The organism is Nocardia sp. NPDC046473 (assembly GCF_040645995.1).
GTDB lineage: Bacteria > Actinomycetota > Actinomycetes > Mycobacteriales > Mycobacteriaceae > Nocardia.
In genome coordinates this window covers 748073-804633 of sequence record NZ_JBEYZJ010000004.1, presented here as the reverse complement: position 1 = coordinate 804633, position 56561 = coordinate 748073, and the positions used below count along the sequence as shown (strand labels likewise).

55 protein-coding genes (2 of these 55 running past the window's edge) are annotated in these 56561 nt (G+C 66.9%); 29 read left to right on the top strand and 26 right to left on the bottom strand.

All coding sequences use genetic code 11. The annotated features are described in order from the left end of the window. On the bottom strand, positions 1–2091 hold the 5' portion of the coding sequence (locus ABZ942_RS17860) for a phosphoketolase family protein (RefSeq protein WP_357383146.1). 375 nt of this gene lie to the left of the window's left edge; only the first 2091 of its 2466 coding nucleotides appear in the window; the start codon lies at positions 2089–2091; its stop codon lies off the left edge, out of view. Positions 2092–2201: 110 nt separating this feature from the next. Between ABZ942_RS17860 and ABZ942_RS17855 the strand changes: the two genes are divergently transcribed. From ABZ942_RS17855 to ABZ942_RS17825, 7 genes are all read left to right on the top strand, one after another. Continuing rightward, entirely contained in the window at positions 2202–2777 is a 576-nt protein-coding gene (locus tag ABZ942_RS17855; protein ID WP_357383144.1) for an FKBP-type peptidyl-prolyl cis-trans isomerase, read from the top strand. A gap of 169 nt (positions 2778–2946) precedes the next feature. Next, the gene (tig, locus tag ABZ942_RS17850) at positions 2947–4362 is read left to right on the top strand and encodes a trigger factor (protein ID WP_357383142.1); all 1416 of its coding nucleotides are present in this window, start codon (positions 2947–2949) and stop codon (positions 4360–4362) included. A 259-nt stretch (positions 4363–4621) separates the two neighbouring features. Next, a complete protein-coding gene (locus ABZ942_RS17845) occupies positions 4622–5209 on the top strand; it encodes an ATP-dependent Clp protease proteolytic subunit (RefSeq protein ID WP_357383140.1) in 588 nt (195 codons plus the stop codon). 67 nt (positions 5210–5276) lie between these two features. Then, complete coding sequence (locus ABZ942_RS17840; protein WP_357383138.1) at positions 5277–5948, top strand: ATP-dependent Clp protease proteolytic subunit; 672 nt, start codon at positions 5277–5279, stop codon at positions 5946–5948. A gap of 448 nt (positions 5949–6396) precedes the next feature. Continuing rightward, positions 6397–7677 carry an ATP-dependent Clp protease ATP-binding subunit ClpX gene (gene clpX, locus ABZ942_RS17835; protein ID WP_150403131.1) on the top strand — a complete coding sequence of 427 codons (1281 nt, stop codon included), beginning with the start codon at positions 6397–6399 and terminating at the stop codon, positions 7675–7677. Positions 7678–7958: 281 nt separating this feature from the next. Continuing rightward, on the top strand, positions 7959–8327 hold the full coding sequence (locus tag ABZ942_RS17830; protein WP_357383136.1) for an STAS domain-containing protein: 369 nt from the start codon (positions 7959–7961) through the stop codon (positions 8325–8327). Positions 8328–8363: 36 nt separating this feature from the next. Continuing rightward, positions 8364–8639, top strand: a complete 276-nt coding sequence (locus tag ABZ942_RS17825; protein ID WP_357383134.1) for a 50S ribosomal protein L7/L12 — start codon at positions 8364–8366, stop codon at positions 8637–8639. A gap of 4 nt (positions 8640–8643) precedes the next feature. Here the strand turns inward: ABZ942_RS17825 and ABZ942_RS17820 are convergent, their stop codons facing one another. Then, positions 8644–9096 (bottom strand): Lrp/AsnC family transcriptional regulator, encoded by a 453-nt coding sequence (locus tag ABZ942_RS17820; RefSeq protein WP_357383218.1) that lies wholly within the window; start codon positions 9094–9096, stop codon positions 8644–8646. Between the two features lie 110 nt (positions 9097–9206). Here ABZ942_RS17820 and ABZ942_RS17815 point away from each other — a divergent pair, with 110 nt between their 5' ends. Beyond that, positions 9207–9824, top strand: a complete 618-nt coding sequence (locus tag ABZ942_RS17815) for a LysE family translocator (RefSeq protein ID WP_357383132.1) — start codon at positions 9207–9209, stop codon at positions 9822–9824. A 279-nt stretch (positions 9825–10103) separates the two neighbouring features. Here ABZ942_RS17815 and ABZ942_RS17810 read toward each other — a convergent pair whose 3' ends face one another. Both ABZ942_RS17810 and ABZ942_RS17805 read right to left on the bottom strand, forming a co-directional pair. After that, complete coding sequence (locus ABZ942_RS17810; protein WP_357383130.1) at positions 10104–10619, bottom strand: hypothetical protein; 516 nt, start codon at positions 10617–10619, stop codon at positions 10104–10106. Positions 10620–10706: 87 nt separating this feature from the next. Further along, on the bottom strand, positions 10707–12404 hold the full coding sequence (locus ABZ942_RS17805; protein ID WP_357383128.1) for an alpha/beta fold hydrolase: 1698 nt from the start codon (positions 12402–12404) through the stop codon (positions 10707–10709). A 333-nt stretch (positions 12405–12737) separates the two neighbouring features. Between ABZ942_RS17805 and ABZ942_RS17800 the strand changes: the two genes are divergently transcribed. Next, positions 12738–12932, top strand: a complete 195-nt coding sequence (locus ABZ942_RS17800; RefSeq protein WP_357383126.1) for a hypothetical protein — start codon at positions 12738–12740, stop codon at positions 12930–12932. 28 nt (positions 12933–12960) lie between these two features. Next, the gene (locus ABZ942_RS17795; RefSeq protein WP_357383124.1) at positions 12961–13236 is read left to right on the top strand and encodes a hypothetical protein; all 276 of its coding nucleotides are present in this window, start codon (positions 12961–12963) and stop codon (positions 13234–13236) included. 36 nt (positions 13237–13272) lie between these two features. Here ABZ942_RS17795 and ABZ942_RS17790 read toward each other — a convergent pair whose 3' ends face one another. The 3 genes from ABZ942_RS17790 to ABZ942_RS17780 form a co-directional block, all read right to left on the bottom strand. After that, positions 13273–14106, bottom strand: coding sequence for an aminoglycoside adenylyltransferase domain-containing protein (locus ABZ942_RS17790; protein ID WP_357383122.1), 834 nt, complete (start codon positions 14104–14106; stop codon positions 13273–13275). 104 nt (positions 14107–14210) lie between these two features. Beyond that, a complete protein-coding gene (locus ABZ942_RS17785) occupies positions 14211–14423 on the bottom strand; it encodes a DUF397 domain-containing protein (RefSeq protein WP_357383120.1) in 213 nt (70 codons plus the stop codon). Beyond that, complete coding sequence (locus ABZ942_RS17780; RefSeq protein ID WP_357383118.1) at positions 14420–15475, bottom strand: helix-turn-helix transcriptional regulator; 1056 nt, start codon at positions 15473–15475, stop codon at positions 14420–14422. Before ABZ942_RS17780 ends, ABZ942_RS17785 begins: the two co-directional genes overlap by 4 nt. Before the next feature lie 68 nt (positions 15476–15543). On the opposite strand from ABZ942_RS17780, the gene ABZ942_RS17775 reads away from it, so the two are divergent. Then, on the top strand, positions 15544–16005 hold the full coding sequence (locus ABZ942_RS17775) for a DNA-directed RNA polymerase subunit beta (protein WP_357383116.1): 462 nt from the start codon (positions 15544–15546) through the stop codon (positions 16003–16005). Further along, a complete protein-coding gene (locus ABZ942_RS17770; RefSeq protein ID WP_357383114.1) occupies positions 15999–16445 on the top strand; it encodes a DUF4254 domain-containing protein in 447 nt (148 codons plus the stop codon). The genes ABZ942_RS17775 and ABZ942_RS17770 overlap by 7 nt, the downstream gene beginning before the upstream one ends. Positions 16446–16452: 7 nt before the next feature. On the opposite strand, the gene ABZ942_RS17765 is transcribed toward ABZ942_RS17770, so the two are convergent. From ABZ942_RS17765 to ABZ942_RS17740, 6 genes are all read right to left on the bottom strand, one after another. Then, on the bottom strand, positions 16453–17232 hold the full coding sequence (locus tag ABZ942_RS17765) for an ESX secretion-associated protein EspG (protein WP_357383112.1): 780 nt from the start codon (positions 17230–17232) through the stop codon (positions 16453–16455). A 2-nt stretch (positions 17233–17234) separates the two neighbouring features. Next, positions 17235–18551: a hypothetical protein gene (locus ABZ942_RS17760; protein ID WP_357383110.1), complete on the bottom strand. Its 1317-nt coding sequence runs from the start codon at positions 18549–18551 to the stop codon at positions 17235–17237. Continuing rightward, the gene (locus ABZ942_RS17755) at positions 18548–18940 is read right to left on the bottom strand and encodes a hypothetical protein (RefSeq protein WP_357383108.1); all 393 of its coding nucleotides are present in this window, start codon (positions 18938–18940) and stop codon (positions 18548–18550) included. Before ABZ942_RS17755 ends, ABZ942_RS17760 begins: the two co-directional genes overlap by 4 nt. A 3-nt stretch (positions 18941–18943) precedes the next feature. Then, positions 18944–19558, bottom strand: coding sequence for a DUF3558 domain-containing protein (locus tag ABZ942_RS17750; RefSeq protein WP_357383106.1), 615 nt, complete (start codon positions 19556–19558; stop codon positions 18944–18946). A 222-nt stretch (positions 19559–19780) separates the two neighbouring features. Further along, positions 19781–20596, bottom strand: coding sequence for a hypothetical protein (locus ABZ942_RS17745; RefSeq protein WP_357383104.1), 816 nt, complete (start codon positions 20594–20596; stop codon positions 19781–19783). Positions 20597–20787: 191 nt separating this feature from the next. Further along, on the bottom strand, positions 20788–21165 hold the full coding sequence (locus ABZ942_RS17740; RefSeq protein ID WP_357383102.1) for a nuclear transport factor 2 family protein: 378 nt from the start codon (positions 21163–21165) through the stop codon (positions 20788–20790). A 530-nt stretch (positions 21166–21695) separates the two neighbouring features. Here ABZ942_RS17740 and mihF point away from each other — a divergent pair. After that, positions 21696–22010: an integration host factor, actinobacterial type gene (gene mihF, locus ABZ942_RS17735; RefSeq protein WP_029895202.1), complete on the top strand. Its 315-nt coding sequence runs from the start codon at positions 21696–21698 to the stop codon at positions 22008–22010. Between the two features lie 196 nt (positions 22011–22206). On the opposite strand, the gene ABZ942_RS17730 is transcribed toward mihF, so the two are convergent. The 3 genes from ABZ942_RS17730 to ABZ942_RS17720 all read right to left on the bottom strand — a co-directional run bounded on the left by ABZ942_RS17730 (position 22207) and on the right by ABZ942_RS17720 (position 25946). Continuing rightward, positions 22207–22737, bottom strand: a complete 531-nt coding sequence (locus ABZ942_RS17730) for a hypothetical protein (protein ID WP_357383100.1) — start codon at positions 22735–22737, stop codon at positions 22207–22209. Positions 22738–22816: 79 nt separating this feature from the next. Continuing rightward, a complete protein-coding gene (fdhD, locus tag ABZ942_RS17725; RefSeq protein WP_357383098.1) occupies positions 22817–23656 on the bottom strand; it encodes a formate dehydrogenase accessory sulfurtransferase FdhD in 840 nt (279 codons plus the stop codon). Next, positions 23649–25946, bottom strand: a complete 2298-nt coding sequence (locus ABZ942_RS17720; RefSeq protein ID WP_357383096.1) for an FdhF/YdeP family oxidoreductase — start codon at positions 25944–25946, stop codon at positions 23649–23651. Before ABZ942_RS17720 ends, fdhD begins: the two co-directional genes overlap by 8 nt. 1143 nt (positions 25947–27089) lie before the next feature. Here ABZ942_RS17720 and ABZ942_RS17715 point away from each other — a divergent pair. Next, on the top strand, positions 27090–27347 hold the full coding sequence (locus ABZ942_RS17715) for a hypothetical protein (protein WP_357383094.1): 258 nt from the start codon (positions 27090–27092) through the stop codon (positions 27345–27347). Beyond that, a complete protein-coding gene (locus ABZ942_RS17710; protein ID WP_357383092.1) occupies positions 27344–28180 on the top strand; it encodes a hypothetical protein in 837 nt (278 codons plus the stop codon). Before ABZ942_RS17715 ends, ABZ942_RS17710 begins: the two co-directional genes overlap by 4 nt. Positions 28181–28224: 44 nt before the next feature. Here the strand turns inward: ABZ942_RS17710 and ABZ942_RS17705 are convergent, their stop codons facing one another. From ABZ942_RS17705 to ABZ942_RS17695, 3 genes are all read right to left on the bottom strand, one after another. Further along, entirely contained in the window at positions 28225–29760 is a 1536-nt protein-coding gene (locus ABZ942_RS17705) for an FHA domain-containing protein (RefSeq protein ID WP_357383090.1), read from the bottom strand. 529 nt (positions 29761–30289) lie between these two features. Beyond that, positions 30290–31120 carry an NAD(P)H-binding protein gene (locus ABZ942_RS17700; protein ID WP_357383088.1) on the bottom strand — a complete coding sequence of 277 codons (831 nt, stop codon included), beginning with the start codon at positions 31118–31120 and terminating at the stop codon, positions 30290–30292. 78 nt (positions 31121–31198) lie between these two features. Continuing rightward, positions 31199–32614, bottom strand: coding sequence for an MFS transporter (locus ABZ942_RS17695; protein ID WP_357383086.1), 1416 nt, complete (start codon positions 32612–32614; stop codon positions 31199–31201). 206 nt (positions 32615–32820) lie between these two features. On the opposite strand from ABZ942_RS17695, the gene ABZ942_RS17690 reads away from it, so the two are divergent. Together ABZ942_RS17690 and ABZ942_RS17685 are read left to right on the top strand one after the other, a co-directional pair. After that, positions 32821–33492, top strand: coding sequence for a TetR/AcrR family transcriptional regulator (locus ABZ942_RS17690; RefSeq protein ID WP_357383084.1), 672 nt, complete (start codon positions 32821–32823; stop codon positions 33490–33492). 17 nt (positions 33493–33509) lie between these two features. Next, positions 33510–34055, top strand: coding sequence for a GNAT family N-acetyltransferase (locus ABZ942_RS17685; RefSeq protein WP_357383082.1), 546 nt, complete (start codon positions 33510–33512; stop codon positions 34053–34055). Here ABZ942_RS17685 and ABZ942_RS17680 read toward each other — a convergent pair. Continuing rightward, positions 34052–35602 (bottom strand): glycerol-3-phosphate dehydrogenase/oxidase, encoded by a 1551-nt coding sequence (locus ABZ942_RS17680; protein WP_357383080.1) that lies wholly within the window; start codon positions 35600–35602, stop codon positions 34052–34054. The genes ABZ942_RS17685 and ABZ942_RS17680 overlap by 4 nt on opposite strands. Positions 35603–35669: 67 nt before the next feature. Continuing rightward, positions 35670–36272: a helix-turn-helix domain-containing protein gene (locus ABZ942_RS17675; protein ID WP_357383078.1), complete on the bottom strand. Its 603-nt coding sequence runs from the start codon at positions 36270–36272 to the stop codon at positions 35670–35672. 139 nt (positions 36273–36411) lie between these two features. Here ABZ942_RS17675 and ABZ942_RS17670 point away from each other — a divergent pair, with 139 nt between their 5' ends. Both ABZ942_RS17670 and ABZ942_RS17665 read left to right on the top strand, forming a co-directional pair. After that, positions 36412–37989 (top strand): FAD-binding oxidoreductase, encoded by a 1578-nt coding sequence (locus ABZ942_RS17670; protein ID WP_357383216.1) that lies wholly within the window; start codon positions 36412–36414, stop codon positions 37987–37989. Then, complete coding sequence (locus ABZ942_RS17665; RefSeq protein WP_357383076.1) at positions 37986–38936, top strand: diacylglycerol kinase; 951 nt, start codon at positions 37986–37988, stop codon at positions 38934–38936. The genes ABZ942_RS17670 and ABZ942_RS17665 overlap by 4 nt, the downstream gene beginning before the upstream one ends. An 8-nt stretch (positions 38937–38944) precedes the next feature. On the opposite strand, the gene ABZ942_RS17660 is transcribed toward ABZ942_RS17665, so the two are convergent. Next, positions 38945–39619, bottom strand: a complete 675-nt coding sequence (locus tag ABZ942_RS17660) for an AAA family ATPase (RefSeq protein ID WP_357383074.1) — start codon at positions 39617–39619, stop codon at positions 38945–38947. A 343-nt stretch (positions 39620–39962) separates the two neighbouring features. Continuing rightward, positions 39963–40133, bottom strand: coding sequence for a hypothetical protein (locus tag ABZ942_RS17655; RefSeq protein WP_357383072.1), 171 nt, complete (start codon positions 40131–40133; stop codon positions 39963–39965). A gap of 108 nt (positions 40134–40241) precedes the next feature. Here ABZ942_RS17655 and ABZ942_RS17650 point away from each other — a divergent pair, with 108 nt between their 5' ends. The 9 genes from ABZ942_RS17650 (at position 40242) to proB (ending at position 52760) form a co-directional block, all read left to right on the top strand. Continuing rightward, positions 40242–42968, top strand: a complete 2727-nt coding sequence (locus tag ABZ942_RS17650; RefSeq protein WP_357383070.1) for a valine--tRNA ligase — start codon at positions 40242–40244, stop codon at positions 42966–42968. A gap of 95 nt (positions 42969–43063) precedes the next feature. After that, positions 43064–44434 carry a folylpolyglutamate synthase/dihydrofolate synthase family protein gene (locus tag ABZ942_RS17645; protein WP_357383214.1) on the top strand — a complete coding sequence of 457 codons (1371 nt, stop codon included), beginning with the start codon at positions 43064–43066 and terminating at the stop codon, positions 44432–44434. Then, positions 44431–44847: a DUF4233 domain-containing protein gene (locus tag ABZ942_RS17640; protein ID WP_357383068.1), complete on the top strand. Its 417-nt coding sequence runs from the start codon at positions 44431–44433 to the stop codon at positions 44845–44847. Before ABZ942_RS17645 ends, ABZ942_RS17640 begins: the two co-directional genes overlap by 4 nt. A 72-nt stretch (positions 44848–44919) precedes the next feature. Beyond that, a complete protein-coding gene (gene ndk, locus ABZ942_RS17635) occupies positions 44920–45336 on the top strand; it encodes a nucleoside-diphosphate kinase (protein ID WP_357383066.1) in 417 nt (138 codons plus the stop codon). 506 nt (positions 45337–45842) lie between these two features. Then, positions 45843–48935 (top strand): translation initiation factor IF-2 N-terminal domain-containing protein, encoded by a 3093-nt coding sequence (locus ABZ942_RS17630; RefSeq protein WP_357383064.1) that lies wholly within the window; start codon positions 45843–45845, stop codon positions 48933–48935. A gap of 344 nt (positions 48936–49279) precedes the next feature. After that, a complete protein-coding gene (gene rplU, locus ABZ942_RS17625) occupies positions 49280–49591 on the top strand; it encodes a 50S ribosomal protein L21 (protein WP_040732804.1) in 312 nt (103 codons plus the stop codon). 22 nt (positions 49592–49613) lie between these two features. Further along, the gene (gene rpmA, locus ABZ942_RS17620; protein ID WP_040732806.1) at positions 49614–49880 is read left to right on the top strand and encodes a 50S ribosomal protein L27; all 267 of its coding nucleotides are present in this window, start codon (positions 49614–49616) and stop codon (positions 49878–49880) included. A 114-nt stretch (positions 49881–49994) separates the two neighbouring features. Beyond that, positions 49995–51449 (top strand): GTPase ObgE, encoded by a 1455-nt coding sequence (gene obgE / locus ABZ942_RS17615; protein WP_357383061.1) that lies wholly within the window; start codon positions 49995–49997, stop codon positions 51447–51449. A gap of 174 nt (positions 51450–51623) precedes the next feature. Then, entirely contained in the window at positions 51624–52760 is a 1137-nt protein-coding gene (gene proB, locus ABZ942_RS17610; RefSeq protein ID WP_357383059.1) for a glutamate 5-kinase, read from the top strand. Positions 52761–53091: 331 nt separating this feature from the next. Here proB and ABZ942_RS17605 read toward each other — a convergent pair whose 3' ends face one another. The 3 genes from ABZ942_RS17605 to ABZ942_RS17595 all read right to left on the bottom strand — a co-directional run bounded on the left by ABZ942_RS17605 (position 53092) and on the right by ABZ942_RS17595 (position 55381). Then, on the bottom strand, positions 53092–54219 hold the full coding sequence (locus ABZ942_RS17605; RefSeq protein WP_357383057.1) for a hypothetical protein: 1128 nt from the start codon (positions 54217–54219) through the stop codon (positions 53092–53094). Beyond that, positions 54216–54590, bottom strand: coding sequence for a hypothetical protein (locus ABZ942_RS17600; RefSeq protein ID WP_357383055.1), 375 nt, complete (start codon positions 54588–54590; stop codon positions 54216–54218). Before ABZ942_RS17600 ends, ABZ942_RS17605 begins: the two co-directional genes overlap by 4 nt. 86 nt (positions 54591–54676) lie before the next feature. Then, on the bottom strand, positions 54677–55381 hold the full coding sequence (locus ABZ942_RS17595) for an ESX secretion-associated protein EspG (RefSeq protein ID WP_357383053.1): 705 nt from the start codon (positions 55379–55381) through the stop codon (positions 54677–54679). A gap of 223 nt (positions 55382–55604) precedes the next feature. On the opposite strand from ABZ942_RS17595, the gene ABZ942_RS17590 reads away from it, so the two are divergent. Next, positions 55605–56561, top strand: partial view of a phosphoenolpyruvate synthase gene (locus tag ABZ942_RS17590; protein WP_357383051.1) — the beginning only. 1740 nt of this gene lie beyond the right edge of the window; 957 of the gene's 2697 nt are visible here — the first part of the coding sequence; the start codon lies at positions 55605–55607; its stop codon lies beyond the right edge, outside the window.

Below are 56561 nucleotides of genomic sequence, written 5' to 3'. Positions count from 1 at the left end.
ATGATCGTCCTGCGGCTGCAGCCGGGTCAGATCGACCACATTGACCACCCGAACCCGCAACGTCGGCAGTCGATCGCGCAGAATCGCCGCCGCCGCAAGGGTTTCCAGCGTCGGCACGTCCCCGGCACAGGCCAGCACCACATCCGGAACGGTACCGAGCTCGTCGTTGTGACCAGCCCAATCCCAGATACCGATGCCGCGCGCACAGTGCTCCGCCGCCTCGGTCACCGAAAGCCAGTCCGCCTGCGGCTGTTTGCCCGCCACCACCACGTTGACGTAATGCCGCGAACGCAGGCAGTGGTCGTAGGTGGACAACAGCGTGTTGGCATCCGGCGGCAGATAGACCCGCACGATCGAAGCCTTCTTGTTGAGCACCACATCGAGAAAGCCGGGATCCTGATGGGTGAACCCGTTGTGGTCCTGCCGCCAAACATGTGACGAGAGCAGGTAATTGAGGCTCGCGATGGGCTGCCGCCACGGCACCGCCGCACTCGCGTCGAGCCACTTGGCATGCTGGTTGAACATCGCGTCGACGATGTGGATGAACGCCTCGTAGCAGGTGAACACCCCGTGCCTGCCGGTGAGCAGATACCCCTCCAGCAACCCTTGGCACAGGTGCTCGGACAGCACCTCGATCACTCGCCCGGTGCGGTCGAGATGTTCGTCGTACTCACCGATTTCGGCCTGCCAGTTGCGGCCGGTCACCTCGAGGATGTCCTGCAGGCGATTGCTGGCCAGTTCGTCGGGCGCGAAGGTGATGAAGTTGTCCGGGTTGTTCCGGGTGACCTCGCGCAACCAGCCGCCGAGCACCCGCGTCGCCTCGTGCTGCGACCCGCCAGGTGTGGCGACCTCGACCCCGAACTCTCGCCAGTCCGGCAGGTTCAGATCACGAACGAGCTTGCCGCCGTTGGCAACCGGATTGGCGCTCATCCGCTGATCACCGTCGGGCACCTGGTCCAGCAGCTCCGACACCGGCCTGCCCGACTCGTCGAACAATTCCTCCGGACGATACGACCGCAGCCACTGTTCCAACACCGCCCGGTGACCGGCGTCGGTCCGTGCCGCAGGCAACGGCACCTGATGCGCCCGGAACGTGCCCTCGACCTGTTCGCCGTCCACTATCGGCGGACAGGTCCACCCCTTCGGCGTGCGCAAAACGATCATCGGCCAGATCGGCCGCACCCCGTCGCCGCCACCACGCGCGGCCCGCTGAATCTGCGCGATGCGCTCCATACAGGTATCCACCGCGACGGCCATCGCCTGATGCACCGCGGTCGGGTCGCTGCCCGACACGATGATCGGCTCGTACCCGTACCCGCGCAGCAGCGAAACCAGCTCCGCCTCCGGAATGCGCGCCAGGATGGTCGGATTCGCGATCTTGTACTGGTTCAACGCGAGGATCGGCAGCACCGCGCCGTCGCGCGCCGGATTGAGGAACTTGTTGGCATGCCAGCTGGTGGCCAGTGGACCCGTCTCCGCCTCGCCGTCGCCGATCACGCAGAACACCGTCAGATCCGGGTGGTCCAGCGCCGCGCCGAAGGCATGCATCAGGGAATAGCCGAGCTCGCCACCCTCGTGAAACGAGCCGGGCGTCTCCGGCGCGCAATGACTCGGCACGCCGCCGGGGAAGGAGAACTGCGCGAAGAACGTGCCCATACCCGCCGCGTCCTGCGGAATGTGGCTGTACAGCTCGGAATACGTGCCCTCCAGCCAGCCGCACGCGTTCGGACCCGGCCCGCCGTGCCCCGGCCCGGCCACGAAGACCGCGCTGAGCCCGCGCTGCCGAATCGCCCGATTGGCATGCACCCACACCAGATTCAACCCGGGCACGGTGCCGAAATGGCCGAGCAGCCGCGGCTTGATGTGTTCGGCCTGCAGTGGCTCGCGCAGCAGCGGATTCGCCATCAGATAGATCTGCCCGACGGCCAGGTAGTTCGCGGCCCGCCACCAGGCGTCGATCGAGGTCAGTTGGTCGCGGTCCAGCGGACCCGCGAGATCGGTGAGTCGATAGGGCTGCGGGGCAACGGTGTCGCCGCCCGCGTCGCCGACATTGTCGGCCGAGGTATCACTACCCGCACTCGGGTTGGTCATGCGCCGACTCTCCTCGTGCTGGGGGGAGAATTCCAGTGCAAGCGTAACGGCAGTTCGACGCGCGAAGGGCGACTGGGACGTTCGTCGCCGCGATGGTCTAGGTTCGCCGCATGCAGACACTCGGCAGGATCATCGGGATCGGCACCATGGCCGCGGCAGCGTTCACTCTGGTCGCCTGTGGCTTCGACGACAAGGCGTCGTCCACTCCTTCCTCTTCGGCCGCCACGAAGGTCGCCGCGTCGGCGCAGGGCGGCCCGACGGTGAGCAAGGGCCGGGAATGCACGGCGGAGGACATCGGCGTGAGCGGCGACTTCGGCACCGCCCCGAAGATCACCCTCCCCGACAACTGCGACCCGCCCAAGAAGCTCATCACCAAGGACCTCATCCAGGGCACCGGCCCCGGCGCGGCATCGGGTCAGCAGCTCACCATGAACTACGCACTGGTCACCTGGTCCAACGGACAGAAGAAGGACAGCTCCTTCGATCGCGGCACCCCGTTCCAGCTCACCCTCGGTGGCGGACAGGTCATTCCGGGCTGGGACCAGGGACTTATCGGCGTGCAGCAGGGCGCGCGCCGGCTGCTGATCGTGCCGCCGGACCTCGGCTACGGCGCCAGCGGCCGCAGCGGCATCGCGCCGAACGAGACGCTGGTGTTCGTGACCGACGCGGTGTCGGTCGGCAAGTAGGGCTCGAAAACCGGCCGAGTGCAGCCCGCCCCGGCCGGTCAACTAACCTGGTCGGGATGCGTACGCCGCGTCCCTCGCCGACCCGGCGGGTGCCGGGGTCCCGGTAGCAGTCCGGGACGACGGGGGATCGCGTCTCAACCAGAACAGACGACGAACAAGGAGCATGTCCGTGAAGAGCACCGTCGAGCAGCTGAGCCCGACCCGGGTCCGGATCAATGTCGAGGTGCCCTTCGAGGAACTGAAGCCGGACTTCGATCGCGCGTACAAGGCACTCGCCAAGCAGGTCAAGATCCCCGGCTTCCGTCCCGGCAAGGCGCCGGCCAAGCTGCTCGAGGCCCGCCTTGGCCGCGGCGCGGTGCTGGAGCAGGTCGTCAACGACGTGCTGCCCGGCCGCTACAGCGAGGCCGTCACCGCGGCCGACGTGAAGGTCATCGGCCAGCCCGAGATCGAGATCACCAAGATCGAAGACGGCGAAGAGCTCGCGTTCACCGCCGAGGTCGACGTGCGCCCCGAGCTCACGCTGCCGGACTACGAGGCCCTCGCGGTCACCGTCGACGCCTTCACCATCGGCGACGAGGACATCGACGAGCAGCTGCAGTCGCTGCGTCAGCGTTTCGGCACCCTCACCGGTGTCGAGCGCGCGGTGCAGGACGGCGACTTCGTGTCGATCGACCTGTCGGCCACCGTCGACGGCGAGGACGTGCCCGAGGCGGCCACCACCGGCCTGTCCCACGAGGTCGGCTCCGGCCAGCTCATCGAGGGCCTGGACGAGGCGCTGATCGGCCTGTCGGCCGGCGAGTCCAAGGAGTTCACCTCGACCCTGGTCGCCGGTGAGCACGCGGGCAAGGAAGCCGTCATCAAGGTCACCGTGCAGTCGGTCAAGGAGCGCGAGCTGCCCGAGGCCGACGACGACTTCGCCCAGCTGGCAAGCGAATTCGACACCCTCGAAGAGCTGAAGACCGACCTGCGCAGCCGGGTCGAGCGCAGCAAGAAGGTGGAGCAGGCCGGCCAGATCCGCGACAAGGTGCTGGAGACCCTGCTCGAGCAGGTCGAGGTGCCGCTGCCGGAGGCGGTCGTGCAGGCCGAGATCGACGCCGTCACCCACGACGCCGTGCACGGCTTCGACCACGACGAGGCCAAGCTGGCCGAGGCGCTGGAGGCCCAGGGCTCCAGCCGCGAGGAGTTCGACAAGGACGCCAAGGAGTCCGCCGAGAAGTCGGTGCGCACCCAGCTGCTGCTGGACGCCATCGCCGAGGCGGAGAACACTCAGGTCGGCCAGGACGAGCTCACCGAGCGGATCCTGTTCCAGTCGCAGCGCTACGGCCTGGCGCCGGAGCAGTTCATCCAGCAGGTGCAGCAGGCGGGCCAGCTCGGCGCGATCTTCGCCGACGTCCGGCGCGGCAAGGCCCTCGCGGGCGTTGTCGGCAAGGTGCAGGTGACAGACTCCGAGGGCAACGCGGTGGACACCGCCGAAATGTTCGGTGCCCCAGATGATTCTGTCGACGCTGCCGACGAGGTCGAGGTGATCACCGACGCCGCCGCGGCGGACGAGTCGACCGAGACCGCCGCGGCTAAGGCCGAATAGGTTTTTGAAGTGCAGCTGAGCGCCAGCGAAGTTGCGCTGTGAGCGAGCGAAGCGAGTGAACCAAAGACACAGCGCGTCCTCGCGAACAGCGCAGCTGAGCGCCAGCGAAGTTGCGCTGTGAGCGAAGAAGGGCGGTACCGGGAGTTCGGTGCCGCCCTGCTTCGTTAATGTTTGTGACAACGAACCAGAGATGGCCGTCGGCCAACGAGCCGGTAAGAAAAGGCAGGTATCCGTGACAGTCAATCAGGCAGGGGTCGTTATGGCATCCGCGACTGCTGGTCTCAACCTCAGCGATTCGGTCTACGAGCGACTGCTTAGTAATCGCATCATCTTCCTCGGCACCCAGGTCGACGACGACATCGCGAACAAGCTCTGCGCGCAGATCCTGCTTCTCACGGCGGAGGATCCGACCAAGGACATCGCGCTCTACATCAACTCGCCTGGTGGCTCGGTGACCGCCGGTATGGCCATCTACGACACCATGCAGTTCGCCGAGTGCGATATCGCCACCTACGGCATGGGCCTGGCCGCGTCGATGGGTCAGTTCCTGCTCACCGCGGGCACCAAGGGCAAGCGCTTCGCCCTGCCGCACGCGCGGATCATGATGCACCAGCCGTCGGCGGGCATCGGTGGTTCGGCCGCCGACATCGCGATCATGGCTGAGCAGTTCGCGCACACCAAGCGTGAGCTCAACGAGCTGCAGGCGCTGCACACCGGTAAGTCCGTGGAGCAGGTCACCATCGACGCGGACCGCGACCGCTGGTTCACCGCTAAGCAGGCGCTGGAATACGGCTTCATCGATCGGGTGATCAGCCACGCGAACCAGACCAACGGCGCAGGCAACTAGGCGCCATCCGGACTCTCTGTCCGTTCAGCGCATCCGCGGCTTACACACACAGACTTTGGAGACGAAGATGGCCAACCAGTTTGACCCACGCGCAGCGCTCGGCGGTATGGCACCGCAGGGCGCCGAGTCGCGCTATATCCTGCCGTCGTTCATCGAGCACTCGAGCTTCGGCGTCAAGGAGTCCAACCCGTACAACAAGCTCTTCGAGGAGCGCATCATCTTCCTCGGCGTGCAGGTGGACGACGCCTCGGCGAACGACGTCATGGCGCAGCTGCTGGTGCTCGAGTCGCTCGATCCCGACCGCGACATCACCATGTACATCAACTCGCCGGGTGGCTCGTTCACGTCACTGATGGCCATCTACGACACCATGCAGTACGTGCGCGCCGATGTCGCGACCGTCTGCCTCGGCCAGGCCGCCTCGGCCGCGGCCGTGCTGCTGGCCGCGGGTACTCCCGGCAAGCGCGCCTGCCTGCCCAACGCCCGCGTGCTGATCCACCAGCCGTCGCTGGAGGGTGGCATCCAGGGGCAGGTGTCGGACCTGGAGATCCAGGCCGCCGAGATCGAGCGGATGCGTCGCCTGATGGAGACCACGCTGGCCTTCCACACCGGCAAGGACGCGGATCAGATCCGCAAGGACACCGACCGCGACAAGATCCTGACGGCCGCCGAGGCCAAGGAATACGGGATCATCGACCAGGTGTTCGACTACCGCAAGCTCAGCGCGCAGAAGAAGTGATCGAACGGGGCGAATCGCCGATCCCGGCGGAGATTTGCTCGTAAGTTGCTTTGCCCCAGGGAATTCCGGCCGGGAAGTGTGCCTAGTGGCATGCTGCCCGGCCGGACTGCTCCAGTGCAACGGCTGGCCCGGAAACGCTGCGGTCACCAGCCACGATGAAACAAGCGGCCGGAGCACGAAAAGGCTGCTGAACGGATACAACGCGCTCCGGTGCCGTGAGAACTCGCACAACCCGGCGGAGAAACATGCTCGAGTTGTCGACCTCCATCGCACACACCAGGTACGGTCAACCTAGGGACCTTTGCTCCCGGTTGACAGCACTGCCTCACCCACCGGAACCGGTCGATGCGTTTGCGACCACGGCCGGTGGCGCTGACAAGTAACGCGGCAGATAGCTGGCAACCTGGACGGACGGTTGCACGCGGACAAGGAAGTAGGGACCCACGAGATGGCGCGCATCGGAGATGGCGGCGATCTGCTCAAGTGCTCGTTCTGCGGAAAGAGCCAGAAGCAGGTCAAGAAGCTCATTGCGGGACCAGGGGTGTACATCTGCGACGAGTGCATCGATCTATGCAACGAGATCATCGAGGAAGAGCTCGCCGAGTCCAGCGAGGTCAAGCTCGATGAGCTGCCCAAGCCCGCGGAGATCCGGGACTTCCTGGAGAACTACGTGATCGGGCAGGACACCGCCAAGCGCACCCTCGCGGTGGCCGTTTACAACCATTACAAGCGCATTCAGGCCGGCGACAAGGGCCGCGACAGCCGCGGCGAGGTCGTCGAGCTGACCAAGTCGAACATCCTCATGCTCGGCCCCACCGGCTGCGGCAAGACCTACCTGGCGCAGACGCTGGCCAAGATGCTCAACGTCCCGTTCGCCATCGCTGACGCGACCGCGCTGACCGAGGCCGGGTATGTCGGTGAGGACGTCGAGAACATCCTGCTGAAGCTGATCCAGGCCGCCGACTACGACGTCAAGCGCGCCGAGACCGGCATCATCTACATCGACGAGGTCGACAAGATCGCCCGCAAGAGCGAGAACCCGTCGATCACCCGCGACGTCTCCGGCGAGGGCGTGCAGCAGGCGCTGCTGAAGATCCTGGAGGGCACCCAGGCGAGTGTGCCGCCGCAGGGCGGACGCAAGCACCCGCACCAGGAGTTCATCCAGATCGACACCACCAACGTGCTGTTCATCGTCGCGGGCGCGTTCGCCGGTCTGGAGCGGATCGTCTCCGAGCGGACCGGCCACCGCGGCATCGGCTTCGGCTCCGAGGTGCGGTCCAAGTCGGAGATCGACACCGCCGATCACTTCGCCGAGGTGATGCCGGAGGATCTGATCAAGTTCGGCCTGATCCCCGAGTTCATCGGCCGCCTTCCGGTCGTCGCCTCGGTGACCAACCTGGACAAGGAATCGCTGGTCAAGATCCTCTCCGAGCCGAAGAACGCGCTGGTCAAGCAGTACGTTCGGCTGTTCGAGATGGACGGCGTCGACCTCGAGTTCACCACCGACGCGCTGGAAGCGATCGCCGATCAGGCGATCCTGCGCGGCACCGGTGCTCGTGGCCTGCGCGCCATCATGGAGGAAGTCCTGCTGCCGGTGATGTACGACATCCCCAGCCGCGACGACGTCGCCAAGGTGGTCGTCGATTCCGACACCGTCACCGAGAACGTGCTGCCGACCATCGTGCCGCGCAAGGCGCAGCGGACCGAACGTCGGGAGAAGTCGGCGTAACCCGATAGACCTGAGAGAAGCCACCGCACAACCGCGGTGGCTTTTTTCGTTGTGTGAAGACCGCTCATTCTGGGTACCCGGTATTCAGGGTTGAGCAGACAGCCTAGTTCTGGAGCTCATGTGTAGCCCAGGGCGCAACGCATTGCCGGCAACGGACGTCAATTGCCGTGCGCGACAGGACTGAGATCCTCATGTCGACCACTCTTGCTTCCTCAGCGTTCCCCGCGAGTGCCACGTCTAGACCGATGTCGAGCCGAGGTGTGGCACCGAGTCGAGCGACCTTGCCGAGTCGACCTGAGCCGGAAGCTCGACTGAGCATCTCCCTCACCGCTCCCAGCGACCGGGTCACCCTCTGCGCCCTCGCGGGCGAGGTGGACTACTACACCGCTGAGCAGTTCAAGACCCAGCTGATCGGCTCATTGAACACCGCCGGACCGCTGGTGGTGATCGACCTGTCCCAGGTGACGTTCTTCGGCGTCGCCGGTCTGCACGTGCTGATCGAGGCGCGCGCCTGGGCTGGGCACACCGACCGCCGAATCCGCCTGGTCACCGGCCCGCGCTGTGTCGACCGGCTGCTGGAGGTCGCGGGTGAGGTCGCCGCCTTCGATACCGCCGCGAACCTCGCCGACGCGGTGCTCGACGCCGCGTAGTTTTCCACTGGCGGTGGCGGTCACTACGATTCGATGATGTTTGCCCGCTACCGTCTCGAGCGCAAGGTCGATGCGCTGAACTACAAAGTCGACCTGATCCTCCAGCATCTGGGGATCGAGAACCTGCCTGCCGCCCCCGCCGAACCGATCCGGTCCGTGCCGACTACCACGCATCCCGGGTTCAGCTGGGCCGAGATCGACACACTCTTGCTGCACGACAAGAAGATTCAGGCGATCAAGCGCTATCGGGAGCTGACCGGCGCCGGTCTCAAAGATGCCAAGGATGCTGTCGAAAGCCGCCAGCGGTACTGATCGCTCACAGCGGCACCGGACGTTCGAGCACCACGTGCTTCATCACCAGCGTCGAGGTCAAGTGCTGCACGCCGGGTAACGTGGCCAGCTTCTCGTCGTAAAGCTGTTGGAACGCAGGCAGATCCGCCGCGACGACGCGCAGCAGGAAATCCGGATCACCGAACAGGCGCTGCGCCTGCAACACATGCGGTATCTCCGCGACGGCCTGCTCGAACGCGGCCACGGTGGTGCGATCTTCCTGCCGCATCGTCACGAAGACCAGCGCCTCGAACGTCAGCCCGACGGCCGCGGCGTCGACCAGCGCGCGGTAGCCGCGGATCACGCCGGACTTCTCCAATTCCCGCAGCCGACGGTGGCACGGAGACAGGCTCAGCCGGACTCGAGCGGCGAGCTCGGTGATCGTCAAACGTCCGTTCTGCTGTAGCTCGGCAAGAATCTTCCGGTCAACGCGATCCATGGGGAAGATCCTTCCATATATGGCCGACAAGCTGCGAAAACTTGGAATCACCTCCTTGATCAACTCGCCTATCCTTCCTTCGGGTATTCGTTCGAAGGGAGCAGGTCGGCATGGCTGTCGGGTATATCGCGGCGTTCTGGACCGTGTCGGTCCTGCTGATCCTCGTCCCCGGCGCGGACTGGGCGTATGCGATTGCCGCGGGACTGCGTGAGCGATCGGTGGTGCCCGCCGTCGGGGGCCTGCTCCTGGGATATGTCGCGTTGACCGCAGTGGTCGCGGCCGGCGTCGCGGCGGTGGTCGACCGGAATCCCGTTGTACTGACCGCACTTACGGTGTTCGGCGGGCTGTATCTGATGTGGCTCGGCGGCACCACACTGGCCTCGTCGAGCACCCCGGCCGCCATGCCCAAGGAGACGAGCCCCGCCCCGTGGGGCGCCAGCGTGCTGCGCGGCATCGGCATCAGCGGACTGAACCCCAAGGCCATCCTGCTCTTCCTGGCCCTGCTCCCGCAGTTCACCGACCGCACCGGCTCCTGGCCGCTCGCCGCCCAGATCGGCACCCTCGGCCTGATCCACACGATGAGCTGCGCTGCGATCTACCTGTGTGTCGGCGTCTTGGCCCGCACCGTCCTGCGCGCCCGCCCCACCGCCGCCCGCATGGTCACCCGCATCTCCGGCGTAGCGATGATCATCATCGGCGCGTTGCTCTTGGTGGAACGTCTCGTGTGAGTTGGAGCGGCTCCGACAGGCGGCGAAAAATTGTCGTTGGATCAGTGGTAACGAATCGCTACGGCACGCGATGTATCTGTCGTGGAGTTCCTTTTGGTCGCCATCGCTGCTGCATACATCGCGGTCACTGACTTCGTCGGTGGAGTGGCGGGCGCTCTCGGGTCCTCCGGTAGGTAGATAGACCGGTTCGCGGGTGAACACCTGCAGGCATCCGCGGCCCGTGCAATCCCAACTGCCCCAAGGTTGACCTCGAACATCAGCCTTGGGGCAGTCGCATGTCTAGCGGTCGACGTCCCCGGCGATCATCCCCTCGACCTCCGCGCACATTCCCGCGAACCACACGGTCACCGACGGGTAGGTGGGTGCGGCGAGGAAGCCGTCGCTGCTGCCGAACCACACCGGGGGATCGGGTTCCGCTACTTGCGAACCGTCGACCACCTCGTAGAACCAGCCCTCTTCCAGCTCGAGCACGGACAACACGAGCAGATGTCGCGGATCGGTCAGCGAGCTGTCGTACTCGGCGAAGTTCTCCGCCCGCTTCCGGTCCTCTGGGTAGATCGCGCGAACCCCCAGTCTCCGGCGCCCCGAACCCCCGAGGGATTCGTAGCGGCCCAACTCACGACCCATCAGGCGCAGCACCTCACGAACCGACTCTGGCACCGCGGCCACCCGCTGGGCTTGCGCCATCGCATCGATCTCGGCATCATCCGCGCCCACCACCGTGCCCGGATCGAATCCGCGGCCAACCGAATCCGCGAAAAGTGCCCTGATCTGCGCTGCTGCATCTCGTGACATGACGATCAATCTAGTGCGCGTGCGCGCCGTCGCCGGGCGACACGACCGTCCGGATCGAGTCGGCTCGAGCACCTCGGGCATCGGTTTTCAGTCCGGCTGGCACGGTGTGTCGCGGTCGGGGATTCGTCCGTAGACGAGATAGTCCACCGTGACGGCTCGGGCACATGAGCTGGTGCCGGGGACAGAACCGGGGAGGCTCTTGGGTTTGGTCTGCGGCAGGACGAGGTGGCCGGGCTTGCCGACCACGGTAACCAGGCGTGCCTTTGGGATGGTCGAGCGGACGGCGCGGGCGCCCGAGATCGGGGTGACCGGGTCTCGCTCGTTGGCGAGGAGAACTGCGGAGCCGATCCGGTCGTAGCCCACCGAGCCTGTGTCGGTGTGGGGTTCGGGCCAGAACGCGCATACCGCGGCAAAACCCATGCCCAAGTAGGTCAATGGCGCGCTAGCGGCGAGTTGTCTTGCGGTGTCGACGACTTCGTCGAGGTTGTGGCTCCAGGGGCCGATATTGCAGTTTCGGGCGGTCCACCAGCCGATGCGCGAACTGGCGAGGAGGACATCCTGGGCAAGCTCGTCCAGCAGGGGCGTCATCCGAAATGTCGTGGCGGCATTGAGTTGTGTCGTAGCCGAGGGGGAGTCGATCGCGGTGCGCAAGGTCAGTAGTTTGCGTTCCAGCACTGCATAGGGGCTGTTGTCGACGCCGAAGAACAGGGTGTTGAGATCATTGCCGCTGAAGGTGCGGTCGAGCGGTAGCGGGATCGGGTGGGCGGTGAGGTCGGCGCGCAGTCTGGTCAGCGCCGCGAGGACCGCGCCAGGGCTGTCACCGAATATCGTGCCGCGTGCGGCGAGCCACGGTGCGAACTGTTGCTCAATCACCTTCTGCTGGCGCAAGAATCGTTCGGCATATCCCGCTGTGGTGGAGACCGCTGGGTCGGCCACCGAGTCGAGCACCATGCGATCGACGCGGTCGGGGAAGGTACGCGCCAGTTCGAGGCCGAGCAGTGTGCCCTGTGAGGCGCCGAGATAGCTCCAGGTCGGTGCACCCAATAGTGTGCGCACCAGGTCCAGATCCCGGACGGTCTGCCAGTACGTGATGGTCCCGGCGGTGGACGCATCCGGTGTCCGGTCGACACATGACCGAACCCAGTCGCGGGCTTGTCCCAATTGCAGTCGCACCGATTCGGCCGAGAAGTCCAGTACATCGGTGCGATCGTTGCGACCGGTGCCCAGGAGCAGCGGATCGCCCGAAATGGTTGCGTCGCAGTCCTGGTCGGTGCTGGACAGGCGGGTGCCGCGCGGATCGAAACCCAGCAGATCGTAGGTCTCGCGCAGCTCGGGAAATGCGGTCGCCCACTCGATCGGATTGAGCAAGGACCCCGCTCCGGGACCGCCTGGGCTGGTCAACAGCTGTCGTGATGTCGGCTTTCGGGCGGCGAGCCGCGAGATTTCGAAGGTCGCGACCGGCCCGGCTTCGGGCTGCGTCCAATCCAGCGGAGTGCGCACCGTCGCGCAATCCAACCCGTCGAGCAGGGGCGCACGAACACCGGCCGCCGGATTGCCGTTCGCGGCGGCGACCAGACTGGCCTCGGTGCATGGCTTCCAGTCCAGGCGCTGGGCCGTGATCGCTGCGGGGATCTGCGGTGCGCTGTCGGGCAGATCGATGAAATGTGCAGGTGGCGGCTGGAATTCGAGGTCGTACGAGGTGTCGGCCGAGGCATGTCCGGCCGCGAGTGACAAGACAACCGCCAATACCGGCAGCACGATGACAGGTCGCCGTACTCGGCGCATGGAATCCCCCTCTACCCAAATGGGCCTTGCGCCAGTCTAATCAGAGGTGTCCGGATCTCGACCAGTTCATCGCTGCCCGCAGCCTGCGACCTTCGCGCCAACGCTTTGTCGAGGTTCGACAGCGTCCCTTTGGCTGCGGACTGGGCGACCAATCAGGGCTGCGGCACCTTGGCAATGAATCCTCCGAGTGCATGCCGAGGCGCTAGCCAACGCCGCGTCCGAGGCTGCTGAGTGAGCGGACTCGGTTTGGGGGCAACATAACTCGGGTCGTGCGATGCGAGCCATCGCCGACTATGTTCGGGGCCCTACCGCCCAACATATGAGGAGTTTCAGATGTTCGCACTGCGTGGAATCTTCGTCGGCGCCCTGATCGCGGCAGCGACCATGGTTGGCGGCGGGGCCGCGATGGCCGACACCATTCCGCTCGAATCGTTCACTCCGACCCCGACCGAATCCGTCGCCGGGGGACTGTGCAACTCCAACGACCTCATCGCCCTGTGGTGCTTGATCGCCAGCCCATCGGCGTAAGTGTCTTTGCACGAACAATACTGAGGTGATGTCGACGGAACCGGTGCTGACCAAAGCTCGAGCGCTGTGGGAAGGCTTGGCTGCGGTGCCGGTTTCGTTCTCATCGCCGATCGGCGTCAGTGTCGTGGTCTCGCCGAAGGCCCTGCCCCGCTACACCATCGGCCGGGATGCCGCGCTGGTTAGCCCGCCTGGCCCGGTTGCTGTCCGCCCGCTAGACCACATTCTCGCCGCCAACCTGCGTCGCCACTGTCCCGAAGTAAATCGACCCCGATCGGTCGCGCGTCCTGAGGAAGTGGCTCGGTAAGGCGCTGCGCACCTGAAGGTTTCGACGTTCGTCTCGTTACTCGACGTGCGGTGTCTCGGGTCGGCTTTGGAAGATGCGGTGGGCGTCGGCGATCGCCATGTGGCCGAAGGCGAGGATGTCGCGGCGACGGGAGAGTCGGTCTCGGTAGAGCGATCGGCGAGAGTCGTTGCGCCGCACGCGCAGCGCCTCGTCGACGATGCGGTGCCAGCGGCGGGGGAAGGATTGCAGGGCGTGGCGGCCTGCGCCCTCTTTCGAGGTGATGTCGCCGGTGGCGATGGTGTAGTGCAGGCGGGCGATGCCGGTGACGGTCCAGGCGGTGGCGTAATCGGTGAGGAGGAAGAGGCCGTCTTTGCTGAGCAGCTGAGCTGCTCGAGTCAGTCCGGCGGACCAGTAGTCATCGAGGTTGGTGTTCTGCCAAGCGGCCAGCGCATTGGGATCGGTCCAGATGTCGACGTCGGCAGCGGCTGGTCCGCGCAGGGTGACACCGTGCTCGGCGACGGTGTGCCAAGTGACCGGATTATGCTGGCCGCCATCGAGTTTCGACAGTCGTCCGCTGTTGCTGGATGGTCGCTCGCCCGTGGCTTGCGGGCCTGCCGCAAGGTCGTTCCAGGTGAGGTAGATCCCGTCGAAGAATGGGCGACGGCTCCGTTCGCGGAGTGCTGCGTGCACTCGTTCGAGCGCGTCGAGGTCGGTGGGGTTGGGCGGTTTCGCGGTGACCGCGACGAAGTCGATGTCACTGGTATGCGGTCGGAAATCGTTGAGCGCCAACGATCCTTCCAGATACAGGCCTTCGATCAGACCGGGAGCCTCGGCATCGGCCGAGGTCAGATAGAACTCGACGGTGTCTTCGACGACTGCGTGGAGTGACATGAATCCGAGTCTGCCGGAATCGAGTCCGATCGCGGCGGGGCTTCATGGTCAACGGCAGATGGCAGTGGTCGTCTGCCGTTGACCATGAAATGGACTTGCTACGTTCAGAACTGAGGGTGGTCGAATGTTCCGTTGAGCACTCCGGTGGTGAAGACGTCCCACTCACCGGGGGTGAAGACGAGCGCGGAACCGCTGGGGTTCTTGGAGTCGCGGACTCCGACGAGGCCATTGGTGAGGAAGGCGACCTCTACACACTCATCTTTGCCCGAGCTGCGGCCGCTCTTGAACCAATGGGCTCCAGATAGGTGAACACTCATGCTTCGTACTCCCTCGCTATCTGCCTGAGCAGATGTCGACTCGCCACGTCGTCCAGCGCAGCGTGCTCAAAGGCGGCGTAGATCTGATGGTATCGCCTGACGTCATCGGGTTTTTCGAGGTACATGGCGCCCACCGTGCCCTCCAGGTAGACCACCGGTGGCTCGGTGGGGACTCCGGTTGCGGTGACTCCGAAGTCCAGGATGACGAAGGGCCCGCCAGCAATGCCGAGAGGGAATCCCGCGCTGAACGGCAGTACTCGGACATTGACGTTCGGGCGCGTAGACATATCGGCAATGTGGCGAAGTTGTGCGGTCATCACTTGCGGACTGCCGGATACCCGGCGTAGCGCGGCCTCGCAAACCACAGCGGACAGTCGCACCGGCTTGATCTTGCGGGTCAGAATGTTCTGCCGCTGAACCTTGACCTGAATCCATCTGTCGTGCTCAGCTTCGTCACCGTCGGGATCATCGTGGAGGAGTCCACGAACGTAGTCCGTTGTTTGGAGCAGTCCAGGTATGAGGTCTGGCTGACAAGTCCTCAGTTCGACTGCTGCAGACTCCAATCCGACGTACACATTGAAATGCTTCGGGATCAAGTCGCCGTATTGTTGCCACCAGGTCTTCACACTCGCCTGCCGGGCCAGCCCAATGAACGCCTCGACCAGGTCGCTCGGCACGCCGTACAGATCGCACGCGGCCTGGATATCGCGCGCCTTGATCCGGCTGTTCTGACCGCGCTCCAGGCGTTGCAGACTGCTCGAACCCATCTCCAGTAGCTCGGCAGCCTTCTGCTGACTCATCCCCGCACGACTGCGCCATTCCGTCAGATACCGGCCGAGTTGCCTTCGTGGCAGAGTAGATCCGGTGTCCGGCATGAAGTCCTCCCCACTTCGGGCGGGCCGCTCGACCCGCATCGGGTAGATCATGGCAACTGCCGCGGGAGGTTTGCTGGGGATTCGGGAGACTTCATTCGGGCCGCCTGAAGCCGCACACATCACCACCGTGACAGGTGTTTTGTTGACGTGCGCCCGGTGAAGCGGCAGGGAGTCCACCGCAAACCTAGCAGCTTCGCTATCCGCCGGGCGCACCCTTGAACCGGCGATGCGAGTCGAGGCCTCTCATGAACAACCTGATGTTCACGGACACACCAGCTTCGCGCTGCGCCTACTACCGGCGCACCTGTGGTCTACCTGCGGGCATCCACCCCGAGGCCGGTCGAATCATCCTGCGCGCAGGCCTGGTCGGTGCGATCACCATGCCCGCCCCGCTCGGTCAACGCGTCCGCGACGACCTGCTGCACAACCGAATCACCCTCGGCCCCATCATTTCTCACTTGCGGTCCAGACGGTGGACCTTCCTATGCCGCCCCGACCTGCCGAACGACATGAGCCTGTTCCCGGAACTGCTGCGCCTCAACGTCACCCTCGTCCCGCCTGGCGCCGAGATCGCCTTGCCCGCACCCATCGACACCCGTACCGGCCACCGCCACTGGATAGTTGCTCCGCGCGACACCTTCCGCCCTTCCGGCCTGATCCTCCTCACCGCACTACGCTCCTGCACCACGAGAGGCCCTCGGTGCTGACCGACCCGCTGCCCCCGAAACATCAACTGCTGCAAGCCTGTCGGGGCGAACTGGCGGCGGATCATCCACTGCTCCGCCGCGCACGCGAGCTGACCGACCTGCATGAGCAACGATTGTGCGCGGCCAGAGACACGATCGACGATCGCAGGTACATCGATGACATCGACTCGCGGCGTGCAGGTTTGGTACGCGACATCGACCGCTGGATCACCCTGCAATTGCCACCCTCGCACGGTGCCGCGCACATTCATACCGAAACCCTCGGCGTCGTTATCGACCGCCTCGCCCAATTCACCGCTTGCGCGTTCGCGGCTCTGGCCAGCGCATCGCCATGGGAACTAGGCGACGCTTGGGAACAGCTGGCCGAATTAGCTGTCGGCTACGACGATTTGGCTGCCGAGGTGTGTGCTGGGCGCAGGCGCCTGCCCGGCGGGCCGTAGTGCCCTCTTACCACGTTGCTTTGGTCTGCTCGTTTTCCATGCGGTAGTAGCGACGGGTGAGGTCGAGGAGACGAGCTATTTCGTTGGTCATCGATGTGGGGCTCATGGGGGTGGCGACGATCGGGTCGCCGGACTTGATGTAGTAGCGGCCGTCGTCGGCATAGTCGGTCCAGAGGAAGCCGCGGCCGTCGTTGGTCGGCCTGGAATCTATTGCAGGGCCTGGGAATACGGTGATTTCGCCGACGGCGGTGCGATCGCGCTTGAACATGCGGTTGAGTTGATCGTTGATGCTGACTTCGTTCGCGCGACGACTGTAGCGTTGGCGGTCGGCGGCGATCTCGTCTCTGCGGAAACTGACGGCGGGTTGTGTGCCCGCCTGTGCTTTCGGCAGCGCGGCCACCGCCGCGGCGGCCACCTCGTTCGGCGCGCACAAGCCCATGATCACGTCGCCGCCGGTGTCCTCGGCCGTGCCGGGCAGCTGGATGAGGGTGGCGCCGGAGCCATTTCGGACCGCGCCGTGGAATCGGAACACCGCGGCGAGACCGGAACCGCCGAAACCCTTGGATTCGACGCGGGTTTCGGGCTCCAGCAACGTCGACAAGGCGAGTTCGAGATTCTCCGAATACCGGGGGAGCAGTGCCTGGACCGCCGACTCTCGTTGCCGCACCAGATCATCCCAATCGACCGCGGTGGTCGGGCGGAAGGCCAGCGGATACGGCAGGCGGTCGCGACCGTAGGCCGACCAGAGAATGTCGAACTCCTGGCCGGTGAATCTCCAGCTGCGCACGCTCAGTTTTCCCCGATCACCGGCGGCACGGCTTTCTTCGGCTCACCGAGGAGCTCCTCCGACCAGTCCCGGATCAAGTAATCCTTGGTCTGATGCGTGCCTTCGTCGTCGTCCTTCTTGCCGCCCGCAGCACCACCCATCGGCATGCCGCCCATGCCGGGGCGACCTGCGGCGCCGGTACTGGTACCCGCGCGAGCGGCCAGCGGTGCCACAGTTCCCGGCTGTGGGGTGCCGGGGATGCTGCGGCCCGGGGACGGTGTGCCGGAAGTGCTTGGGGTGCCCGGACTTCCGGGGGAGCGGGTCGTCGACGGGCTGCCCGGCGTGGTGCTGCGGCTGGGTATCGGAGTCACCCCGGGTGTAGTGCCTGGAGCGTTCGGGCTCGTCGTGCTGGCAGCAGTGGTGCTCGGCGTCGACGCGGGATTGTTTGCCTGAGTGGTCGATTGAGGTGTTGTGCCGGCGGGATTGGTCTGCGACTTATCGCTGGCCGTTTGCGTGCCGGGCGAGTTCTGATCCTGCGACGGATCCCCGGACTTGTCGCCGGATTTATCGCCCGACTTGTCGTCGGACGTGGTCGGGTTCTCCTGCTTCGGCTGATCGCCAGTGCCGGAAGGACTCGGGGAGTTCGACGACGGTGACGGAGGACTGACCGGCTGATTCGGATTGTTCACCAGCGTCGGGCTATTCGGCACCACCGGAACACCGTTGTCGGTCTGGTTCGCAACCTGCCAGTAGACCGTCCGCAGCACCCGCCGCGCTTCCGCCGTTGCCTCGGTTTGGTTGTGGTCATCGACCTTCAGTACACCCTCGCTGGGCAGCGTCTTGCCACGCAGATCAGGGCTGCTGTCGCCGGTGCGGGGCATCAGTGCCTGCGTTTGATGCAGACCGGTGTACAGCTCGGACAGCTTGACAGAGATGAGTTCGGTGGAAAGTGTCAGTTGCTGCGACATATCTACATACCGGCCGACCGATTGGACCGCCTGATCTGCGGCCTGACCTTCCCACCCATTGGCGACAGTTGCCTTGATCGCGTCACCAAACGCGTGCGACTTCTCCCGGAACGCGGCACTGATGTTCTGCCACATCTGCGAGGCTTCCCACGCTCGACCTGGTTGCATCACCTCGACCTTGCTGATCAGATCCTTTAGCGTGCCTGTCTCGATCACGAGCAGATCCGCGCCAGGGTCGGCGATCGACGGCGGATCATAGCCCTGCTCTAGCTCCTGCGCCAGTTTGCTGCGGTGCGAGTAAATAGCGGTACGGTCGTCATTCCACTGCTGCTGAGCCGCAATGATCCGCGCTTGGTAGTCGTCCTGACTCATGAGCTGCCCACCCCCGGGATGTTGATGGCCGCTATGTCCTGACGGTTGCTTTCGTCTACTGCTGAATAGTTCGCCATGGCCTGCGCGAAAACTTGGCGCATGAGTTTGACTTCTTCGACGTGAGTCTCGAGGGAAGCCTCGAGCGACGTGTCACCGCCCGTGCCCTTGAGAGAGAACTTTCGCTCCAAGATTGGGCCCGACGGCATTCCACCGAAGCCGGAAAGGTACTGAATGGATCGAGTGGAGTCGCGGACGTCATCGAGGCCATCCAGATATGCCTCACACTTGGCGTCCAGGTCCTTCCCGACCTCTGGACGCAGCACCAACTCGCCCGCGTTGGCACGATCGAGTAGCTGTCGCCAGTCTGATGGTTGTGCAGCCGAGGCCATTGTTCAGTTCCCTCCGCCAGGCAAATACTTTGCGAACTCGTTCGCGTGCCGGGTCGCCTGTTCGCACGGGTCGCCGAGCCTGCCTACTGAGTAGCGTGTGGTGACCAGGAATCCCACGGTCCCTTTGACTTTCCCTTGGGGGACCTCGACAGCTACGCCGCAATCGAGTTGCTTGTCGTCGCCGACGAATGAGAAGCGCAATGATGGGCGCCCCCCGACGGTCAGGGGCGTGAAGTTCTCGAAGTCTTTACGGTCCTGGAACTGCTGCAGAGTGGGTTCACCAGAGAGCACTGCGAGGGTGTACCAGCGGGCGGATGACCTCCAACTGCACACCTGCCAGCCTGTCGGGTCGATACCTACCAGGTCTTTGGTCCGCGTGTCCGGGCTGAGTTCACCGGCCCGCAGGGCATCGTCCGGAAGCTGAGTACACGGATCCCAAATCGCCGCATCCGGATCCTTCGCCCCCGACGGCTTCACACTCGAACTCGTCGCCCCGGTCGCACTCGCCACCCCACTCGTCGTAGGCGACCCATCCGTCGTCTTCTGGCACCCCGCCAACACCAGCACAACTCCCACTACTAGGGCGATACCACGCAGCTTGTTCCCCCTGCTGGTCATCCGTTCCCCTTACCGCCGGTGCGTGAAGTCCATCCGAGGTGGATGCGTCCCGGTGCCCACCCCTGTTACCTGGGCAAACCGTACCGCCGACCACTCACGAGCCGCAACAACACGTGCTCATTTGGCAGCCGATCGGCAGTTCTCGCGGCGAGCCGGGAGCGCGAACTTCACGCGGCAGCGCTCAGCAAACCGTTTGCCCACCTGGCAAAGCGGCGCCGCCGATTACCCGCGCTGCGCCCCGAGTAACGTGCCGTCATACATCGGCCGCGGCCGGTCGGGGTTCTCCTGAATGTGCTCGGTGGCCCGAGTGATCGCCTGGCTGTACCGCGCACTCGCCGCATTGTGGGTCAGCAGCGCGACACCGATCATCATCGGCGCGACCGCGTGCACGCCGGCGTCGAACCAGCGCGCGTCTCGAACGTGCGGGTAGGTGTTCAGTCCGATTGTCAGCGCGAGCAACACGATTTCGGCCGCGACGACCTGGGTGCGGCTGTTCAGCACACCCCACTCGGCCAGCTTGGTGGTGCCGATCATGATGATCACCAGACAGACGCTGATCATCGCCTCGACCAGATAGCTGAACCAGTACAGCGGATCGGTGACGCCGTCCGGCGCGATGTTGTGCTGCACGTTGACCGCCGACCACAGCATGCCCGCGATCACCACGCCCGCCAGCGCGCGCAGCGACCAGGCGCGATGCCGGTACAGCGAGGCGAGCTGAGCGTGCGGGCTGGACTCGCGGCGCTGCGCGGCAATGGCTTTGCGCGCCATCAGCAGGTCGCGGATGTCGGCCTTTTCGATGGCTTCTTTGGTCTGCCTGGCGCGGTCGGCGGCGTTGGAGACGGCCTCGGCGTACTTCCAGCGCTGCCCGCGGTCCTGGGTGCGGATGCGCTCGGCCAGTTCACGTTCGGCTTCCAGCTCGTCCTCGGCGAGTGCCTCGGTCAGCGCGGGATCGAACTGGTAGGCCAGTCGACCGCGGGCCCGCTCGACCCGCCTTGCCAACTGCGCGACTTCGTCGAAGGGGTGTTCCTCGGGCATGCTGCTCCAAAAGTGGATGGGCTGAACGGAACTCGACAAATCGGGAGATGCCGGGCTGCCCGATCACCGGGAGCTGGGTAGTAGCTCGCTGCGAGGGTAGCGGACAGGTGGCATCGACACCTACTCTTCATAGTCGATTCCGCGCGCCGAGGACACGCTCGAGCGTGATCTGCGCCGAAAATCCCGGCGAGTCACTCGGGCTCGATGGCCATGTCTTCCTGGCTCCAGTAGGCGCGCATGCGCGTGATCTTGCCCGCGTCGTCGAATTCCATCACGTCGATGGGCGAGAGGGTGAAGCGCTGTCCGGCGACCCGCGTGACGATGGTGAACATGAACGCCGCCTCGTTGCCGCCGATGCGCACGGTCTCCGGCCGCAGTTCGGTGTCCCGGTCGAGCGCGGCGAGCACGTCGTAGAACTCGCGGATGGCGGCGTGCCCGTTGCGGGCCGGCGTGCCGATCGGATCTTCGACGGTCGCGTAGGGTGCGTAGAGCTCGACGATGGCCTCGGTCGGGCCTGCGCCGACCAGCTTGACGTACTGCTCGATCACATCGCGGATCTGCTTGGTCATCGGAACTCCTGCCGAATTGGAACGTGTTCTAATTCGGCACAGTAGCAGCACAGCCGCGGGGGCGGTCAAGGATCGGTTCGCGCTGACGTTGCGCTGTCCACGACCCGGACACGGTGGCTCGGGCCGTGGGGATTCCCCCCGAAAGTTGGAATGCCCCCGCAGTCGCTGTGCTGTTGTCGGCACCCGCGTGCTGGGACACGGTGACGACCCGAAAACTCGATCGCGCCCGCTGCCGGGGATCGTCATTGATCCCCCGTGGTTCGCCGTTGAACCTTTATCCCGCGCTGATGCTTTCGTACATTCTGTCGCTCCGACCGGGCGCCGTGTTACCACCGGTCCGCCTAGCGGAACAGGGGCCGTTTCGGGCTACTTTGCCCGTTGATTACTGCTTTCGTCGGCCCCGAGCCAGGAAACTCATCGCTAACTCCGCCGAACCGGTCCCGGTGTGTCGGCCTTGCACTGCCGGTGAAGTGCTGTTTACTCGGTCCGGTCAACCAGATGTTCGAGTGACGAGTGGAAGCGGAGGAGACATGGCACTGCCTACCATGACCGCGGAGCAGCGCACTGAAGCGTTGGCCAAAGCGGCAGCGGTCCGCAAGGCGCGCTCCGAACTGATCGGCAAGGTGAAGGCGGGCAAGGTTTCGGTCGCCGACCTGCTGAAGAAGGCCGACTCAGATGAGCTGGTCAAGAAGACCAAGGTCGCCGCGGTGATCAAGGCTCTGCCCGGTGTCGGACCGGTGAAGGCCGCCAAGTTGATGGATCAGGCGGAGATCCCGGAGGATCGTCGGATCGGCGGGCTCGGCGCACGTCAGCGTGCGGCGTTGCTCGACGCCCTGAAGGACTGATCAGCTAGATTCGCGGTTGATCCAACCGGGGAACGAAACCTCACGTCGGTGGCGCGGCTCTGCCTCGCGAAGGACCGCCTGCTCGCGGTCCTGACCACGTAGCTCAGCCCCCAGCCGCACAGACAGTTCAAACGCCCCACAGCGCCTATACGGGCTGTGGGGCGTTGTCGTCGGTGCGGGTCGGGGCGAGGCGTGCTCAGCGTCGGCGACGGGGGAACTTGACGTTGAACGGTGCCGGGTCCGACAACGGGATGTCGCCGCGTGGCGGCAGCAGTAGGCAGGCGAGACCGAGGACGATCAGCAAGCCCGCCGCAATGAGACTGATGGCGAAACTGATCCCGCTCGTATCCATGGGCGGATGGAAGGCGTGATAGACGAAATGCGGCACGCTGAAGACCAGCCAGCCGATGCCCGCGATGCGCGCCGCGGCGGTGCTGTTGAAGACGAGGGCGGCGATGGTCACCGCGGCGAGCCCCAGGAAGAACGCGCCCACGTCGCCCGCGAGGTGGTGGTTGTACGGGCCGTCGGCGGAGATCCAGTGCATGCCGAAGCCGGGAAAGCTGGTGTACCAGGAATGCGGCGCGATGGTCGCCCACAGCCCGATGACGATGCCCTGAACGGCCAAGACCGCCAAGACGATTCGGGTGCTCAACAGGCGGCGGCGGTACTGCTCGAACCGCATCCGCACGCGTAACCCCTCTTGCGTGCCCTCCACCGAAAACCGCATCGGTCTCTCCGTTCCCGCCCGACTGCTCCGATTAGGTTGCTGCCACGGTAAAACGGACATCCGGTCCAGGCAAGGGTGATCAGGCCAGCATCGACGTGGCGTTCGGCGTGGCGACGATTCGATCCGGATGGGTGTAGACGTTCATCGTGTCGCCGCGCAGGAACGCCGCGAGGGTGAGGCCCGTCTCGGCCGCCAGATCGACCGCGAGCGAACTGGGTGCGGAGACGGCGCCGAGCAGCGGAATGCCCGCCATCGCCGCCTTCTGCACCAGCTCGAACGAGGCGCGGCCGCTGACGATGAGCACCAGATCGCTTGCGGGAACGAGATTTTCCCGCAGCGCCCAGCCGATCACCTTGTCCACGGCGTTGTGTCGGCCGATGTCCTCGCGCACCGCGAGGGCCGTGCCCTTGGTGGTGAACAGGCCCGCCGCGTGCAGGCCGCCGGTTGCCTCGAACAGGATCTGCTTGCTGCGCAAGGTATCCGGCATGCCCGCCAGCACCTGCGTGTCCACCGCGGCCCCGCCCTCGGCGATCGGGTATTTGGAGAGCGTGCGGACCTCGTCGAGGGCGGTCTTGCCGCAGAGGCCGCAGGCGCCGGTGGTCAGGAAGTTCCGTGGCCGCATCGGGGCCGGGTTGCGCAGCGTGAGGTCGAGGACGTTGTAGGTTTGCCGACCGTCGTCGTCGGTGCCCGCACAGTAGCGGGCCGCCATGATCTCCTCGGCGACGCCGATCATGCCCTCGCTCAACAGGAATCCGTGCACCAGGTCGACATCGTTGCCCGGGGTGCGCATGGTGACGGTCAGCGATTCGCCGCCGATCCGGATCTCGAGTGGCTCTTCGACGGCCAGGGTGTCGGGGCGTTGGATCTCACCCGTCGGCGAGATCCGGCGCATTCTGCGGCGGGCGGTGACTCTACTCATGGCTGGCCCGCTCGAGTCTGACGGTCACCGACTTGGACACCGGCGTATTCGACCGCGCCGCGACATGGTCCAGCGGGACAAGGGGATTCGTCTCCGGGTAGTAGGCCGCCGCGTTGCCGCGCGGGGTCGGGTAGGCGATGAGCCGGAAACCCTTGACGCTGCGTTCGGTGCCGTCGGTCCATTCCGAGATCACGTCGACGAGATCGTCTTCGGCGAAGCCTAGGGCGGTGATGTCGTCGGGGTGCACCAGTACCACCTTGCGGCCGCCGTGCACGCCGCGGTAGCGGTCGTCCAGGCCGTAGATGGTGGTGTTGTACTGGTCGTGGCTGCGCAGCGTCTGCAGGATCAGCCTGCCCTCGGGGACCGGGGTCCAGCTGAGTTCGTTCACCGCGAAGTTGGCTTTGCCTGTGCTGGTACGGAATTCGCGGCTGTCCCGGGGCGGGTGCGGTAGGACGAAGCCGTTGCGGGCGCGCACCCGGGTGTTGTAGTCGGTACAGCCGGGGACCACCCGGGAGATCGCGTCGCGGATGGTGTCGTAGTCGCGCCGGAAGCGCGCCCAGGGGACCGGGTGGTCCGCGCCGAACAGGGTGAGCGCGAGATCGCAGACGATGGCGACCTCGCTGCGCAGGTGCTCGCTCACCGGCTTCAGTCTGCCGGTGGACAGGTGCACCATCGACATCGAATCCTCCACCGACACCTGCTGTTTCAGGCCGTCGCGCAGATCCTGATCGGTGCGGCCGAGGGTGGGCAGGATCAGCGCGGTCCGGCCGTGCACCACATGGCTGCGGTTGAGCTTGGTGGAAACCTGCACGGTCAGTGCGCAATTGCGCAGCGCGGCCTCGGTCACCGCGGTGTCCGGGGTGGCCGAGACGAAGTTGCCGCCCATCCCGAAGAAGACTTCCGCCCGCCCGTCCCGCATGGCGCGGATGGCGTCGACCGTGTCGAAGCCGTGCTCGCGCGGGCTGGTGATGCCGAATTCCCGGTCCAGCGCGTCGAGGAACGCGTCGGGCATCTTCTCCCAGATGCCCATGGTGCGGTCGCCCTGCACGTTGGAATGCCCGCGGACCGGGCAGACGCCCGCGCCCGGCTTGCCGATCATGCCGCGCAACAGCAGCAGATTCGTCGCCTCCTCGATGGTGGCGACGCCATGCGCCTGCTGGGTGAGGCCCATCGCCCAGCAGATGATGACGTTCTTCGATTCGGCCAATTGCTTTGCGGTGCGGTCGAGTTCGGCCCGAGTGAGGCCCGTCGCCGCCAGTACCGTGTCGAAATCGACCGCGCGGACCTGCTTTTCGTATTCGGCGAAACCGGCGCAGTGCGCGTCGACGAACTCCTGGTCCACCACCGTGCCCGGCGCGCGATCGTCGGCCTCGAACAGCAGCCTGCCCAGCGCCTGGAACAGCGCCATGTCGCCGCCGAGGCGGATCTGCAGGAAGTGGTCGGCGATGGACACGCCGGTGGTGAAACCCTTCACGGTCTGCGGATCGCGGAAGCCGAGCAGGCCGGTCTCGGGCAGCGGATTGATCGCGATGATCTTCGCGCCCTTGGTCTTGGCGTCGGCCAGCGCGCTGAGCATCCGCGGATGGTTGGTGCCCGGGTTCTGGCCTGCGACGATGATGAGATCGGCGGCGGCGAAGTCATCGATCGAGACCGAACCCTTGCCGATGCCGATCGAGCTGGTCAGCGCGGCGCCCGAGGACTCGTGACACATGTTCGAGCAGTCCGGCAGATTGTTCGTACCGAAACTACGGACCAGCAGTTGGTAGAGGAACGCGGTCTCGTTGCTGGTGCGACCGGAGGTGTAGAAGACGGCCTCGTCGGGAGATGCCAAGGCCCCCAGGTGATCCGCGACCAGCCGGTAGGCGTCGTCCCAGGCGATGGGGGAGTAATGGGTGTCGCCGGGCCGCAACACCATCGGGTGCGTCAGCCTGCCCTGCTGGCCGAGCCAATAGCCCGACTTGTCCGCCAGGTCATCGATCGAATGCGCGGCGAAGAACTCCGGCGTGACCGTGCGCAGTGTCGCCTCCTCGGCGACCGCCTTCGCGCCGTTCTCACAGAACTCGGCCGGGCGGCGATGACCGGTCGGCTCCGGCCAGGCACAACCGGGACAATCGAAGCCGTGCACCTGATTGACCCGAGCGAGGGTGCGGGCGGTCCGGATCACGCCCATCTCCTCGACCGCGCGTTTCATCGACACCGCGACTGCGGTGACACCCGCAGCCTGCTCTTTCGGCGCGGTCACGCTTAGCGCGGACTCATCGATATCCTCGGTCGGCCCATTACGGTGCATAGTTCGTATTGTCCTCTTCGCGCTGTCTGAGTCGGGCAGGGCACCAGCTACTTCGATGGTATGCACTCGAGGCGATGCGGGTGCGGTACACGCTGACCGTAGTGGGTAGCGCCATCCCCAGATCCCGCACCAGCGCTAACTCGGCGATAGCCGGACAACTGGGCTCGTCCGAGTTGACTCCGCATTGGCGCACACGGCATTACGATGCGGGGGATCGCACGCACGTAGGCGCGGTCGTACGGAGTCCGCCATCGAGCCGGGCAGGGTCGGCGCGAGGGGCGGGTACGCCTACCGAGAGCATGGCCGATGGGGACGCTGGCACCAGTTGCTGCGCGTGCCGGCGCAGGGCGTCGGCAGGTGGGGAACAGACGCGCGAGCCGAGTTGCTGGGCTGCTGTGTGGGGTTGTGCTGCTTGGGTTTTCGGCTTTGGGTAACGCGGGTTCGGTAGCGGCGGCGCCTGTCGTGGTCGAGCCGCAGTGGTGGTCGCCAGATCGTGGGCTGACGGAACCCGGGACTCGCGCTGGGCCTGTGCTTGCACGGCAGCCGACGTTTTCGCCACCGCCGGGGGATGGCGGCGGGACGCACGATGGGCAGGTTTCGCCCGCTCCGGCGCAGCAGCCGCCCCCGCCGGATGACAGCGGGACACGCGACGGACCGTTGCCGCGTCGGCTGAACCAGCCTTGCGGCGGGTCGGCGGGGACGACCTGCACTAGTGTTCCGCCAACAAGCGAGACCCAGACGCCGGATGTCACGACTTCGCCCGTCACCACTACGCCCGTCACCACTCCGCCTAGTACGAGCCCGCCCATGACGAGCCCGCCCATCACGACGACGACACCGCCGCCCGACACCTCGACGACACCGCCCGATCAGCCGTCCGAAGTGATCCCGCCGCCCCCGGCGGAGACGATCCCGCCACCGCCGCCACTGGTCAGAACGCCGGATGCTGTTGCGCCACCTAGGAATCCGGTGCGAAAACCGGCATCAGCGCCGCCCGGTCCCGTGGTGCTCCCACCCCCGCCGCCTCGATTACCGCCTCCTGAGATGGATCTCACGCCGTCATCGGTCGGGCCCGGTGCTGGAGTCACGGCCAGTGGTCACGGATGTGATCCGCAGGCACCGGTCGATGTGACGATCGGGGACGTGGCCGTCGGGAAGACGGTTGCCGGAGTGGATGGGGCGTTCGAGGTGCCGCTCGTCACCGGGACGGTGGATGTCGGCAGGTATCAGGTGACGGCGAAATGTGGGCGCACGCTGGTCGCGCCGCTGGATGTGGTGCTGGTCGGCAGTATCGGGGCGGGCACATTCACGGTGACCGTGATTCTGTTCTTCCTCGTGCTCGGTGGGTGGTATTACGGACACCGCCTCGCGGCGCATCTACTTGCGCGGAGGGCCGAATGAGCCTTGGGTCCCAGGGCATTCGGCGGATTGTCTGGCCGGTGCTGTTGCTGATCGTGCTGGGCTGGACGGCGGCGCAGGCGGATGCGCGACCCGACGGGGTCGACATGGCCGCGAACATCGATGGGCACGATATCGCGGGGACGTCGGCGGATCGGCCGTTGCGGCTCGTGCCGGACAGCACCATTCGGATCGCGATCGAGTTGACGAACAATACGAGTGACCCGCTGGAGATCCGGCACGTCGATCTCGCGGGACACGTGCTCGGTCTCGGCTTCTTCTCCTACTCCACCGCCGTCGAATTGACTGTTGCGCCAGGCAAAGCCGAGTCGCTGCAGTATCGGCTGGAGCTGCGCGGGTTGGCGGCGCAGGCGACCGGGTTCATCGGCGGTGAGCTCGCGGTCTACGGCGGGAGCGACGCACCGGTGGCCGCGATACCGGTGATCACCGATGTGCGCGGATCGCTGTGGTCGGTGTACGGATTCTTCGGGCTCGCGCTTGCCGTGCTCACCGTGCTCGGTTTCGCGGACACGGCATTGGCGATTGCGCGGCAACGACTTTCGGACAAGCGCTGGCAGCGCGGAGTGCGGGTGCTCGCGCCGGGACTCGGGCTCGGCCTGGTGTTCGCGTTCATCGCGTCGGTGGCGCGGTGGTGGGTGCCCGACACCGGTCTGTGGTTGGCCTTCGCGGGAGTTACTGCGGCCGTTGCGTTTCTACTCGGCTACGCGTCGCCGCCGCCGGAACCGGACGGCGATCTAGACGACGCCGCGGAGCCTCTCGATGAGGCCGAAATCGATCGATTTCCAGCCGAAGGACCGAAGCCCGTACCCGAGTAGGTGGATGGTGCGCGCGCGGCGTGGCTGTTCGACTGCAGCGCGGGTCAGGAGTCGCGATGGTCTTCGTTGGGGCAGCGGTAGGTGAGTACTCGTTCGCTGATGCGGACACTCCAGCCGGGGCGGAGTTCAGTGGGGTCGGTGCCGATTCGGGTCCACTGGTCGGTGCCGGGCGGGGCGATGAAGGTGCCGGACGTGGCGGCGGCGTCGCGGACGAAGACCTTGCCGCGGGCGACCGAGACGTAGGCGTGCACGCGCGAGACGTGGCGGTCGCGCTGGATGACGATGGGGGCGGCGGTGGCAGCGCGGACGGAGTCGTCGGTCTGCGGGCCGCGGCCGATGACGTAGGGGCGGTCGAGGGGGTAGGCGGTGCCATTCTCGAGGACGAGCCTGCCTGCGGCTTGGTCGTGCTCGGCGGCGGGGCGCATGAGGCGGGTGGCGCGGTCGGCCGAGGTCTTGTGCAGTGCAACGGGTTCGGGTCGTGCTCCGGGCTGGTGCGTTTGGGACCAGGCGAGCTGGCGGTCCGCGGCAGGACGGGCGCCGATCGGCGGGCGCGGCCTTGCCCGTGGCCGCGCCGATTCGCTCGGGTGGAGCTTGGTGGCGGAGGCGGCTGCGGCGGATCGGGTCGCCGAGGGGCCGGATTTCGATGCGGACTGGCCGGTGGCGGACTTGGCCGCGGACGAGGCCGGGGCGCTCGACGTCGCGGAAGTCACGGAGGTCGGCGCATCGGACGTTGCCGAGGCTGCGGAGGTCGGACTATCCGAGTCCGCAGCGGCAGCGGAATCCGAAGTGGCAGAGTCCGCGGAGGCGGAGGAATCCGAAGTCGCCGAGCCTGCGGAGGTAGGCGTACCGGAAGGCGTGGAGGTGGAGACATCGACGGCCTCGTCGGCACCGGTGGGTTCGGGAGTGGCGGCGAATCCGGCGGCAACGGTCGGCGCGGGCTCGGATGCCGACGAGCGGGGTGATGAGGAGCTTGACGTGGGCGGGTTGGGTGCCCCGGAACTCGATGTGGCGGCAGACGGGCGCGATGAGGCGGAACTCGACGCCGACCGGTGGGGTGACGCGGACGGGCGGGGTGTCGCGGAACCTTTGGTCGTTTTGGTCGCACGACGAACAGCGACGTTAAGAACGAAGCCACCGCCGGGCACAACACCTGCGCGCAGATCGGTGCGCGGCAATGCCTTCAGCGCCGTTCCGGTGTCGGTGCCGACGGTGATCCGGCGCAACGGTTCGCGCACGATCTCATCGACCCAGGTGAACGCGCGTGCCCCGTCGAGCCGTCGAGTTCCCTCCGCACCGTTGATCTCGGCGAAGACGGGCCCGCGTAGCAGGATCAGCGTCCCGTCGCTGGTCGGTGCGACCACGCCGAACGGTGGCGTCTCGGACGTCCCGCCGAAAACCACGGTGGCCAACCGTTGGGCCAGCGCCGCTCCGGGATGTTCGGCCTCCGCGACCGCCTCGATGCTGCCGAGGATCCGATCCGTGGCGGCGGTTTCACCAGCCAGATAGACAACGACGCCACCGAAGCGCGCGACAAGGCCATGACCTTGCGCGATACCAACAGTGGCTGGCTTGCTGCGCATCCGCGCCCTCCTTCCCGGCGCACTACCGACATTCGAGCCCAGCATAGAGCGTGTGCCTCGGACGGATCGGCGCGTGGCGGCGGTAGGTGGGACTCGCGCGGAGATGTTGTGGCACTCAGGCTGAAGAATTGGCCGACCGCTGAATTCAGCAGTGCCGCCGTGATTCTCGTCGTTCATCCGGCAACAGGCCGACCGATCGTGGATCCCCGCGGCGTGGTGTTCGTCCCGTTTCGCCCGTAAACGCAAATGTGGTGACCATCTCGTTCGACACCGGGTGTGCATCGCTGCGTTCGCGCGTCGCAACCCCCGTGTGTCGGCTGGCAGCACCGCTTCGTCTGCCAGGCCGACATCGGATAGGCAGCACAGCGCACCTGGAATTCACTCGTTGCAACTGTTCGTGCGGGACACTCACTCTCCGCAGCAAGACCGAGCACCGTTTCTGCCAACCGGACACCCAGTACAGGGTTGCACGGCTGACAGAAGCGGTGCTCGGCCTCAGTCCGCGAGCATCGGGGTGGATGCCCAGCGTTCAGCTGGTGAATTCGGCGGCGTTCTCCTCGAGCCAGCTGGCGAAGGTGCGCGGCGGGCGGCCGGTGAGGGTGGCGACGGTGTCGGTGATCTCCGTCGGGATGCCGTCGCTGAGCCGCCAGTAGTCGAGCAGTCCGTCGGCGTAGGCGGCGGGCATGTAGTCGGCCATCTGCTGCTTCCACGCTTCGGGCGTGACTTTGTCGACAACGATAGTGCGACCGGTGATTTCGGCGACGAGATCGATCTGCTCGGTGAAGGTGAGCGTCTCGGGTCCGGTCAGTGTGTGCTGTTCCCCGCGCTGTTCCGGCGTGGTGAGCAGCGCGTACGCGGCTGCGGCGACGTCGATTTCGTGGATCGGATCGGTGTAGGCATTCGGATAGGGCAGGTTGATCGGACGGTCGGCCTTGATCGCCCAGGCCCAGCTGCGGGCATTGCCCGCGAAGGCGCCCGGACGCAGCACGCTGACCGTCATCGGGGCGTCGGCGAGCCCGAGTTCGGCGTCGAGGTGGGCCTTCGCGATCGGATTGGCGGCGGGGCCGAGCACCGAGGACGAGGACAGCAGCACGATGTGCTCGACACCGGCTTCGGTTGCGGCAGCGACGAATTCGTTGATCGAAGCGGCCTCCGCGTAGAGGAACACGGAGGTGACGCCGGCGAGCGCGGCGGGAAAGGTGTTCGGATCTTTGAGATCACAGGCGACGGCCGAGACGCCGGCGGGCAGCGGGAGTTCCGCGGGGCGGCCGGAGCCGACCCGGACGGCGTGTCCGTCGGCGTGCAGTAGGGCGAGCAGCTGGATGGCGACCGCGCCGCGGCCTCCGGTGAGGAGAATCATGAGAAATCCTTGATCAGTAGGGAATTCGAGCAGTGGATCATGAAAGGCAGCGCGAGTTCGTGGCGATTCGCGGGAACATCAGTGCTCGGCAGGCGCATTGCGTGGCAGTAAGCGCACCAGACCGCAGCTCGCGAGGGTGACGGCGGCGACGAGGAGCAGGCTGATGGTCAGCGCGTGCACCTGGCCGGCGTCGGCGGACTGGAAGTACACCGTGGTGATGGCAGCCGCGCCGATCGCGTTGGCGAGCTGCTGCACGGCGGTGAGCGACCCACCGGCACTGCCGGTTTCGGCGGGCTCGATATCACCGATGGTGACCCGGTAGATGGTCCCGAAGCAGGTGCCGAGACCGAGCCCGAGGATCAGGATCGGCACGGCCAGCGCCCACGGAGCGACGGTTGTTCCGGCGGTCACGGCGAGCGCCAGCAGCAGGCCGGTGCCCGCCAGCGTGATCAGCAGGCCGATCAGGATCAGGCTGCGACCGAGCCGGGCGATGAACCGATGTGCCGCGATCGAGGAGACCACGATGCCGACGGCCAACGGGGCAAGGCCGATCGCGGCACCGGTCGGTGTGTAGCCGAGCCCGGTCTGCAGGAACAGTGACAAGACATAGAGCAGCCCGGATACCGCGGCGAAGAACACGAGGCCGAGCAGCAGTCCCGAGGTGAAGCCCCTGTTCGTGAACAGTGTCGGCTTGATCAGCGGATCGGCGGCGGCCAGCTGGCGTCGGACGAACAAGCCGAAGCAGACCAGACCGGCGGCGAGATAGCCGAGGGGCACGGCGGTCCAACCGTGATCGGAGCCGTCGATCAGGCCGAACAGTGCACCGAACATCGCGGCACCGAGCAGCCCGGCACCGAGTCCGTCGATGGACACGGTGCGGTCGCCACTATCGACCGGCAGCAGGCGGTAGGCGGCGGCGAACGCGGCGCCACCGAGCACGATGTTGATCAAAAACATGGCGCGCCAACCGAATCCGAACAGATCGGCGTCGATCAGGAAGCCGGCCAGGATCGGGCCACCGACCCCGGAAAGGCCGAGGGCGGGACCGAACACGCTGAACGCCTTGCCGAGCTGTTCGCGCGGGAAGACGGCGGTCAGGATGCCGAAACCCTGCGGAATCAGCAGCGCACCGAACGCGCCCTGAACCAGCCGGGCGGCGATGATCGAGGTCGAGTCGAACGCCAGGCCGCAGGCGACCGAGGCGGCGGTGAACCCGGCCAGGCCGATCAGGAACAGGCGGCGCTTGCCGAACCGATCGCCGAGCCGGCCGCCGACGACCAGCAGCACGCCGAGCGCGAGGGCGTAGCTCGCACCGAGCCACTGGATCAGTGACTGCCCGCCGAGCAGGTCCTCGGCGATGGTCGGGGCGGCGATGTTGGTGATCGTCGAGTCGAGCAGGTCGAGGACCTCGACCGCGATGATGACGGCGAGTACGGCCCACATCCGGCTGGTGACCTGGGGAGTTGCGGGGGTGAAGTGCGTGGCGGTGGTCATGGGGCACCTCCTTCGAGGTGGAGTGGCGTTCGATCGAACGCGATCGTTACGAACGTTGTTCGTTTGCGGGAACGATACGAGACGAACGGCGTTCGTGTCAAACGGCGTTCGTTCAAGGCGTATGCTCGACACCATGCGAGAGAGCGACAAATGAGCACAGCCACCGGTGCGGTTACGGCGAATTCGAGCGCTGACGAGGCTCGGGCATGAACAGCGCGCCCGTCAGCCGCCGGGCCCGTCCGGCGAAGGCGCCGCTGAGCCGTGACGTGATCATCGAAACCGGCCTGCGCATCCTCGACGAAGACGGCCTCGCCGCGCTGACCATGCGCCGCGTCGCACAGGAACTGGACACCGGCGCGGCCTCGCTCTACGTCTACGTCGCCAACCGTGACGACCTGATGGCCGCCATGCTCGACCACGTGCTCGGCACGCTCGCGGAACCGACCGGCGGCACCTGGCGCGAGCGGCTGGTCGCGCTGGTAGAGGCCGCGGTCGCGGCGATGAGCCGACACGAGGGGTTGGCACTCGTCGCGCTCGGCTCGATCCCGACCGCGCCGAACACCCTCTTGCTGATGGACCGGATGCTGGCCGTGCTCGCGGAGAGCGGCGTGAACGAGATGACCAACTCGTGGGCCGTCGACCTGCTGTTCCTGCATATCACCGCGGCCGCCGCCGAACAGAGTGCCTACAACACCAAAGGCATGCGCGCCGAGGTGCACCTCGCCGAGGTCGCCCAGCGTTTCGCCGAGCTACCGGCCGATCGCTATCCGATGATCGTGGGGATGCGCGAGAGTCTCATGACCGGCGACGGCGCGGCCCGCGGAAAATGGGCGCTCCGGGTACTGATCGAGGGCATTCTCGCCACGCCGGTCACCTGAACTCTAAGATGTCAGGGGTGTCCGTGATCCGACCGGCGACCGAGGTCGATTTGCCAGCCCTGCAGGAGATCGAGATCGCGGCGGGTAAACCGTTCGCCGATATCGGCATGACCGCGGTGGCGGAGGATGAACCGCCCTCGCTGGAAACGCTACGTGAATTCCAGCGCGCCGGGCGGGCGTGGGTGTGGGCCGACGACGGCGACCAGCCGATCGGCTACCTGGTGCTCGGCGTTGTCGACGGCGACGCCCATATCGACCAGGTGTCGGTGCTGCCCGGATATCGGGGCCAACGCATCGGCAAGCGTTTGATCGACCACGCGGTGTTCTGGGCGAAAGACCATGGCATGCAGTCGATTACCCTCACCACCTTCATCGATGTCGCCTGGAACGGCCCGTACTACGAGCGCCTCGGCTTCCGCTACCTGAGCGACGAGGAGCAGACACCAGGTCTGCACGCGATCCGCGCGGCCGAGGCGGCGCACGGCCTGGACGACTGGCCGCGCGCCTCCATGAGCGCCGATCTCGATTCGTGGTCGTTCGACGGGACCGTCTCGGAAACCTAAGTGGCGGGTGTCAGCGCGGCCATCGCGGCCGGGGTGGCGGCCACGCGGTCCGCGGCGATCAGGCCGATGCGGCTGCGGCGGTCGAGCAGATCGTCGGCGTCGAGGGCGGCCTCGTGTGTGACGGCGAACTGGAATTCCGCTGCGGTGACGTCGATTCCGGCCGCTACCGGTTGGGCGAGGGCTGGATTGTGTTGTGCGGTGGCGAGTATGGTGACCGCTTCGCTGCCGTAGCGGTCGATCAGGACCGGCGGGGCGTCGATGCGGTCGCGGGCGGCGCCGGAGACCGCGCCTACCAAGGGAAGTCGTTTGGTGCGGCACGGGCCCGCGGTGCGGCCGGCCCGGCTGACGGCGGCGTCGACGACGTCTTCGGCCATCTGCCGGTAGGTGGTGAGCTTGCCGCCGACGATAGTGATGACGCCGGTGGGGGAGTGCAGGACCGCGTGTTTGCGGGAGATGTCGGCGGTGCTGTCGTCCGCGGTCTTCAGCAGCGGGCGCAGGCCCGCGTAGGTGCCGCGAATGTCCTTGCGGGTCAACGGTTCACGCAAGGCGGTGTTGATGGTGTCGAGCAGGAAGTCGATTTCTGCTTCGGTGGGCTTCGGTTCGTCCGGGACGGGGCCCGGCGCGTCCTCGTCGGTCAGGCCGAGGTACACCCGGCCGTGCGCGGCGGGGAAGGCGAAGACGAAACGGCTGGTGCTGCCGGGGACCGGGACGGTGAGCGAGGCGCTGAGGCCGCCGAACGACTCGGCGGCGAACACCAGGTGGGCGCCGCGGCTCGGGCGTAGCTCGATGCTCGGGTCGACCTCGTCGGCCCACACGCCGGTGGCGTTGACGACCGCGCGGGCGCGCACGGTCATGGTCTCGCCGGTCAGTGTGTCTCGCAGGTTCGCCGAATTGCCGTTCACGTCAAGGGCTGCCACGCGGGTCAGCACTGTCGCGCCCTGCGCGGCCGCGGTGCGCGCCAAGGCGACGACCAGACGGGCATCGTCGACGAGTTGTCCGTCCCAGGACTGGAGTCCGCCGCGAAGTCCGTCGCGGCGCACGGTCGGCGCGAGCCGCAGGGCTTCCGCGGCCGCCACTCGGCGGGAGCGGGGCAGGATCGAGGCCGGCGTGCCCGCGCCACGACGCAGCACGTCACCCGCCAGGAAGCCCGCGCGCACCAGCGCGCTCTGCGCAGCACCGATACTGGGCAGCAACGGCACCAGCTGCGGAAGTGGCCGCACCAGGTGCGGTGCGGTGGTGCGAATGAGAATGCCTCGCTCTACGGCACTTTCGTGGGCGATGCCGACCTGACCGCTGGCCAGATACCGCAGCCCGCCGTGCACCAGTTTGGAACTCCACCGGCTGGTGCCGAACGCCAGGTCATGCCGCTCCACCAGCACGGTCCGCAGTCCGCGCGCCGCGGCGTCGAGTGCGGCGCCGACGCCGGTGACACCGCCGCCGATGATCAAGACGTCGATCTCGGCCTCGTCGCCGAGTTGCCGCAGCTCCCGGGTGCGGCGGTCCGCGTTGAGCGCGGAATCTCCCCGCGTCACTGAATCCGCTGTCATCACATCGCCTTTCCGAGATCGGTTGTCCTGCCGACGCGCAAGTAACAGATCGCTGAATACACCGTCGTCACAGCACCTTTCGATCGGCCGGTACGAGATAGCCGTCGAGCGCGTTGGCCAGTTCGGTGTCGAGGTCGGCTCCGGCGAGCAACGGGGCGACCGTGCCCGCCGATTGGACCGCGGATTGCGCGATCAGCAGCAGCATGGTGGCCAGCTGTTCCGGATTGCCGTCGCGAATGGACCCGTCCTGCTGACCCTCGCGGATGCCCGCGGCGAACAACTCGATCAGCGCGCGCTGGTTGCGGCCGAGCCGGCCGAAAACGTAGGTGAGCATCAGGTCGGTATCGGTGCGGAAGATCTTGCCGAACAACGGATTCGAGCGAATCTTGACCGCGCCCGCGACGATGCCGGTGACCAACCGGGTGCGGCCGATGCCTGCGGTGGGCATGGTGGCGGCGACGATCGCGCGCAGCTCGCGGACCAGCAGCTCGGCCACCAGCGCGCCGGTGTCCGGCCAGCGCCGGTAGACCGTCGGCCTGCTGACGCTCGCGCGCCGGGCCACCTCGGTGAGGGTGGTGCGGCGCACGCCGAACTCCTCCACGCAGCGGCGGGCCGCGTCGAGGATCGCCAGGTCGATGGCGGACTGTGCGTCGTCGACTGGACCGGTCAAGGCATCACCTTCGGGAGGTCGGGTTCGTTACTGCTTGACATTCTATGTCAAACTGTAACGCATGGTCGAGACGCAGAAGTACACCGGCGAGGCATCGGCTCCGGCGAAAAACTCGGGCGTAACCGAGGCCGCGGTGAGTATGGTCTGGGATGCCTGGGGCATTCCGGCCGGACACAAGCCGTTATCGGCACAGATCCGGGGCCTCCTGATGCAGGTGTTCGGAGTGTCCGGCGACCCGGTGGCGCGCCGCGATGAGGGCGAAGTGTCACTCCGAGAGTCGGCGCTCACGCCTGCCCAACGAGACGGGCTGGTCGAGGTGGTCGGCCCGGACAACGTCTCCACCGGCCACCACGATCGGCTGCGGCGCGCGGGCGGCAAGAGCACCCCCGACCTGCTGCGTCGCCGCGCCGAGGGGCCACAGGACGCGCCGGACGCCATTGTTTTCCCCGCTGACCACGACCAAGTACTGGCCGTGCTCGCCTACTGTGCCGAGCACGCCATCGCGGTCGTGCCGTTCGGCGGCGGCACCAGCGTGGTCGGCGGCGTCGACCCGGTGCGCGGGCGTTTCGACACGGTGATCGCGCTCGACCTGCGCAGGCTCGACACGGTGTCGGAGGTCGACCCGGTCAGCGGCATGGCCACGCTGGGCGCCGGGCTCACCGGGCCGCGCGCGGCGGAACTGCTTCGTGCGCAAGGACTTTCGCTCGGGCACTTCCCGCAGAGCTTCGAATTCGCCAGCATCGGCGGGTTCGCCGCGACTCGGTCGTCGGGACAGGCCTCAGCAGGCTATGGGCGCTTCGATGACATGGTGCAGCGGCTTAGAATCGCAACACCCACCGGCGCAGTGGAACTCGGCCGTCCGCCCGCGTCGGCGGCGGGGCCGGACCTGCGCGAGTTGTTCGTCGGGTCGGAGGGTGCGCTCGGGGTGATCACCGAGGTCACCGTGCGGGTGCACCCGGTGCCGGAAACGACTGCTTACCAGGGATGGTCGTTCCCCGACTTCGAAACCGGCGCTGCCGCACTGCGTTCGGTCGTGCAGGCCGGTGCGGCGCCGACGGTGCTCCGACTGTCCGACGAGGCCGAGACCGGGGTCAATCTGGCGCGCGCCAGCGATATCGGCGGCAACGCGGTGTCTGGCTGCCTGGCCATCACCACCTTCGAAGGCACCGAGGCGCACGTTGCGGCCCGCAGCGCCGAAGCGAGCGCGCTGCTCGCCGCGGCCGGCGGCACCGCACTCGGCGAAACTCCGGCCAGGGAATGGGAACACGGCCGGTTCGGCGCGCCGTACATGCGCGACGCCCTGTTGGACGTCGGCGTGCTGTGCGAGACGCTGGAGACCGCGACCACCTGGGCTAACCTCGCCAGTCTCAAGGCGAAGGTGACTGCGGCACTGACCGATTCGCTCGCCGGACAGGGCACCCCGCCACTGGTCATGTGCCATATCTCGCACACCTACCCGACCGGTGCCTCGCTGTACTTCACCATCGTCGCCAAGCAGCTCGATGATCCGATCGCCCAGTGGCACACGGCGAAACAGGCCGTCGGCGACGCGATCGTCACGGCGGGCGGCACCATCACGCACCATCACGCGGTCGGCACCGATCACCGTCCGTGGATGTCCGCCGAGATCGGCGACCTCGGGGTGCGCGTATTGCGCGCGGTGAAAGCCGAATTGGACCCCGCAGGCATCCTCAATCCTGGAAAGCTGGTTCCGTGACGCAGAATTCCTCCCGCGCCGTGCGTGCGGTCACGGTGGTGACCAATCGGCACGCGGGTCTGGGCGCCGGTCAGGACGTCGCGGCCGCGGCGCTGGCGCGATTGCGGGAACGCGGGGTCGAGGTCGACGAGGTGCGGGCACCATCGGCCGCCGAAACCGTTCGGCTGGTGCGGGATTCGATCGAGCGCGGTAACGCCGATGCAGTGGTCTGCATCGGCGGCGACGGCCTGATGAACGTGACCCTCGACGCGGTCGCGCAGACGAGCGTGCCGCTGGGCTTGATCCCGGCGGGCACCGGCAACGACCTCGCCAGAGAACTCGGTGTGCCCACCGATGATCCGGTCGCCGCGGCCGACATCGTGGTCGACGGACGAACCCGGACCATCGATCTCGGTCAGATCGAATCGTCCGCATCGGCGCCGATGTGGTTCGCCACCGTCACCGGCACTGGGTTCGATGCCCGAGTCACCCTGCGCGCCAACGCGATGCGCTGGCCGAGGGGGCGGCTGCGGTACACCGTCGCCGCGCTGGCCGAGATCTCCGGCCGGTTCACCGTGCCCTACCGGGTCGGGTTGACCGGAGCGGTCACCGAAGGACTGATGAACCCCGGCGGCGGCTCGTCGGTGGCGACCAATGCGGTGATGGTCGCGGTCGGCAACACCCGCACCTACGGCGGCGGCATGCTGATCTGTCCGGACGCGGTGCTCGACGACGGCCTGCTCGACCTCACCGTGGTCGGCAAGCTGTCCCGCTCGGAGATGCTGCGCCTGCTGCCGGCGTTGTCCGCGGGCAAACGGCAGAATCACCCCGAGGTCAAGCAGTATCGCGCCGCGGAAATCACCCTGACCGCACCCGGCGCCCCCGCCACCGCGGACGGCGAACCAGCGGGCATGCTGCCGATCACCATCCGTGCCGTCCCCGGCGCGTTGACCGTATTGGTCCCCTGAGGAATCCCCTACGCGGCGAAGGTAACTCGGCGCATGCGATTGATAGTGATCCGGTCGACGATCACCAGCGACTCCGGCGCGGGCCGCAGGCCACCGCCGGCGCGTAGTCGTTCCATCAGCCGTCGCCAGCGAAAGCAGTGCAGTACGAACGTCATTCGATTGGATCGCCGCCCGCGGGCGTGCTGACCGGCGCGAGCCTCCGCGGTCGGTACGTCGAGCAGGATCACGTGCAGCTCCCTGCCGTACCCGGCGGCCCAGAGGGAGATGATCCGGCGCGCCCAACCGGTGGTCGCGCAGTCGTGGATGACCACCGGCCCGTCCGTATCCCGCAGCGCCGTGCGGATTCCGGCGAAATGCACGACGTGCACGACCGGTCGCCACAGCGAATAGGGCAGCCAGCCGAGCCGGTGCCGCAACCTGTTCCGCGCTTGCAGCGAGTCGAGCACCACCGACCCTTCCGGCCCACCGGACGGATCCTCGGCCTCGGCGGTCGCCCCGAAGAACCGGCGCAGGACGGTGCTCTTGCCCGCGCCCGGTATCCCCGCGACAACCAGTGCCGCCATCGGCGGATATTGCAACTCATCGATCTCCCGGCCCCGCAGATCGTGCACGGCATCCGGCGCGAGGAAAGGCGTCAGTGCCTCGGGAGTCGGTGGCGGCAACGTGGCCAGCGGAGGGTTCACCTCCTCCAGAGTCCCCAGCGGCTGCTGCTCCGGCAACGGGGAAAACCCTGCATTTTCACTGAGATTTCCCTGAATCGGACTAGCGGACGCGTTCACATCTTCCAGAGTCCGCACCCGCGACCGATCTGGCAAGAACGGACAATACGGACATTGCTTAATTGTGACGAATCGGACTTCTTGCCGCGAGCTCGCGCGCGGACCGTCCATGCGTGCAGCGACCGCGCACCAGCCGCCGCCCAGGTGCCCGTTTCGACCGGATAATCCGGAGATCAGGGGTAGAAAATGCCAGATTCTGAGAATTGCTTATGGATTCCCGAACCCTTCCAGTTGGGACGGTAAGCTTTCAGGTGTAGGCGGAGTCTTCGGTGTCCCTCATCCACCGAAGACTCCGCCTTTCTTTCTGTTCGATTCCGTTGTGCGGCACCATGAGCAGTCGCAGGTACGACTGTTCGGCCTCGGTCGGCAACAACGCCCGCGCGATCCCGCCGAGCATCTCGTCCGAGACGCGCGTCACTCGCGCCAACTCCAGCCCGAGTACTGATCGGCACTCGTCGCGGAGACCGTCCGCCGTCGGCGGTGCACCCTGCGGAAATCGATTGAGCCGGACCACTAGAATCGTCGGGTGACCAGCGCAGCCCCTGACAAGACGCGTAATCGTGCCGATGCCCTCCCCAAGAGCTGGAACCCCGGCGAGGTAGAGGCCTCGATGTACGAGCGCTGGGTAGCCGCTGGCTATTTCGCGGCCGACGCGACCAGCGACAAGCCGCCCTACTCGATCGTGCTGCCCCCGCCGAACGTCACCGGCAACCTGCACATGGGCCACGCCCTCGACCACACCATCATGGACGCCCTCACCCGCCGCAAGCGCATGCAGGGCTACGAGGTGTTGTGGCTGCCCGGCATGGACCACGCGGGCATCGCCACCCAGACGATCGTGGAGAAGCAGCTCGCCGTCGACGGCAAGACCAAGGAAGACTTCGGCCGCGAGCTGTTCATCGACAAGGTCTGGGACTGGAAGCGCGAATCCGGCGGCGCCATCCAGTGGCAGATGCGCGCGCTCGGCGACGGCGTCGACTGGAGCCGCGACCGATTCACCATGGACGACGGCCTGTCCCGGGCCGTGCAGACGATCTTCAAGCGGCTCTACGACGCGGGCCTGATCTACCGCGCCGAGCGACTGGTCAACTGGTCGCCCGCGCTGCGCACCGCCATTTCGGACATCGAGGTCAACTTCCAGGAGATCGAGGGCGAGCTCGTCTCGCTGCGGTACGGCTCGCTCGACGACAACGAACCGCACGTGATCGTGGCAACCACCCGGGTGGAGACGATGCTCGGCGACACCGCGGTGGCCGTGCACCCGGACGACCCGCGCTACCAGGCGCTGATCGGCACCACCCTGGAGCACCCGATCACCGGGCGGCAGATCCCGATCATCGCCGACGACTACGTCGATCCCGAATTCGGTTCCGGCGCAGTGAAGATCACGCCCGCGCACGACCCGAACGACTTCGAGATGGGCCTGCGGCACAACCTGCCGATGCCCAACATCATGGACGAGCGCGGTCGAATCACCGGCACCGGCACCGAATTCGACGGCATGGACCGGTTCGAGGCGCGCGTCGCGGTGCGCGAGCGGCTGGCTGCCGAGGGCCGCGTGGTCGCCGAGAAGCGGCCCTACCTGCACAGCGTCGGGCATTCCGAGCGCAGCGGCGAGCCGATCGAACCGCGGCTTTCCATGCAGTGGTGGGTCAAGGTCGAGTCGCTGGCCAAGGCCGCAGGCGACGCGGTCCGCAACGGCGACACCGTGATTCACCCGGCCAGCTCGGAGCCGCGCTGGTTCGACTGGGTCGACAACATGCACGACTGGTGTATCTCCCGGCAGCTGTGGTGGGGCCACCGCATTCCGATCTGGTACGGCCCCGAGGGCGAAGTGATCTGCGTCGGCCCCGACGAGACCGCGCCCGAGGGCTACGTGCAGGACCCGGACGTGCTCGACACCTGGTTCTCCTCGGGCCTGTGGCCGTTCTCCACCATGGGCTGGCCCGACGCCACTGCGGAACTCGAGAAGTTCTATCCGACAAGCGTTCTCGTCACCGGCTACGACATCCTGTTCTTCTGGGTGGCCCGGATGATGATGTTCGGCACCTTCGTCGGCGACGACCCGGTTTTTACAGCATCGCGAAGCGATTCCGTGGGGGGTGGCGGTCGGGCGACGGGTGGGCCCGCGGGTAAGGAAGGGCATCAGGTTCCGTTCAAGGATGTGTTCCTGCACGGCCTGATTCGCGACCAGTACGGCAAGAAGATGTCGAAGTCGCGCGGCAACGGCATCGACCCGCTGGCCTGGATCAACGAATACGGCGCCGACGCACTGCGCTTCACCCTGGCCCGCGGCGCGCATCCCGGCGGTGACCTCTCGGTCGGCGAACAGCACGCGCTGGCCTCGCGCAGCTTCGTGACGAAGCTGTTCAACGCCACCAAGTTCGCGCTGATGAACGGCGCGCGGACCGGGGAATTACCGGACCGCGCCCAGCTCACCGATGCCGACCGCTGGATCCTGGATCGGCTCGAAGAGGTGCGCGTCGAAGTGGATTCGGCGTTGGACGGCTACGAGTTCGGCAAGGCGTGCGAGGCGCTGTACCACTTCGCCTGGGACGAATTGTGTGACTGGTACCTGGAATTGACCAAGGTGCAGTTCGCCGAGGAAGGCGCCCGCGCGGAAGCCACCCAGGTGGTGCTCGGCGCCGTGCTCGACGCGGTGCTGCGGCTGCTGCATCCGGTCATCCCGTTCGTCACCGAATCGCTGTGGCAGGCCCTGACCGACGGTGAGTCCCTGGTGATCGCCGCGTGGCCGCAGGCCTCCGGTGTGCCGGCGGATCAGGTGTCGGCTCAGCGTATTTCGGATACCCAGCGGTTGATCACCGAGATCCGCCGGTTCCGCGGCGATCAGGGCCTGGCCGACAAGCAGAAGGTGGCGGCCAAGCTCATCGGCCTGGACACCGCCGGTCTGACCGAACTGCACGACTCGGTCGCGAACCTGGCCCGGCTCACCGAGCCCGGCGACGAGTTCGCGGCGACCGCGACCGTGGAGGTCCGGCTGAGCGGTGCCACCGTCACCGTCGAGCTCGACACCTCCGGCGCCGTCGACCTGGACGCCGAACGCCGCCGCCTGGAGAAGGACCTGGCCGCGGCGGAGAAGGAATTGGCAGGCACCGCAGCCAAACTCGGCAACGAGGCCTTCCTCGCCAAGGCGCCGGAGCCGGTGGTCGCGAAGATCAAGGACCGCCAAGAGGTCGCCGCCGCCGAGGTGGCGCGCATCGGTGCCCGACTCGCAGAACTGAGCGGTAAATGAATCACGAACCCGAACCGCAGTACGGCGACGACCTTCGCCACCCGGCTGCGGGACCGCGGCTGAGTTCTGGGCCGTCGCCGGTCGAGCTGGCCGAAATGGCGCTGGTGGAGGCCGAACTCGACACCCGCTGGCCGGAAACCAAGATCGAGCCGTCGCTCACCCGGATCGCCACCCTGATGGACCTGCTCGGCTCGCCGCAGCAGAGCTACCCGGCGATCCACGTCGCGGGCACCAACGGCAAGACCTCGGTGACCAGGATGATCGACGCGCTGCTCACCGCGCTGCACCGGCGTACCGGCCGGATCACCAGCCCGCACCTGCAGCTGGCCACCGAGCGGATCAGCATCGACAACGCGCCCATCACACCGGCCAGGTATGTGGAGACCTACCAGGAGCTGCAGCCGTTCATCGAGATGATCGACGCGCAGTCGGCTGCGGCGGGCGGCCCGGCGATGAGCAAGTTCGAGGTGCTCACCGGCATGGCGTTCGCGGCCTTCGCCGAGGCGCCGGTCGATGTCGCGATCGTGGAAACCGGCATGGGCGGCACCTGGGATGCCACCAACGTGATCGACGGGCAGGTCGCGGTGATCACCCCGATTGGCCTGGACCACACCGACTATCTCGGCCCCGACCTCGCGTCCATCGCGGGTGAGAAGGCCGGGATCATCAAACGCGCGCCGGAGAGCCTGATTCCGCGCGACACCGTCGCGGTCATCGCCGAGCAGGACCCCGAGGCGATGGACGTGCTGCTGCGCCGAGCCGTCGAGGTAGATGCGGCCGTAGCGCGCGAAGGCGGCGAATTCCGGGTGCTGGCCCGGCAGATCGCGATCGGTGGCCAGCAGCTCGAATTGCAGGGCCTCGGCGGGGTATACGACGAGATCTTCCTGCCGCTGCACGGCGAGCACCAGGCCCGCAACGCGGTGCTCGCGCTCGCGGCGGTCGAGGCGTTCTTCGGCGCGGGCGCGGACCGCCAGCTCGATATCGAAGCCATCCGTGCGGGTTTCGCGAGCGTGACCAGCCCCGGCCGGCTCGAGCGGATGCGCAGCGCACCCACCATCTTCATCGACGCCGCGCACAACCCGGCGGGCGCGCAGGCGCTCGCCTCGACGTTGACCGCGGAGTTCGACTTCCGCAAGCTGGTCGGTGTGGTCTCCGTACTCGCCGACAAGGATGCGGACGGCATCCTCACCGCGCTGGAGCCGGTGCTCGACGAAATCGTCGTCACCGGCAACGGATCGCCGCGCGCGATGGACGTCGACGTGCTCGCCGATCTCGCGGTGCAGCGCTTCGGCGACGAGCGGGTGATCACCGCACCGACGCTGCCGGACGCGTTGGAGACCGCCATTGCCATCGCCGAGGAAATCGGCGAGGCGGGGGAGATGGTGTCCGGTGCCGGGGTAGTGGTGACCGGATCCGTGGTGACGGCGGGCGCGACGCGCGCGCTGTTCGGAAAGGACCCCGCATGAGTGAGCCCGAGGCCCAACCCGATTCGGTGCCGGCGCCGACGACCGATCCGTGGAAGGGCTTCCGCGGCGTTATGGCGGGCACGCTGATCCTCGAGGCGATCGTGGTGCTGCTCGCGCTGCCGGTCGTCGGCTCGGTCGGCGGCGGGGTGACCTGGGTCTCGGGCACCTACCTGGTGGTGCTCGCCGTGGTGATGTTCCTCGGTGCGGGCGTGCAGGGCCGGTCGTGGGCGATGCCGTTCAATCTCGGCCTACAGGTATTTGTATTGCTGGGCACCTTCATTCATCTGTCCATCGGGGTCATCGGCATTGTCTTCGCGGTGGTCTGGGGCTTCATTCTGGTGCTGCGCGCGGACGTGCGCGGCCGGATGGAGAAGGGCTTGCTGCCGAGTCAGCGGGCCCAGCGCTCGTCCTGAATCGGCTCCTCCTCGGCACCGATCGAACCGCGAGTTCGGTACCCGCCGGGGGTGCCGGTTAGAGTGTGCGCCGTGACTGAGCAGACGTTGGTACTCATCAAGCCGGACGGTGTGGCCCGTGGCCTCGTCGGCGAGGTGCTGGTGCGAATCGAGCGCAAGGGCCTGAAGATCGCGGCCCTCGAGCTGAAGCATGTGTCCGAGGACCTGGCCAAGGGCCACTACGCCGAGCACGCCGAGAAGCCGTTTTTCGGCTCCCTGATCGAATTCATCACTTCCGGCCCGGTTGTCGCGGCCATTTTGGAGGGGCCGCGCGCCATCGCGGCGTTCCGGCAGATCGCCGGCGGCACCGATCCGGTCGAAAAGGCCGTACCGGGCAGCGTTCGCGGGGACTTCGCCCTGGAGACCCAGGAGAACCTGGTGCACGGGTCCGATTCGCCCGAGTCGGCCAAGCGTGAGATAGCTCTGTGGTTCCCGGAGTTTTCGGCCTGAAAATAGTTTGCGAGTTGGACTCGGTCGTGCGCGAGCGCAGCGAGTGAACCAAAGACACAGCGCCCAGCGGTGCGCGGCTGACCGAGCTTCAGCGAGGTTAGTCGTGCGCCGCGGCGAACCCGCGGCGCTCAGTATGGGATACTGACATCGGCTGCTTTTGATGCCGACTGTTCGCGCAGGTACGTGGACTATCGGGGCCATCGCAGCCGGATGACACACCGCGGTTCGATGCCGATCATCGCTGCCACGGACAAAAGGCCCGGTCGCTGGGCCTGCTGTTCGCGTCGGCACGCTGGATGAGCGCTCACAATCGTGGAGTTCAGCCAACAGCCAGGCGCCGCGTGACCAGTTAGCCCAAACCGACGTACAACATGGTGATAACCGGACATGCGGGGCGAGACCACATGACCTTGCGCTGAGCGGCGTGAGGCGAACGGATAGTGCCCCCGCGTCGGCCGCTTCACTCCTTACCGGGAGGGACGCGCCCGGGGGTCCGAGGAGACTTCGTGGCCGAAAAAGAGCCATTGGAAACAACACCACAGGATGCCGAACAATTGCCGGAGCGAATCCGAGTTCACGCACTCGCCAAGCTGCTGGGGGTAACGAGCAAACGCATCCTGGCCAAGCTCACCGAGTTGGGGTCCGACGCGCGCAGCGCGCAATCGAACGTCGATCGGGCGATCGCGGAGTCTGTCCGCGACGCGCTCGGTCCGCCGGAGGGCGACGCCCCAGCGCCGCAGGCCGCGGCCGAGCAGCCGGTCGAGCCTGCGGCCGAGCCGGTCGAGGCCCCGGCGGCACCGGAACCCGCGCCTAGCCGTGGTCACGGCGGGCTGGTCTTCTCCGCGCCCGAACCGCTGATCGGCAACTCCGGCGCCGAGAACCCGAACGAAGTCGCGCACCAGCCCTCGGTGCAGCTGTTCACCCACCCGGTCCGGCAAGAGCCGCACGTCGCCGCGCCGGTGGTCTTCGAGTCCGCCGCCGTCGTGCAGGCGCCGCTGTTCCTGCCGCCGGATGCCGCCGCCGCCGAGCAGACCCGCCGCAAGCGCCGCACCGAGCGTGTCGTCCAGCGCGAAGAGCCGGTGGTCGAGGAGCCGCAGCCCGAGGAAGAGCCCGAGACCGTCGAGGACGAGCAGGACTCGAACGATCAGCAGAACGACGCCGACGGTCAGCCCCGTCGCAGGCGTCGTGGTCGCCGTGGCCGTGGCCGCGGTCGTGGCGAGCAGAACAACGACGCCGACGACGAGAACGACTCGGACGACAGCGAAGACGAGCAGAGCGGCGACACCGCCGTCACCAACAGCAACAACAACACGGACGCCAGCGACTCGTCCGACGACAACAACGACTCCGACGACGACGAGAACGAGCCGGAGGGCGCGAGCCGTCGCCGCCGTCGTCGGCGCCGTCGCAAGGTGGCGGGCGACACCGCCGAGGCCGAGGCCGCCACCACCACCGAGGACGACCCGCCGAACACCGTCGTGCACGAGCGCGAGCCGCGGAACAAGAGCCGCAGCCGCGCCACCGCCGTCGACGAGGTGCAGGGCATCACCGGTTCCACCCGGCTCGAGGCCAAGCGGCAGCGCAGGCGGGACGGTCGCGAGGCCGGCCGGCGTCGTCCGCCGATCCTGACCGAGTCCGAGTTCCTGGCCCGTCGCGAAGCGGTGGACCGGGTGATGGTGGTGCGCGAGAAGGCGTTCCCGGATCACCCGACCGCCACCCAGGTCGCGGTGCTCGAGGACAACATCCTGGTCGAGCACTTCGTCACCAGCACCGGTTCCGCGTCCATGGTCGGCAACGTCTACCTCGGCAAGGTGCAGAACGTGCTGCCCAGCATGGAGGCGGCGTTCGTCGATATCGGCCGCGGCCGCAACGGCGTGCTCTATGCGGGCGAGGTGAACTGGGAGGCCGCCGGTCTCGGCGGTAAAGAGCGCAAGATCGAGCAGGCGCTCAAGCCCGGCGAGCTCGTGCTGGTCCAGGTCTCCAAGGATCCGGTCGGGCACAAGGGCGCCCGGCTGACCACGCAGATCAGCCTGGCCGGCCGCTTCCTGGTGTACGTGCCGGGCGGTACCTCCACCGGCATCAGCCGCAAGCTGCCCGACACCGAGCGCAAGCGGCTCAAGGAAATCCTGCGCGACATCGTCCCCAACGACGCCGGTGTGATCATCCGCACCGCGTCCGAGGGCGTCGCCGAGGACGAGCTGGCCCGCGACGTGGAACGGCTGCAAGCGACCTGGCGCACCATCGAGAAGGCCGCCGAAGGCAAGAACGACGGTCAGCCCAAGACGCTGTACGAAGAGCCCGATCTGCTGGTCAAGGTCATCCGCGACCTGTTCAACGAGGACTTCTCCAAGCTCGTCATCGAGGGGGAGCGGGCCTGGAGCACGGTCGAGAAGTACATCGGCACCGTCGCGCCCGAGATGCTCGCCCGGGTCTCCCGGCACGAGAACAACGGCGTCGACGTGTTCGAGGCCTACCGGATCGACGAACAGCTCGCCAAGGCACTCGATCGCAAGGTGTGGTTGCCCTCGGGCGGCACCCTGGTGATCGACCGCACCGAGGCGATGACGGTGGTCGACGTGAACACCGGCAAGTTCACCGGCGCCGGCGGCAGCAACCTGGAAGAGACGGTCACCCGCAACAACCTGGAGGCGGCCGAGGAGATCGTGCGCCAGATGCGGTTGCGCGATATCGGCGGCATGATCGTCGTCGACTTCATCGACATGGTGCTCGAGTCGAACCGGGATCTGGTGCTGCGCAGGCTCACCGAGGCACTCGGCCGGGACCGCACTCGCCATCAGGTGTCCGAGGTGACCTCGCTCGGTCTGGTGCAGATGACCCGTAAGAAGCTGGGCACCGGTCTGGTCGAGGCGTTCTCGACCACCTGTGAGCACTGCCATGGGCGCGGCATCCTGGTGCACGCCTACCCGGTCGAGCCGTCCTCCGGCGACGACGGGGGCGCCCGGGGCGCGGCTCGGGAAACCGGATCGCGTCGCCGCCGTGGCCGCGACAAGGGTGCGGCGCCTGCCGCGCCGGTTGTCGCGACCAACGGGACCGCGCCGGTGGAGTCCGAGGAGGACATCGCCGTCAAGCGGGCGCATCCGGTCGCGTTGGCGATGGCCGCGCATCACGGTGACGCGGACGAGGACGAGTCGGGTGTGGTCACGGACGAGTCGGTGGCAGGCCCGGACGAGTCGATCGCCGCGGCCAGTGAGTCGGTGACGGTCGAGCCGCTCGAGACCGAGGTCGTCACGGCCGAGGCCGAAGTCGTCGAGGACGCGGATACCGAAACTGTCGAGACCGCACCGGTTGTCGAGACACCGACGGCTCCTGCGGAATCGGTGGCGCCGCCTGCCGCGGATCGTGTGGTAACCAACGGTGCGCCGGAACCGGCACCGCGCACGAGCCGGCGGCGCAGGGTCGCCCGTTCGGCCGCCGCTCCCGCTGCGGACAGCAGTGGTGCGGTGTTCGTGCTGCCGACCCCGGAGCAGGCTCCCGCGCCCGCTGTCGACTTCACCGCCGACGTGCCGGTCGAGGTGCCGGTCCGCAGGCCGCGGCGTCGGGCCGTCGGCCGTCCCGCGGGCCCGCCGCCTGCGGAGTAGTAGCAGCTGATCTGACAGCCTCGACGCGGCCGGTCACACCTTCGGGTGCGATCGGCCGCGTCGTTGGGTAGCGGCCGTGCAAGGGCCGTCTACGGCGGTGTCGAAGGTGCCCGCCGCAGCGGCGGAAACGCACCGGAATCGCACCGGCAAAGGGTTGCTCGCAGGCTGCCGACGGGCGGATTGTGTCGCTGAAGGGGTGCTCTGGTAACCTAGGTCGGTCGCTGCCTGGCGATGGGCGTTATATCACGCCCCGCGCAGCAAGCCAGCCAAGAACATCTCGCGTCGCGCAGTTGTGTCGCGAGAAGAAACATGACTGTACTTAATCGAGTGGAGGAAGCCGACCGATGGCAACGTACGCGATCGTCAAGACCGGCGGAAAGCAGTACAAGGTCGCGGTCGGTGACCTGGTGAAGGTCGAGAAGATCGAGGGTAAGCCGGGTACTTCCGTCGCCCTGGATCCGGTTCTCGTCGTTGACGGGGCCGACCTGACCACCGACGCCGCAAAGCTGGCCAAGGTCTCCGTGGCCGCAGAGGTCGTCGAGCAGACCAAGGGCCCGAAGATCCGCATCCACAAGTTCAAGAACAAGACCGGCTACCACAAGCGTCAGGGTCACCGTCAGCCGCTGACGGTCATCAAGGTCACCGGCATCAAGTAAGACATCCCGAGGAGATTCAGCTATGGCACACAAGAAGGGTGCGTCCAGCTCCCGGAACGGCCGCGATTCCAACGCCCAGCGCCTCGGCGTCAAGCGTTTCGGCGGCCAGAAGGTCAACGCAGGCGAGATCCTGGTGCGTCAGCGCGGAACCCACTTCCACCCCGGCGTGAACGTCGGTCGTGGCGGTGACGACACCCTGTTCGCCCTCGCGGCGGGCGCGGTCGAGTTCGGCACCAAGCGCGGACGCAAGACCGTCAACATCGTCGTCCCGGAGCCGGTCGAGGCCTAGGCCTAACCTCTCCAGACAACAGCCGAGCGGGTCAGGGTCGCCACCCTGGCCCGCTTTCGCGTTTCCCGACGCACCACTGCGATCGACCCAGTCCTGAAGGAGGATGATTCGGAAATGTCCAAGTTCATCGACCGTGTCGTACTGCACGTGCGTGCCGGCAAAGGCGGCCACGGGTGTGCTTCGGTACTCCGCGAGAAGTTCATGCCGCTCGGTGGCCCCAACGGCGGCAACGGCGGCAACGGCGGGGACGTGATCCTCGAGGTCGACCCCAACGTGCACACCCTGCTCGACTTCCACTTCCACCCGCACGCCAAGGCGGGCAACGGCAAGCCGGGCGAGGGCAGCAACCGCGACGGCAAGCAGGGCATCGACCTGCTGCTCAAGGTGCCCGACGGCACCATGGTGCTCGACAACGACGGCAAGGTCCTGATGGACCTGGTCGGCGCTGGCAACCGGTTCATCGCCGCCCGTGGCGGTCGCGGCGGACTCGGCAATGCCGCGCTCGCCTCGAAGGCGCGCAAGGCCCCCGGCTTCGCGCTGCTCGGCGAGGACGGCGAAGAGATCGACCTGGTCCTCGAACTGAAGTCCGTCGCCGATGTCGGCCTGGTCGGCTTCCCGTCCGCGGGCAAGTCCTCGCTGGTGTCGGTGCTGTCGGCGGCCAAGCCGAAGATCGCCGACTACCCGTTCACCACCCTGGTGCCCAACCTCGGCGTGGTGCTCAGCGGCGATACCACCTTCACCGTCGCCGACGTGCCCGGCCTGATCCCCGGTGCCAGCGAAGGACGCGGCCTCGGCCTCGACTTCCTGCGGCATCTGGAGCGTTGCGCGGTACTCGCGCACGTTGTCGACTGTGCCACCCTCGAACCCGGCCGCGACCCCGTCTCCGACGTGGACGCGCTGGAGGCCGAGCTCGCGGCCTACCGGCCTGCGCTGAGTGCCGACGCCGACCTCGGCGATCTGGCCGATCGGCCGCGCGTGGTCATCTTGAACAAGATCGACGTGCCGGATGCGGCCGAGCTGGCCGAGATGGTCACCGCCGAATTCACCGCACGCGGTTGGCCGGTCTTCGAGATCTCGGCGGTCAGCCGAGAAGGCTTGCGGCCCTTGACCTTCGCGCTCGCCGACCTGGTGCTGAAATACCGTGAGGCGCATCCGAAGGCGGCACCCGCGCGTCCGGTGATCCGTCCGATCGCGGTCAACCAGACCGGTTTCAGCGTGATCGCGGACCCGCAGGAGCCGGGCGGCTTCATCGTGCGTGGCTCGCAGCCCGAGCGGTGGGTGGTGCAGACCCAGTTCGACAACGACGAGGCCGTCGGCTATCTCGCCGACCGGCTTGCCCGCCTCGGCGTCGAGGACGAGCTGGTCAAGCAGGGTGCCGAGCCTGGCGCCCCGGTGACCATCGGCAACGTGACCTTCGAATGGGAGCCGCAGATCTCGGCAGGCATCGACATGGTGCCCACCGGCCGCGGCACCGATATCCGCCTGGAACAAGACGATCGAATCAGCGCCGCCGAGCGCAAGCACGCCTCGCGGGTGCGGCGTGGGTTGGTGAAGGACGACGAGGAGTAGCCGTGCGCGCATCCCGTGTGGCGCGTTGGCCGATCGACAGGCCGACTCGATTCCGGCGTTCGACGGGATGACGGTGGGCTCAGTGCTGGTGAGGGTGCGGCCGGTGCTGGTGAAACCGGTGACGGTAGGTTTGGTGTCGGCGAGTTCTATTGCTGCGCAGGGAGTTCGATTGCGATGACAGTGAGTTCGGGTGCTACCGAGTCGGATTCGGGTTTGAGTGAGGCGAGGCTGGCGATTGCGTCGGCACGCCGGGTCGTGGTGAAGATCGGGTCGTCGGCGCTGACCAGCCTGAAGGGTGGGCTCGAGACCGCACGTCTCGATCTGCTCGCCGATGCGGTGGAGGCGCGGATGCGTGCGGGATCCGATGTGGTGGTGGTGTCTTCGGGCGCGATCGGTGCGGGGATCGCTCCGCTCGGACTGAGCAGCCGCCCTCGCGATCTGGCCACCAAACAGGCCGCCGCCAGCGTCGGTCAGCTGGCGCTGGCGCACGCGTGGGGCACCTCCTTCGCCCGTTACGGCCGTACGGTCGGCCAAGTCCTGTTGAGCGCCGACGATTTCGCGCGCCGCGAGCACCACCGCAACGCACAGCGCACACTGGACCGCCTCCGTTCCCTCGGCGCGATCGCGGTGGTGAACGAAAACGACACTGTCGCAACGGAAGAGATCCGCTTCGGCGACAACGACCGCCTCGCCGCCCTGGTCGCCCACCTCGTCGGCGCCGATGCCCTGGTCCTGCTCTCCGACGTCGAAGGCCTCTACGACGGCGACCCACGCAAGGGCGCAGCGACTTTCATCCCCGAGGTACACAGCAGCGCCGACCTGGACGGCGTAATCGCAGGCAGCGGTGGCGCTCTCGGCACCGGCGGCATGGCATCCAAGCTCTCCGCCGCCCGCCTGGCCGCCGACGCGGGCGTCCCCGTCCTGCTGGCCGCAGCCACCTCCGCCGCCGACGCCCTGACCACCGGAAAAGTCGGCACCGCCTTCGCCGCCCGCCCAACCCGCCTGTCCGCCCGCAAGTTCTGGGTCCGCCACGCCGCCGACAGCCGAGGCGCCCTCCTGATCGACGATGGCGCCGCCACCGCAGTAGCCGACCGCCGCTCCCTACTAGCCGCAGGCATCACCGCCCTACGCGGCCGCTTCTACGGCGGCGACGTAGTAGACCTCATCACCACCGACAACCGCCTGGTAGCCCGCGGCGTAGTCGCCTACGACAGCACCGAACTAACCACCATGCTCGGCCACACCACCGCCGACCTCCCAGACACCATGCAACGCCCAGTAATCCACGCCGACGACCTCGTCAACGTCTAATCGGCCGGACTTGACGTACGAAGCATCCCCTTGACGCAGGTGGCAACCTACGTCAAGAGCACGCAACGTACGTCAAGTCGGTTTCGCGGCCCGCAGTGGGTCGCCGCGTTCTGCCGTCTGGCACCTTGTCCACCTGAAATAGCGCTCTAGAACTGCACTGTGGCAAGTCATCCGGCGAGACCCATCCGTAGACCTGCTGTGTCAGCCTGACACCCCTGGCTACGGGCGCACTGGGTGTGAGGCTGACACAGCAGGTGTACGCAGGTAGCTTGACCAACCCGGCGGTCGATATTCCCAGTTGATTTGCGCGCCAATGAATTTGGTGTGGTGGTTACTTTTGGGAGGGCACCACTCCGGGTTGGTTTGTGGTCGACGGTGGTTGCTGTTGGTCTTCGGCTGGGATCGGGCCTGTGACGCCTGGCTGGCCGCCTGGATCCGGGAGGGGGACAGGCGGTTGCACCGAGCCGGGGGACGGAGCTTGTTGCGCCGGGGGTGGCGGTGGGGGCGCCTGTTCGGTTGACGGCGGTGGTGGAGGTGCCTGCTGAGTTGGTGGTGGCGGTGGCGCCTGTTGTGGTGCCGGTGCCGGTTGCGTCGGCGGTGGAGCCTGCTGGGTCGGCGGCGCGTCAGGAGTAGGCGGTGCAGGCGGAGGCGCCTGGTGGGTCGGCGGCGCAGGCGGGGGTGCCTGGTGGGTCGGCGGGGCCTGCTGTGTGGTCGGCGGTGGCGTCGGTTGCGGATCCGGGACCGGGCGTGGCGGCGTCGTAGTGCTCGGCGGCGCTTGGGATTCCGGTACCGAGGGGGCGGGGGCCGGTGGGTGACCGTTCGGCTGGGACGGCGGGCTCTGCGGCGGCGTGTACTCCGGCACGGTCGGCGGCGCCGGGCGACGTTGTTGTGGCGCGGCGGGCGCGGGCTTGACCTCGGCGGACGCCTCCGGCGGCGCGGGCAGCGCCGGAACGGCCTTGCCTGCCATCCCATAAGCCGGTTTGTACACCATGTTCATCGCCAGCACGGCCTCTTGCCGCAGCGCTTCCTCGGCCATCTTCGCGTCGATGACGTGCGCGGCCTCGAGTAGTCGCGCCACCGCACCGATCGGCCCGGACGAGCCGGGCGGTGCCACCGCGATCTTGACCGCCTCGGCAGCTGCGGCCACTCCGCCGAGCCTGGCACCCACCTGTCCCATGACCGCGGCGAGTTCATCCGCCGAGGCCGCGAAGCTCCGGATGCTGGCGAACGCGGCGTCGGCCGCGGCACCCTTCCACTCCATCGAGTTCATCACCCGGTCCACGCTGCCGCGGGTGAGTGGGAACGAGGTGCTGAGCGTGCCCGCCACCTCCAGCCACGCGACCGAGGCGCGCAGTACCTGTGCCGCGTCGATCTGCTGGGTCTTGGCGTAGATCTCTTCGTGGCGCATCGACTCGAAATGTTCCATCGAGCTGATGTAGTCGGGATCGTTTCCGGTCATCGCGGCAGCCTCGATGCGACGGCGCGCAGGGCGGCGGCGTTGGCGGCGTCGGCTTCTTCTAGTAATCCGCCGCTGATCAGGAAGGCTTCTTTCATCCGGTAGGCGGCCTCGATGTAGTGATCCAGCAACGTAGCGGCATCCCGTGCTTTGTGATTGAACCCGGCCTGTAATTGTTGCGCCGACACGAATCCGCCGAATCCGCCCAGTTCCGCAGCGGTTTCGAGCCGTTGCTGCAGCTGGATCAGTCGTTCGGCCTGCTGGTCGTACATCTCGGCGCACCGTCGCGCCGCGGCCGGATCGAATTGGACGCTGCCTGCCTGGGCCGCTTGCTTGAACCGGACGATATCGGCTCGGCTGGTCTCGATCGTCATCGCACACCCCTGAGATGGTCGGTCAGCCTCAGACTAGCCCGTGGCCGCTGCCGTGGGCAGCAGTGGTTATCGGTCGGCATCGGAAATCACGGCTGGATGCGCTTCTGCAGTTGCGCGCCGATCTGTTCGGCCGAGGCGGGCGTGATGTGGACTTCCTTGCCCGCCCTGATCAGGTAACGCCCGTCGCCTTTGACGTCGAACCAGGTGTAGTGGATCGGTGGCGCCGCAGTGGGCTGGTCCAGTGCGGCCTCGATCCGGATATGCCCTTCCGCGCTGTGCGGTTTCAGCAGCAGCTTGCGGATGCGCGGCGCCGTCGGCTGCCGCGCGACCACTGTCTCCTCGTCGCGGACGGCGTCCGTGGGCGCGACCCGCGCCGGTTCCCGACCGGGCGGCGCGTCCGGCAGCAGACCGGCGATCCGAGTGCCCAGCTTGCCGCTGTGCCCGATGGAGAGACGAACGCGCCCGCCGAAATCCGGGGTTGAACCGGGCTCCTGCACCGCGAGCACAGCCCGATCGAAGATCGCGGCAGCCAACAGCCGGATCTCGCTACCCGGCGTGTGCGTGCCACCGATCGCGACGATCCTGGTGTGCGGCGCGGCGAGGATGCGCAGGCAGGCGCTCAGATCGGGGTCGGCGCGCAGCGGCAGCCGTTCGTTCAGCGTCGCGCGCAGCCGTTCGGCCTCGTCCTCGGTGCGCGGCGTCTCCAGGATGCGCAGCGGATACGGGTGCCGGTCCAGGTCGGTTTCGCGCCAGAGGTGGGCGAACTCGTCCGGAGTGAAGGTCCAACTCACCGCCCGAATCACATCCTCACAACACACCACCGAAACTGCTTTGTAGCTTAACGGTCGTCGCGCGCGGCGGCGGTTGCCGCACCGAGCACCTAGGATTGTGGGCTAACACTGCGGTGAATTCTCGGATATATCCATACAACCCCCTACGTTTGCTCGTTTGCTCGGCTCGACGTGTCGGAGCGCTGTGCTGCGACACGATGATCAGGGGTGATGGGAGCATGCCGTGCAGGTGCTTGGACCGTGGACCGATATCGCGACGATCGCCGCCGTCGGCGGCGGTAAAGCGCGCGGTCTGCACCGCCTGCGGCAGTGCGGGTTTCGGGTCCCGGACTGGACCGTACTCGGCACCGATGTCTTCGCGCGATTCACCGCGGAGACCGATCTCCTGCGAAAAGTGACCGAGGTCACACGGCTGGATGACCTAGATGCGACGCTCGTCGCAGCTGCCGCGTTGCGAGCCGAGATCGTCGCGACGCCGCTGCCCGCCGAGGTTCGTGAGCTGATCGCCGACGCCTATGCGCGACTCGGCGGCCCGATCGCGGTGCGTTCGTCGGTGGTCGCCGAGGACGGCCCTGAGCACTCGTACGCGGGCCAGTTCGATTCGTTTCTGAACGTCAACGGCATCGACGCCGTGCTCGACCGAGTGCGCGACTGCTGGGCGTCGGCGTTCTCGGAACGATCACTGCGCTACGCGTTCGCCGACAAGCAGTCGAGGGCGGGTGCGGTCGCCGTTGTGCTGCAACGCTTGATCGCGGCGCGGGCCAGCGGCGTGATGTTCACGGCCAACCCGATCAGCGGCGCGCGCGACGAACTGGTCATCAGCGCGGTCTACGGGCTCGGTGAGGGCTTGGTTTCGGGTGCGGTGGACGCCGACTCGGTGGTGGTCGACAAATCCTCCGGCGCGGTGCTGGAAACCGTGCTGGGCGACAAGGATCGGTCGTATGTGGTCGAGGGCGAGCAGGGTTACGCGATCAGCGAGATCGAACCGGTGCGTCGCGAACTGCCCGCGCTGACCGACGCCGAGATCGCCGAGGTCGCTGAATTGGGCCGCAAGGTGGAGGCCGAGTTCGACACCCCGCAGGATGTGGAATGGGCGATCGACGACGACGGGCTCTGGTTCCTGCAATCGCGCCCGATCACCACCGCGCTCGGTGCTCGACCCGGCGCGATCATCCGCGGC

Bases quoted from the DNA above. Each gene is read 5' to 3' on its own strand.
- ABZ942_RS17855 (WP_357383144.1), top strand. From the start codon at position 2,202: ATGCAGACACTCGGCAGGATCATCGGGATCGGCACCATGGCCGCGGCA.
- ABZ942_RS17845 (WP_357383140.1), top strand. From the start codon at position 4,622: ATGGCATCCGCGACTGCTGGTCTCAACCTCAGCGATTCGGTCTACGAG.
- ABZ942_RS17840 (WP_357383138.1), top strand. From the start codon at position 5,277: ATGGCCAACCAGTTTGACCCACGCGCAGCGCTCGGCGGTATGGCACCG.
- clpX (WP_150403131.1), top strand. From the start codon at position 6,397: ATGGCGCGCATCGGAGATGGCGGCGATCTGCTCAAGTGCTCGTTCTGC.
- ABZ942_RS17825 (WP_357383134.1), top strand. From the start codon at position 8,364: ATGTTTGCCCGCTACCGTCTCGAGCGCAAGGTCGATGCGCTGAACTAC.
- ABZ942_RS17820 (WP_357383218.1), bottom strand. From the start codon at position 9,096: ATGGATCGCGTTGACCGGAAGATTCTTGCCGAGCTACAGCAGAACGGA.
- ABZ942_RS17815 (WP_357383132.1), top strand. From the start codon at position 9,207: ATGGCTGTCGGGTATATCGCGGCGTTCTGGACCGTGTCGGTCCTGCTG.
- ABZ942_RS17810 (WP_357383130.1), bottom strand. From the start codon at position 10,619: ATGTCACGAGATGCAGCAGCGCAGATCAGGGCACTTTTCGCGGATTCG.
- ABZ942_RS17805 (WP_357383128.1), bottom strand. From the start codon at position 12,404: ATGCGCCGAGTACGGCGACCTGTCATCGTGCTGCCGGTATTGGCGGTT.
- ABZ942_RS17800 (WP_357383126.1), top strand. From the start codon at position 12,738: ATGTTCGCACTGCGTGGAATCTTCGTCGGCGCCCTGATCGCGGCAGCG.
- ABZ942_RS17795 (WP_357383124.1), top strand. From the start codon at position 12,961: ATGTCGACGGAACCGGTGCTGACCAAAGCTCGAGCGCTGTGGGAAGGC.
- ABZ942_RS17790 (WP_357383122.1), bottom strand. From the start codon at position 14,106: ATGTCACTCCACGCAGTCGTCGAAGACACCGTCGAGTTCTATCTGACC.
- ABZ942_RS17785 (WP_357383120.1), bottom strand. From the start codon at position 14,423: ATGAGTGTTCACCTATCTGGAGCCCATTGGTTCAAGAGCGGCCGCAGC.
- ABZ942_RS17775 (WP_357383116.1), top strand. From the start codon at position 15,544: ATGAACAACCTGATGTTCACGGACACACCAGCTTCGCGCTGCGCCTAC.
- ABZ942_RS17760 (WP_357383110.1), bottom strand. From the start codon at position 18,551: ATGAGTCAGGACGACTACCAAGCGCGGATCATTGCGGCTCAGCAGCAG.
- ABZ942_RS17755 (WP_357383108.1), bottom strand. From the start codon at position 18,940: ATGGCCTCGGCTGCACAACCATCAGACTGGCGACAGCTACTCGATCGT.
- ABZ942_RS17750 (WP_357383106.1), bottom strand. From the start codon at position 19,558: ATGACCAGCAGGGGGAACAAGCTGCGTGGTATCGCCCTAGTAGTGGGA.
- ABZ942_RS17745 (WP_357383104.1), bottom strand. From the start codon at position 20,596: ATGCCCGAGGAACACCCCTTCGACGAAGTCGCGCAGTTGGCAAGGCGG.
- ABZ942_RS17740 (WP_357383102.1), bottom strand. From the start codon at position 21,165: ATGACCAAGCAGATCCGCGATGTGATCGAGCAGTACGTCAAGCTGGTC.
- mihF (WP_029895202.1), top strand. From the start codon at position 21,696: ATGGCACTGCCTACCATGACCGCGGAGCAGCGCACTGAAGCGTTGGCC.
- ABZ942_RS17730 (WP_357383100.1), bottom strand. From the start codon at position 22,737: ATGCGGTTTTCGGTGGAGGGCACGCAAGAGGGGTTACGCGTGCGGATG.
- fdhD (WP_357383098.1), bottom strand. From the start codon at position 23,656: ATGAGTAGAGTCACCGCCCGCCGCAGAATGCGCCGGATCTCGCCGACG.
- ABZ942_RS17720 (WP_357383096.1), bottom strand. From the start codon at position 25,946: ATGCACCGTAATGGGCCGACCGAGGATATCGATGAGTCCGCGCTAAGC.
- ABZ942_RS17710 (WP_357383092.1), top strand. From the start codon at position 27,344: ATGAGCCTTGGGTCCCAGGGCATTCGGCGGATTGTCTGGCCGGTGCTG.
- ABZ942_RS17705 (WP_357383090.1), bottom strand. From the start codon at position 29,760: ATGCGCAGCAAGCCAGCCACTGTTGGTATCGCGCAAGGTCATGGCCTT.
- ABZ942_RS17700 (WP_357383088.1), bottom strand. From the start codon at position 31,120: ATGATTCTCCTCACCGGAGGCCGCGGCGCGGTCGCCATCCAGCTGCTC.
- ABZ942_RS17695 (WP_357383086.1), bottom strand. From the start codon at position 32,614: ATGACCACCGCCACGCACTTCACCCCCGCAACTCCCCAGGTCACCAGC.
- ABZ942_RS17690 (WP_357383084.1), top strand. From the start codon at position 32,821: ATGAACAGCGCGCCCGTCAGCCGCCGGGCCCGTCCGGCGAAGGCGCCG.
- ABZ942_RS17680 (WP_357383080.1), bottom strand. From the start codon at position 35,602: ATGACAGCGGATTCAGTGACGCGGGGAGATTCCGCGCTCAACGCGGAC.
- ABZ942_RS17670 (WP_357383216.1), top strand. From the start codon at position 36,412: ATGGTCTGGGATGCCTGGGGCATTCCGGCCGGACACAAGCCGTTATCG.
- ABZ942_RS17645 (WP_357383214.1), top strand. From the start codon at position 43,064: ATGGCGCTGGTGGAGGCCGAACTCGACACCCGCTGGCCGGAAACCAAG.
- ABZ942_RS17640 (WP_357383068.1), top strand. From the start codon at position 44,431: ATGAGTGAGCCCGAGGCCCAACCCGATTCGGTGCCGGCGCCGACGACC.
- rplU (WP_040732804.1), top strand. From the start codon at position 49,280: ATGGCAACGTACGCGATCGTCAAGACCGGCGGAAAGCAGTACAAGGTC.
- rpmA (WP_040732806.1), top strand. From the start codon at position 49,614: ATGGCACACAAGAAGGGTGCGTCCAGCTCCCGGAACGGCCGCGATTCC.
- obgE (WP_357383061.1), top strand. From the start codon at position 49,995: ATGTCCAAGTTCATCGACCGTGTCGTACTGCACGTGCGTGCCGGCAAA.
- proB (WP_357383059.1), top strand. From the start codon at position 51,624: ATGACAGTGAGTTCGGGTGCTACCGAGTCGGATTCGGGTTTGAGTGAG.
- ABZ942_RS17605 (WP_357383057.1), bottom strand. From the start codon at position 54,219: ATGACCGGAAACGATCCCGACTACATCAGCTCGATGGAACATTTCGAG.
- ABZ942_RS17600 (WP_357383055.1), bottom strand. From the start codon at position 54,590: ATGACGATCGAGACCAGCCGAGCCGATATCGTCCGGTTCAAGCAAGCG.